Origin of the sequence: Cellulophaga sp. 20_2_10, from assembly GCF_023476645.1 — a bacterium.
Lineage (GTDB): Bacteria > Bacteroidota > Bacteroidia > Flavobacteriales > Flavobacteriaceae > Cellulophaga.
Genome location: NZ_JAMCOJ010000010.1, coordinates 1 through 57,671, shown reverse-complemented (window position 1 = coordinate 57,671; position 57,671 = coordinate 1). Strand labels below are relative to the sequence as shown.

At 32.8% G+C, this 57,671-nt stretch carries 56 protein-coding genes and 1 tRNA gene (1 of these 57 running past the window's edge); 26 read left to right on the top strand and 31 right to left on the bottom strand.

The features are described from left to right. The 4 genes in view from M4I21_RS15385 to M4I21_RS15370 are tightly spaced (at most 20 nt apart) and all read left to right on the top strand, a layout consistent with a single transcriptional unit that may run on beyond the window. On the top strand, positions 1 to 1,153 hold the 3' portion of the coding sequence (locus M4I21_RS15385) for a hypothetical protein (RefSeq protein ID WP_249560116.1). 344 nt of this gene lie to the left of the window's left edge; 1,153 of the gene's 1,497 nt are visible here — the last part of the coding sequence; the start codon falls outside the window, past its left edge; it ends in the stop codon at positions 1,151 to 1,153. Positions 1,154 to 1,158: 5 nt separating this feature from the next. Next, entirely contained in the window at positions 1,159 to 1,671 is a 513-nt protein-coding gene (locus tag M4I21_RS15380) for a protein-disulfide reductase DsbD domain-containing protein (protein WP_249560115.1), read from the top strand. Between the two features lie 20 nt (positions 1,672 to 1,691). Further along, complete coding sequence (locus M4I21_RS15375; RefSeq protein WP_249560114.1) at positions 1,692 to 2,108, top strand: thioredoxin family protein; 417 nt, start codon at positions 1,692 to 1,694, stop codon at positions 2,106 to 2,108. Positions 2,109 to 2,121: 13 nt separating this feature from the next. Further along, positions 2,122 to 3,333 (top strand): TlpA disulfide reductase family protein, encoded by a 1,212-nt coding sequence (locus tag M4I21_RS15370; protein WP_249560113.1) that lies wholly within the window; start codon positions 2,122 to 2,124, stop codon positions 3,331 to 3,333. A 93-nt stretch (positions 3,334 to 3,426) separates the two neighbouring features. Here the strand turns inward: M4I21_RS15370 and M4I21_RS15365 are convergent, their stop codons facing one another. The 8 genes from M4I21_RS15365 to hutH all read right to left on the bottom strand — a co-directional run bounded on the left by M4I21_RS15365 (position 3,427) and on the right by hutH (position 13,620). Continuing rightward, entirely contained in the window at positions 3,427 to 4,314 is an 888-nt protein-coding gene (locus tag M4I21_RS15365; protein WP_249560112.1) for a DUF808 domain-containing protein, read from the bottom strand. 229 nt (positions 4,315 to 4,543) lie between these two features. Continuing rightward, a tRNA-Asp gene (locus M4I21_RS15360) sits at positions 4,544 to 4,617 on the bottom strand. 76 nt (positions 4,618 to 4,693) lie between these two features. Then, positions 4,694 to 5,617 (bottom strand): DUF58 domain-containing protein, encoded by a 924-nt coding sequence (locus M4I21_RS15355; RefSeq protein ID WP_249560111.1) that lies wholly within the window; start codon positions 5,615 to 5,617, stop codon positions 4,694 to 4,696. Positions 5,618 to 5,621: 4 nt separating this feature from the next. Beyond that, the gene (locus tag M4I21_RS15350) at positions 5,622 to 8,192 is read right to left on the bottom strand and encodes a M1 family metallopeptidase (protein WP_249560110.1); all 2,571 of its coding nucleotides are present in this window, start codon (positions 8,190 to 8,192) and stop codon (positions 5,622 to 5,624) included. A gap of 78 nt (positions 8,193 to 8,270) precedes the next feature. After that, positions 8,271 to 8,588, bottom strand: coding sequence for a thioredoxin (gene trxA, locus M4I21_RS15345; RefSeq protein WP_072304266.1), 318 nt, complete (start codon positions 8,586 to 8,588; stop codon positions 8,271 to 8,273). A gap of 159 nt (positions 8,589 to 8,747) precedes the next feature. After that, a complete protein-coding gene (hutU, locus tag M4I21_RS15340; RefSeq protein WP_249560109.1) occupies positions 8,748 to 10,751 on the bottom strand; it encodes a urocanate hydratase in 2,004 nt (667 codons plus the stop codon). Positions 10,752 to 10,796: 45 nt separating this feature from the next. Then, positions 10,797 to 12,038 carry an imidazolonepropionase gene (hutI, locus tag M4I21_RS15335; RefSeq protein WP_249560108.1) on the bottom strand — a complete coding sequence of 414 codons (1,242 nt, stop codon included), beginning with the start codon at positions 12,036 to 12,038 and terminating at the stop codon, positions 10,797 to 10,799. A 1-nt stretch (position 12,039) separates the two neighbouring features. After that, entirely contained in the window at positions 12,040 to 13,620 is a 1,581-nt protein-coding gene (gene hutH / locus M4I21_RS15330) for a histidine ammonia-lyase (RefSeq protein ID WP_249560107.1), read from the bottom strand. 78 nt (positions 13,621 to 13,698) lie between these two features. On the opposite strand from hutH, the gene M4I21_RS15325 reads away from it, so the two are divergent. Both M4I21_RS15325 and M4I21_RS15320 read left to right on the top strand, forming a co-directional pair. Next, positions 13,699 to 14,592: a LysR family transcriptional regulator gene (locus tag M4I21_RS15325; RefSeq protein WP_249560106.1), complete on the top strand. Its 894-nt coding sequence runs from the start codon at positions 13,699 to 13,701 to the stop codon at positions 14,590 to 14,592. 69 nt (positions 14,593 to 14,661) lie between these two features. Further along, positions 14,662 to 15,213 carry a nitroreductase family protein gene (locus tag M4I21_RS15320; RefSeq protein ID WP_249560105.1) on the top strand — a complete coding sequence of 184 codons (552 nt, stop codon included), beginning with the start codon at positions 14,662 to 14,664 and terminating at the stop codon, positions 15,211 to 15,213. A 71-nt stretch (positions 15,214 to 15,284) separates the two neighbouring features. On the opposite strand, the gene M4I21_RS15315 is transcribed toward M4I21_RS15320, so the two are convergent. Together M4I21_RS15315 and M4I21_RS15310 are read right to left on the bottom strand one after the other, a co-directional pair. Further along, complete coding sequence (locus tag M4I21_RS15315) at positions 15,285 to 16,220, bottom strand: M28 family peptidase (RefSeq protein WP_249560104.1); 936 nt, start codon at positions 16,218 to 16,220, stop codon at positions 15,285 to 15,287. A gap of 10 nt (positions 16,221 to 16,230) precedes the next feature. Beyond that, on the bottom strand, positions 16,231 to 16,749 hold the full coding sequence (locus tag M4I21_RS15310) for a DUF456 domain-containing protein (protein WP_249560103.1): 519 nt from the start codon (positions 16,747 to 16,749) through the stop codon (positions 16,231 to 16,233). 165 nt (positions 16,750 to 16,914) lie between these two features. Between M4I21_RS15310 and M4I21_RS15305 the strand changes: the two genes are divergently transcribed. From M4I21_RS15305 to M4I21_RS15240, 14 genes are all read left to right on the top strand, one after another. After that, positions 16,915 to 17,280 (top strand): BlaI/MecI/CopY family transcriptional regulator, encoded by a 366-nt coding sequence (locus M4I21_RS15305; RefSeq protein ID WP_249560102.1) that lies wholly within the window; start codon positions 16,915 to 16,917, stop codon positions 17,278 to 17,280. A gap of 5 nt (positions 17,281 to 17,285) precedes the next feature. Then, positions 17,286 to 18,662 carry a M56 family metallopeptidase gene (locus M4I21_RS15300; RefSeq protein ID WP_249560101.1) on the top strand — a complete coding sequence of 459 codons (1,377 nt, stop codon included), beginning with the start codon at positions 17,286 to 17,288 and terminating at the stop codon, positions 18,660 to 18,662. A gap of 17 nt (positions 18,663 to 18,679) precedes the next feature. Continuing rightward, complete coding sequence (locus M4I21_RS15295) at positions 18,680 to 20,407, top strand: M56 family metallopeptidase (protein ID WP_249560100.1); 1,728 nt, start codon at positions 18,680 to 18,682, stop codon at positions 20,405 to 20,407. Next, a complete protein-coding gene (locus M4I21_RS15290) occupies positions 20,400 to 21,557 on the top strand; it encodes a tetratricopeptide repeat protein (protein WP_249560099.1) in 1,158 nt (385 codons plus the stop codon). The genes M4I21_RS15295 and M4I21_RS15290 overlap by 8 nt, the downstream gene beginning before the upstream one ends. Positions 21,558 to 21,681: 124 nt before the next feature. After that, positions 21,682 to 22,707: a LacI family DNA-binding transcriptional regulator gene (locus tag M4I21_RS15285; RefSeq protein WP_249560098.1), complete on the top strand. Its 1,026-nt coding sequence runs from the start codon at positions 21,682 to 21,684 to the stop codon at positions 22,705 to 22,707. A gap of 106 nt (positions 22,708 to 22,813) precedes the next feature. Further along, positions 22,814 to 23,506: a glycerophosphodiester phosphodiesterase gene (locus M4I21_RS15280; RefSeq protein ID WP_249560097.1), complete on the top strand. Its 693-nt coding sequence runs from the start codon at positions 22,814 to 22,816 to the stop codon at positions 23,504 to 23,506. Continuing rightward, entirely contained in the window at positions 23,506 to 24,789 is a 1,284-nt protein-coding gene (locus M4I21_RS15275; protein ID WP_249560096.1) for a BaiN/RdsA family NAD(P)/FAD-dependent oxidoreductase, read from the top strand. Before M4I21_RS15280 ends, M4I21_RS15275 begins: the two co-directional genes overlap by 1 nt. Further along, positions 24,786 to 25,319: a DUF1697 domain-containing protein gene (locus M4I21_RS15270; protein ID WP_249560095.1), complete on the top strand. Its 534-nt coding sequence runs from the start codon at positions 24,786 to 24,788 to the stop codon at positions 25,317 to 25,319. The genes M4I21_RS15275 and M4I21_RS15270 overlap by 4 nt, the downstream gene beginning before the upstream one ends. Before the next feature lie 84 nt (positions 25,320 to 25,403). After that, complete coding sequence (mvaD, locus tag M4I21_RS15265) at positions 25,404 to 26,486, top strand: diphosphomevalonate decarboxylase (RefSeq protein WP_249560094.1); 1,083 nt, start codon at positions 25,404 to 25,406, stop codon at positions 26,484 to 26,486. 22 nt (positions 26,487 to 26,508) lie between these two features. Beyond that, positions 26,509 to 27,444 (top strand): mevalonate kinase family protein, encoded by a 936-nt coding sequence (locus tag M4I21_RS15260; RefSeq protein WP_249560093.1) that lies wholly within the window; start codon positions 26,509 to 26,511, stop codon positions 27,442 to 27,444. An 18-nt stretch (positions 27,445 to 27,462) separates the two neighbouring features. Continuing rightward, on the top strand, positions 27,463 to 28,368 hold the full coding sequence (locus tag M4I21_RS15255) for a geranylgeranylglycerol-phosphate geranylgeranyltransferase (protein WP_249560092.1): 906 nt from the start codon (positions 27,463 to 27,465) through the stop codon (positions 28,366 to 28,368). After that, positions 28,368 to 29,318: a carbon-nitrogen hydrolase family protein gene (locus M4I21_RS15250; RefSeq protein WP_249560091.1), complete on the top strand. Its 951-nt coding sequence runs from the start codon at positions 28,368 to 28,370 to the stop codon at positions 29,316 to 29,318. The genes M4I21_RS15255 and M4I21_RS15250 overlap by 1 nt, the downstream gene beginning before the upstream one ends. A gap of 122 nt (positions 29,319 to 29,440) precedes the next feature. Continuing rightward, entirely contained in the window at positions 29,441 to 29,866 is a 426-nt protein-coding gene (locus M4I21_RS15245) for a hypothetical protein (RefSeq protein ID WP_249560090.1), read from the top strand. Between the two features lie 266 nt (positions 29,867 to 30,132). Beyond that, a complete protein-coding gene (locus tag M4I21_RS15240) occupies positions 30,133 to 30,969 on the top strand; it encodes a pseudouridine synthase (RefSeq protein WP_249560089.1) in 837 nt (278 codons plus the stop codon). A 231-nt stretch (positions 30,970 to 31,200) separates the two neighbouring features. On the opposite strand, the gene argH is transcribed toward M4I21_RS15240, so the two are convergent. The 16 genes from argH to M4I21_RS15160 form a co-directional block, all read right to left on the bottom strand. Further along, on the bottom strand, positions 31,201 to 32,475 hold the full coding sequence (argH, locus tag M4I21_RS15235) for an argininosuccinate lyase (protein WP_249560088.1): 1,275 nt from the start codon (positions 32,473 to 32,475) through the stop codon (positions 31,201 to 31,203). Positions 32,476 to 32,503: 28 nt separating this feature from the next. Next, complete coding sequence (locus tag M4I21_RS15230; protein ID WP_249560087.1) at positions 32,504 to 33,568, bottom strand: M20 family metallo-hydrolase; 1,065 nt, start codon at positions 33,566 to 33,568, stop codon at positions 32,504 to 32,506. 1 nt (position 33,569) lies between these two features. Next, positions 33,570 to 34,349, bottom strand: coding sequence for an acetylglutamate kinase (gene argB / locus M4I21_RS15225; RefSeq protein ID WP_249560086.1), 780 nt, complete (start codon positions 34,347 to 34,349; stop codon positions 33,570 to 33,572). A 2-nt stretch (positions 34,350 to 34,351) separates the two neighbouring features. Then, positions 34,352 to 35,290 (bottom strand): Rossmann-fold NAD(P)-binding domain-containing protein, encoded by a 939-nt coding sequence (locus tag M4I21_RS15220; protein ID WP_249560085.1) that lies wholly within the window; start codon positions 35,288 to 35,290, stop codon positions 34,352 to 34,354. Further along, a complete protein-coding gene (locus M4I21_RS15215; RefSeq protein ID WP_249560084.1) occupies positions 35,290 to 36,423 on the bottom strand; it encodes an aspartate aminotransferase family protein in 1,134 nt (377 codons plus the stop codon). Before M4I21_RS15215 ends, M4I21_RS15220 begins: the two co-directional genes overlap by 1 nt. 2 nt (positions 36,424 to 36,425) lie before the next feature. Then, positions 36,426 to 37,223 carry a pyrroline-5-carboxylate reductase gene (gene proC, locus M4I21_RS15210; protein ID WP_249560083.1) on the bottom strand — a complete coding sequence of 266 codons (798 nt, stop codon included), beginning with the start codon at positions 37,221 to 37,223 and terminating at the stop codon, positions 36,426 to 36,428. Between the two features lie 27 nt (positions 37,224 to 37,250). Next, on the bottom strand, positions 37,251 to 38,225 hold the full coding sequence (gene argC, locus M4I21_RS15205; RefSeq protein ID WP_249560082.1) for an N-acetyl-gamma-glutamyl-phosphate reductase: 975 nt from the start codon (positions 38,223 to 38,225) through the stop codon (positions 37,251 to 37,253). Beyond that, on the bottom strand, positions 38,218 to 39,414 hold the full coding sequence (locus M4I21_RS15200; RefSeq protein WP_249560081.1) for an argininosuccinate synthase: 1,197 nt from the start codon (positions 39,412 to 39,414) through the stop codon (positions 38,218 to 38,220). Before M4I21_RS15200 ends, argC begins: the two co-directional genes overlap by 8 nt. Beyond that, positions 39,407 to 40,033, bottom strand: coding sequence for a GNAT family N-acetyltransferase (locus M4I21_RS15195; protein WP_249560080.1), 627 nt, complete (start codon positions 40,031 to 40,033; stop codon positions 39,407 to 39,409). The genes M4I21_RS15200 and M4I21_RS15195 overlap by 8 nt, the downstream gene beginning before the upstream one ends. Before the next feature lie 208 nt (positions 40,034 to 40,241). Beyond that, positions 40,242 to 41,615 carry an MptA/MptB family glycosyltransferase gene (locus M4I21_RS15190; protein WP_249560079.1) on the bottom strand — a complete coding sequence of 458 codons (1,374 nt, stop codon included), beginning with the start codon at positions 41,613 to 41,615 and terminating at the stop codon, positions 40,242 to 40,244. A gap of 215 nt (positions 41,616 to 41,830) precedes the next feature. After that, complete coding sequence (locus M4I21_RS15185) at positions 41,831 to 42,484, bottom strand: hypothetical protein (protein ID WP_249560078.1); 654 nt, start codon at positions 42,482 to 42,484, stop codon at positions 41,831 to 41,833. 40 nt (positions 42,485 to 42,524) lie between these two features. Further along, on the bottom strand, positions 42,525 to 44,009 hold the full coding sequence (locus tag M4I21_RS15180) for a cellulose synthase family protein (protein ID WP_249560077.1): 1,485 nt from the start codon (positions 44,007 to 44,009) through the stop codon (positions 42,525 to 42,527). Between the two features lie 2 nt (positions 44,010 to 44,011). After that, positions 44,012 to 44,701 carry a glycosyltransferase family 2 protein gene (locus M4I21_RS15175; RefSeq protein ID WP_249560076.1) on the bottom strand — a complete coding sequence of 230 codons (690 nt, stop codon included), beginning with the start codon at positions 44,699 to 44,701 and terminating at the stop codon, positions 44,012 to 44,014. Next, positions 44,701 to 45,183 carry a toxin-antitoxin system YwqK family antitoxin gene (locus M4I21_RS15170; RefSeq protein ID WP_249560075.1) on the bottom strand — a complete coding sequence of 161 codons (483 nt, stop codon included), beginning with the start codon at positions 45,181 to 45,183 and terminating at the stop codon, positions 44,701 to 44,703. Before M4I21_RS15170 ends, M4I21_RS15175 begins: the two co-directional genes overlap by 1 nt. A 4-nt stretch (positions 45,184 to 45,187) precedes the next feature. After that, on the bottom strand, positions 45,188 to 46,768 hold the full coding sequence (locus M4I21_RS15165; RefSeq protein WP_249560074.1) for a 4Fe-4S binding protein: 1,581 nt from the start codon (positions 46,766 to 46,768) through the stop codon (positions 45,188 to 45,190). Positions 46,769 to 46,780: 12 nt separating this feature from the next. Further along, positions 46,781 to 48,124: an NAD(P)/FAD-dependent oxidoreductase gene (locus tag M4I21_RS15160; RefSeq protein ID WP_249560073.1), complete on the bottom strand. Its 1,344-nt coding sequence runs from the start codon at positions 48,122 to 48,124 to the stop codon at positions 46,781 to 46,783. Positions 48,125 to 48,339: 215 nt separating this feature from the next. Between M4I21_RS15160 and M4I21_RS15155 the strand changes: the two genes are divergently transcribed. From M4I21_RS15155 to M4I21_RS15130, 6 genes are read left to right on the top strand one after another with little or no spacing between them, the layout of a single operon-like run. Next, positions 48,340 to 49,059: a DUF547 domain-containing protein gene (locus M4I21_RS15155; protein ID WP_249560072.1), complete on the top strand. Its 720-nt coding sequence runs from the start codon at positions 48,340 to 48,342 to the stop codon at positions 49,057 to 49,059. Between the two features lie 41 nt (positions 49,060 to 49,100). Continuing rightward, entirely contained in the window at positions 49,101 to 49,979 is an 879-nt protein-coding gene (locus M4I21_RS15150) for a transporter family protein (RefSeq protein WP_249560071.1), read from the top strand. Positions 49,980 to 50,026: 47 nt separating this feature from the next. Next, the gene (locus tag M4I21_RS15145; RefSeq protein ID WP_249560070.1) at positions 50,027 to 51,028 is read left to right on the top strand and encodes a glycoside hydrolase family 113; all 1,002 of its coding nucleotides are present in this window, start codon (positions 50,027 to 50,029) and stop codon (positions 51,026 to 51,028) included. Next, positions 51,015 to 51,749 carry a hypothetical protein gene (locus M4I21_RS15140; RefSeq protein ID WP_249560069.1) on the top strand — a complete coding sequence of 245 codons (735 nt, stop codon included), beginning with the start codon at positions 51,015 to 51,017 and terminating at the stop codon, positions 51,747 to 51,749. Before M4I21_RS15145 ends, M4I21_RS15140 begins: the two co-directional genes overlap by 14 nt. A 2-nt stretch (positions 51,750 to 51,751) precedes the next feature. Further along, a complete protein-coding gene (locus M4I21_RS15135) occupies positions 51,752 to 53,014 on the top strand; it encodes a BamA/TamA family outer membrane protein (RefSeq protein ID WP_249560068.1) in 1,263 nt (420 codons plus the stop codon). Positions 53,015 to 53,039: 25 nt separating this feature from the next. Next, positions 53,040 to 54,056, top strand: a complete 1,017-nt coding sequence (locus M4I21_RS15130) for an N-acetylmuramoyl-L-alanine amidase family protein (protein ID WP_249560067.1) — start codon at positions 53,040 to 53,042, stop codon at positions 54,054 to 54,056. On the opposite strand, the gene M4I21_RS15125 is transcribed toward M4I21_RS15130, so the two are convergent. Genes M4I21_RS15125 through M4I21_RS15105 form a run of 5 tightly spaced genes read right to left on the bottom strand, consistent with a single transcriptional unit; the run spans position 54,053 to position 57,469 of the window. Beyond that, entirely contained in the window at positions 54,053 to 54,751 is a 699-nt protein-coding gene (locus M4I21_RS15125; RefSeq protein WP_249560066.1) for a TIGR04283 family arsenosugar biosynthesis glycosyltransferase, read from the bottom strand. The two genes, M4I21_RS15130 and M4I21_RS15125, sit on opposite strands and share 4 nt — an antisense overlap. Further along, positions 54,738 to 55,484 carry a DUF547 domain-containing protein gene (locus M4I21_RS15120; RefSeq protein WP_249560065.1) on the bottom strand — a complete coding sequence of 249 codons (747 nt, stop codon included), beginning with the start codon at positions 55,482 to 55,484 and terminating at the stop codon, positions 54,738 to 54,740. The genes M4I21_RS15125 and M4I21_RS15120 overlap by 14 nt, the downstream gene beginning before the upstream one ends. 45 nt (positions 55,485 to 55,529) lie before the next feature. Next, on the bottom strand, positions 55,530 to 56,345 hold the full coding sequence (locus tag M4I21_RS15115; protein ID WP_249560064.1) for a purine-nucleoside phosphorylase: 816 nt from the start codon (positions 56,343 to 56,345) through the stop codon (positions 55,530 to 55,532). Then, positions 56,338 to 56,964, bottom strand: a complete 627-nt coding sequence (locus tag M4I21_RS15110; RefSeq protein WP_283771794.1) for a TIGR04282 family arsenosugar biosynthesis glycosyltransferase — start codon at positions 56,962 to 56,964, stop codon at positions 56,338 to 56,340. The genes M4I21_RS15115 and M4I21_RS15110 overlap by 8 nt, the downstream gene beginning before the upstream one ends. A gap of 7 nt (positions 56,965 to 56,971) precedes the next feature. After that, positions 56,972 to 57,469 (bottom strand): rhodanese-like domain-containing protein, encoded by a 498-nt coding sequence (locus M4I21_RS15105; protein WP_349628888.1) that lies wholly within the window; start codon positions 57,467 to 57,469, stop codon positions 56,972 to 56,974. Positions 57,470 to 57,671: the final 202 nt, after the last annotated feature.

The window sequence follows — 57,671 nt, the reverse complement described above, 5'->3', positions numbered from 1 at the left end:
AAAAGATGCAGAAGGTAATGTTACAAAATACCTGCCTGCGGCATATTTATCTGGTAATTATAAATCTGCAACTATATTTGTTGGTAAAGTTGGTCCAGATATGGGGCAATCTATAGGGAGCAAATTAGATTGGAGCTGTTTATGTCTAAGCGGAGATGCGTATAATGTTAAAACTGAACATCCTATTTTTAATACACCAGAAAAAGTAGATTTAACATTTACTACTAAAAAAACACCAAGCAATTTTTATCATTATCCTAATTCTAGTACTATTCCCAAGGAAATACCTTCATGGAGGGTACAAGGGTTAGACTTTAAAAACTCAGACTACCAAATAGGAATGGTATCTAGGGGCGCTGGTTTTTTAGATTCTCCGGATACAGAATATATTTCTGGAGGAGACAATACTAAAAGTATGGATGCCGTGGCAATTGGTAGGCACGGTAATTTATTTTTATGGGGTTTTAGTGCTTCACCAGATTATATGACAGATGAGGCTCAAAAAGTATTTTCTAATGCCATAGTGTATATGAAAAATTTTAATGGTGTAAGTCTTGTAGCCAAAAAAATGAATGATCGTATTAAAATTAGAGATTCATATCTTTTTTTTAAAAATAGAGATGTAACACAAGAAAATTTTAACGAGTTTAAATCCAAATGGTTAAAATACAAGAAAAAAGATTTTGACAGAAAAAAAGAATTAGAGGCCAAAATTGCTAATGGTGAAAAGTTAAATAAGTTTCAGCAATCGTTTTTAGATAAAATGGAACCTATACCAACTTTAGATTCTTGGTTACCAAAGCAAATAGGGGAAGATATGTATAAGAAATTTGGTGCAGATATAAACGGTTACTTGTCCTATTTAAATACAAATAAAGAATATTTAATAGCAACAGATAATGATATAATTGTAGATGAAGATGTAAAAAAACTTGGTGTATCTAATAGAAAAATAGAGTTATTAGAAAATGCGGTGTCTCTTTTAGATAAAGGTGGTAAAAAAGCAAAATTAGGAAAACGGGTTTTAGATAGGTATACAGAACAAAGTTTTACAACTACAGCCGAGTATAAAACTTGGCTTACGACCAATAAGGATCGTTTGTTTTTTACAGAATCTGGTGGTTATAAATGGTTGGTTAATACAGTTAAATAATATTTATGAAACGTATATATTACATAATAGCGCTACTCTTATTACTTACTGTACAACTAAAAGCGCAAAAAGTAGATGCTACTTTAGAATTATTGGTTTCAATAGCAGAAAAAGACCTTGTAACACAAGATCCAACGGTACAAGATCCGGTAACTGTTAATGCAAAATTAGTTTGGGCAGAAAGTAAAAAGCAATTAGCTGTGGTTATAAAAGCATCCATCTTTACAGATTGGCATATTTATTCTAAGGTAACAAAGGGATCTCCTTTTATACCAACTACAATAGAGGTGAAGTTTCCAGAAGGAGCTTTGCTACCAATAGGAGAATGGGAAAAACCTTTTGATGAGGAGTTTAATGAAAGTTCAAGTATTTACGTAGGTGATGAGTTGTTTTTTATCAGGTATTACAATGTTAAAGATGCAGTAAAAATACAAGGGGAGTTCAGGGCAGGTCTGTATTATCAAGCTTGTGATCCGTTTCAATGTTTTCCGCCAAAAACAAAAATGATTTCATTGTGATAGTATTTAAACGAATAAAGATGAAAAAAATAACAAGTATACTAATAATGGCTTTGTTCTTACATGTTTCTTTTGCGCAAGAAAAAGGAATCAATTTTAAAAAAGATTCTTTTGAAAGTATTTTGGCATTAGCTAAAAAAGAAAATAAACTGGTATTTATAGATTGTTTTACGGTTTGGTGTGGTCCTTGTAAAGAGCTTGTTAAAACAGTGTTTCCGCAAGAAGAAGTTGGCTCTTTTTTTAATGATAATTTTATATCAGTTGCTATAGATATGGAAAAAGGTGAGGGGGTAGAATTGGCTCAGTATTATCAAATAGATTCCTATCCAACACTATTATTTGTAAATTCTAATGGAGATTTAGTAACAAGATCTAGTGGTTTAATAGCTGCCTCAACTCTTTTAGAAAACGCCAAGATCGCATTAGATAAAAAATAAAAATTTTAACAAAATGAAAAAATGTTTAGTAGCATTGTTCCTTATTATAATTACAGCTTGTAATACAAATAAAAAGGAAACTAAAGAAGTTGTTGGTTTTGTAATTAACGGAGAGGTAGATGGTATTCCTGATCAAAAGGTTTACTTAAAACTTGTAGTTAGTGAGGATATGAGTGTTCAGCAATTTGATCCGGTAGAAATAGTTAATGGTAAATTTAAGTTTGAAGGAAAATTAATTAATCCTCCCGCATTAGTTGTTTTTAGTTTTGAAGATGATAGTCTTAATGTATGGACACAATTTGTAATGGATAATTGTACTATGTCCTTATCAATTAAACAAAAGGAAAAAGAAGGGGAAACTTTTATAGAAAGTGAATTAACAGGTTCTGTTGTTAACGACCAATACGAGGTCTATGGTAATGGGTTAAAAGAAATTAATAAAGAAACAATGTTTTTTGCTGCTGATTATAGGAAACTAGGAGATAATGGTAAGTTGCCAAAAGAAGAATGGTCTGCAGAGGATTTGGCAGTGGTAAAAAAAATAGAAAGCAAAAGTAAAGAGGCAGAACTAGCCAGAAATGAATATTTATTAAAAACAGTAAGTAGCAATAATGAATTAAAAAAGATTTTTGCACTTCCTATGTTGTATCACTGGAGTATACCACCTTTTAATACGCCCAAGCAATGTGATAGTGTTTTTAAATCTTTAGATGCATCTCTAAACTTATCTCATTTAAGACAATATTACTATAACGAAATATTAAGAAAGGCAGAATATACACGTTTAAAAGCGGAGGTAACTGTAGGTAACTCTTATAAAGACTTTACTTTAAATGACCAAAACGGAAAACCTGTTAAGGCAAGCGAAGTATTAAAAAAAAATAAATATATGTTGTTAGATTTTTGGGCATCTTGGTGTGGTCCTTGTCGAAAGGAAAACCCTAACGTGCTAAAAGTTTATACTAAATATAAGGAGAAAGGTTTTGATGTTTTAGCTGTTTCTATTGATGATAATAAAGACTCTTGGTTAAAAGCTATTAAGGATGATAATATGCCTTGGACCCAAGTATCTGACTTAAAGGGGCGTGATAACCTTGCGGCAAAATTATATTCTGTTTCAGGAATACCTGCTAGTTTTTTAATTAATAGTGAAGGCCTTATAGTTGCTATAGATTTAAGAGGCGAGGAACTGGATAAAAAATTAGAGGAACTTTTTAAAAACTAAGACCTGTAGTATAGGTGGGGTAAAGAATTAAAAAAGAAACATAAAAAACCTTCAGCAATGAAGGTTTTTTTTATGCAGTAAAGCGTCTGTTTTTTAATGTGCTTTTTTCTTTTTACCAAACATCATTTTAAATAAACCAATAATGGGTAAGGTTAGTAATCCTATAGCCAAGCCAAGCAAAAACTCTTTTAGCATAGCAGGTAAAGGAATATCTTCTATTAAATGATGGAAGTAATCTATATTGTGTGCAAATACGCCACCAGCAACAGAAAGTAGTGCTAGTGTGCCAACAACAGCTAAAAATTTAATAACCCAAGGTAAAGCATTTACAAGCAGGTTTCCGACCTTGTCAGAGAAGCTATCGTCACGTTCATTTAAGTTTATTAGTTTTAAGCCAAACTCATCCATTCTAACAATTAGTGCAACAATACCATAAACTCCAACGGTAGCTATAATTGCAATTACAGTAACTACTATAATTTGTGTTGTAATAGGTTCGCTGGTAACTGTTCCCAATGCAATAATTACAATTTCTACAGATAAGATAAAGTCTGTAACTATAGCAGATTTAATACGTTGCTTTTCAAGAACCATAAGCTCTTCAATAGTAATATCGTCATCTAAAAGCTCTGCAGTATCGTGTTTTTGACCAGATACAAATTCATATATTTTTTCTGCACCTTCATAAGCTAAGTATAAACCACCTAAAACAAGAATAACAGTTACGGCAATAGGTATAAAAGCACTTAGTAAAAAAGCAAAGGGTAAAATAATAAGTTTATTTAAAAAAGAACCTTTAGTAATGGCCCATAGTACAGGTAATTCTCTGTCAGATATAAAACCAGAAGCCTTTTCTGCATTCACAGCTAAATCATCTCCAAGGATACCTGCTGTCTTTTTAGCAGCTACTTTACTCATAACAGCAACATCGTCCATAAGCGCTGCTATATCATCTAATAATGCAAAAAAACCTGATGCCATATGTGTCTATCTTTTTTTAAAAGTTTAAAAATATACTTTTTCTTTAAACTGTTGAAGTCACAAAGATAAATGATTAAAATAAAGTGAGGTATGGAAAAGGTGTTGTAGCGACTAATTTTAAAAAAAGAGGCAGAATTAAAGCTGAAAACTTTTTTAGGGTAATCTAATTTTTTCACTTTCAAAAAGGTATAAAACCAAAAAAACCTTCAACAAATGTTGAAGGTTTTTGCGGTCTGGACGGGACTCGAACCCGCGACCCCCTGCGTGACAGGCAGGTATTCTAACCAACTGAACTACCAGACCGTGGCGTTTAGCGGTTGCAAATATACAGAGGTTATTTGGTTCTGCAAAACTTTTTGAAAGAATTTTTAATTTTTTTTTAAAATTTTTGTCGCTCCACCATATAGGTATTAAAAATTGAAGCAAAATTTTGAGCAACATCTACAGCCACGTATTTTATCTTGTATTGTGCGCACTTTAATTTGATGTCTGATAGATAAGAAGTTAACTCTTTTTGGTACGCTTCTTTTACATTCTCTGCATACAAATCTATCTCTTGGTTGGTCTCTACATCTACAAAACGCTTAGGGGCATCATCAAAATTAAAAAAAAGTTCTTTTTCTTTATCCAGTAGATGAAAAAGTACAACTTCATGTTTATTATATTTTAAATGTTGCAATGCATCAAACAATTTTTCGTCCTCTTCTTCTGTCTGAAACATATCTGTAAAAAGAAATACCAAACTACGTTTGTGCATTTTTTCCGCTATTTGGTGTAAATAAGTATATGTTTTTGTTTTCTGAGCCGGATTTTTATCTGTTACCACTTCCGTAAGCTTTGCCAAAAGCATTTGGTGGTGACGTTCACTACTTTTTTCAGAGGAATAAAAATTATAGGCATCAGAATAAATACTTAAACCAACAGCATCTCTCTGTTTTTTTAAAATATTCATTAAACCAGCAATAGCTAATACGCCAAAACCTATTTTATTTAAGTTGTTTACGTCTAGTTTTTTTACTTCAGGATAATACATAGAAGCAGAGTTATCTAAGATCATATGACACCTTAAGTTCGTTTCTTCCTCGTATTTTTTAGTATACAGCTTATCTGTCTTAGCAAAAAGCTTCCAATCTATATGTTTGGTGCTTTCTCCTTTATTGTAAATTTTATGCTCTGCAAATTCTGCAGAAAACCCATGAAACGGACTCTTATGTATTCCACTAATAAAACCTTCTACTACCTGTTTAGCTAAAAGCGATAGGTTTAGTAGTGGTTGCGCATTTAAATTGTCCTTTAGGTTCATAAATTTATAATTTTATGGTTTGCGCCTTTTCTAAATCATCCGTGGTTTGCAATATTTTTTTCAACAGAATAGTATTAAAGTTAGGGTTTTTAGCTAAAAAACCTTCAAGTATTTGGTAAGCATCTTTAGATGTGTACTGCCCAATAGAGCTTGCTAGCCAATTCTTAGGAAAAAATATATCTCCTGTTAGTTGTATTTCTTCTAACTTATTTAAACACTTTTCTAAGTGTTTTTTACTTTCGGTTTGGCGTAAAGGATGGTGTATGTAACCTAACGCTGCCAATACCCAAGATTCTTTTTCTCTGTTTTTAGCATCAAATAAAGAAACCATAAAAGCATCTCTTTCTTTTACATTGTTGCTTAAAGACGGTTGTAACCACTTAAACCTTGCTAGTTTATCTGGATTACTAATACGTGTTTCTTGCTCTTTTAAAATTTCGGTAGACTTTGAGTGCTTTTTTATAACTAATTCGGCAGCAAGACTGGTATAATCGTCTTCGTTTAAAAATAATTCTGGTATACTCATCTCTTTTTTCCAAATGGCATATAAATTATGTATTGCTTTGTTTGATGCTGAAATGGACTTATAAAGATTAAAAATAGTTTTTTTAAATGCCTTAGGTTTAGTGCTTTTTACTAGAGCAAACAACGTATCTTCTGTTGCTGCTTGTATTTCTTTTTTACTTTTTTCTGATAAAAAACTCCAATATAAATCTCTAGTTCTACCTGAAACATAATCTAGAATAAGTTCATTTTTTTCTGATGCCACTCCGTTTAAAAATACGTTATAGGCATCTAAAGCAGGTACTTTGTTGTTTAAAAATACTTCATATAAATTAATATAGCTGTAAGCACGTGCAGTATCGTCTTTAATATCTTTTATTTTAGCAATGTTAGCTACATGAACTGGAAAAACACCATAGCCAAAACCGTTAGAGTTATAAATAACTTGCTCTGGCATTGCAAGTCCTTTAGTTTCTTTAAGATCAAGAGTTTTACCGCTTATAGTTGTATTTATAGTTTTTACACTGTCTTTATATATAAGTTGTATAGCAAAAGATTGTGGCCATATTTTATCTGTACCATCTTCTGCTTTTTGTGTAATTGTAAAATTTGCTATTTTGTTATCCTTATAGGTAATATGATCTGTAAAAACAGGCCTTCCAGATTTGTTTACCCAAACGTCTGACCAGTTCTTTATGTCTACATCAGATTTTTTGTCTAAAATAGAAACCAAATCATTCCAATCTGCATTACCATTAGCAAAGGTTTTTATGTACTCTTGCATACCTTCTTTAAAAGCGTCTTTTCCTAAAACGGCTTCTAATTGCTGCATCATTATAGGAGCTTTGTTATAAATGATTCTACCATATAAAGAACCTGCATTTTTTAGATTGTCTAAATCTTGCCTAATAGGGTTAGTACCTTTGGTGCGATCTTCTGAATAAGCACTAGGGTAGTGGGTCATCATAAATTTTAATTGATGGTCTATATCCGGAAAAAGTGGATTCATAATTTTATCTGCCATAAAATTAGCAAACACTTCTTTTAGCCAAACATCATTAAACCATTGCATTGTCACTAAATCTCCAAACCACATATGTGATGTTTCATGAGCAATTAATTTAGCACGAGATAATTTTTGATTCTGAGTAGCATTCTTATCTAAAAACAAAGATGATTCTCTGTATTGTATGGCTCCTACGTGCTCCATACCACCATACTGAAAAGGCGGTATACTAGCAAAATCCATTTTTTGGAATGGAAATTTATAGTTGGTATAGTCTATAAGAAAGTCTAAAGATTGTTGGTGAATATTAAATACCTCACTAGTACTCTCTGCAATTTTTTCTTTATTGTTTTCTCGGTATAAAAAGCGCATATCAAATGCACCAGGATTTTTAATTTCCTCGGTAAACTTACCAGCTACAAATGAAAACAAGTAGGTGCTCATTTTATCTGTAGTATTAAAAATATGAGTAGTATACCCTTCTTTTTCTTTTTCTATTTTTTCTTTTTCTGTGCCTCCGCAAAGTACTTTCCAATCTTTAGGAGCTGTAATGGTTAAATCGTAAGTTGCTTTTAAGTTAGGCTGATCTAAACAAGGAAACAATGTACTAGCTCTGTCTGGTACTAATAACGTATATAAAAACTCTTCGTTTCTGTTAAGCGATAACTCGCCTGCGTTAAAAGAAATCTCAATTTTATTTTCACCTATTATTAATAGGTCACTAGAAATAATTAAATGCTCGTTGGTATGGTTAATTGGTGCGCTTACACCATTTACGCTAAGTGTTTTTAAATGATCTTTTTTTTCATTAAAATCTAAAATAAGATCGTATTGTAAGTCAGCAATGTATGCCGTAAGTGTTAAGGTAGTAGGTATTGGATCTTCTAGATTTTTAGGAATAGAAAAATCTAACGCATAGTGTAAATCTTTAATCTGTTCTCTTCTGTATTTAGCTAGATTTAAAGAAATGCCTTTTTCTATAGGCAAACTAGTAGGCCTTTCTTTTTTTTGTGGACAACCAACCAAGGTTAATGCTATTAGAACAAGTAGCGTATATTTTTTCATATGGAGTTTAGATAAGTAGTAAAAATAAAAAAGGGTTTGACAAACGCCAAACCCTTTTTTATAATTGTATGCTTTAGACTATAATAAAGCGTCTATTGCGTCTGTATAAACTTGTTTTGGAGAAACACCAACTTGTCTGCTAACCATTTCACCATTTTTAAATACTAATACAGTTGGTATGTTACGTACACCGTATTTCGCAGCAAATTCTTGGTTTGCATCTACGTCTACTTTACCAACAATAGCTTTTCCTTCGTACTCAGAACTAACTTCGTCAATGATAGGACCAACCATTCTACATGGACCACACCAAGCTGCCCAAAAATCTACAACAACTGGTTTGTCACTTTTTAAAACAACTTCGTCAAAAGTTGCGTCTGTTATTTCTAATGCCATAATTTTATTTTTTAATATTATACAAAGTTAGTCAAATAAATTCCTATTTCCTTAACAACGAACTATACCTATTATCTATTGTTCTATTAATTATTTTTATAGCAGAACGTAAGGGCTATTGTTATTTTCTGATGTTTAAAATTAATTGTAATTCTACGTCTAAGCAAATAAATTGTCTAATAAATGCGCTTCAACCAAATTTGGAACGGTAACCTTTAAGGTCGGAGTTCTTTCCATTTCTCGTTCTATGGCAAAAATAGCCTCTTTATTACGTGCCCAGCTTCGTCTAGATATACCGTTATTTACATCATAAAAAAGCATATTTTTTAATTTCTTAGAAGCTTCTGTAGAGCCATCTAAAACCATACCAAAGCCACCATTTATGACTTCTCCCCAGCCTACGCCGCCGCCATTGTGAATAGATACCCAAGTTGCGCCTCTAAAACTATCGCCAATTACATTGTGTATGGCCATATCTGCGGTAAACTTACTGCCATCATAAATATTACTGGTTTCTCTAAAAGGAGAATCTGTACCACTAACATCATGGTGGTCTCTACCTAAAACTATAGGAGCAGAAAGTTCTCCTGTTTTTATGGCTTGGTTAAATGCTTCTGCAATTTTTGCTCTACCTTCTGCATCTGCATATAAAATACGTGCTTGTGAGCCTACAACCAGTTTGTTTTGTTCTGCCTCCCTAATCCAAGTAATATTATCTTGCATTTGTTGCTGAATTTCTTCTGGAGCAGTAGCTTTAATTTCTTCCATTACTTTTAAGGCAATAGCGTCTGTTTTTTGTAAATCTTTAGGCTTACCAGAAGAACACACCCAACGGAAAGGTCCAAAACCATAATCAAAACACATAGGTCCTAATATATCTTGCACATAAGATGGGTATTTAAAATCTATATTATTCTCTGCCATAACAGCACCACCAGCACGAGATGCTTCTAGTAAAAAGGCATTGCCATAATCAAAAAAATAGGTACCATTAGCTGTATGTTTATTAATTGCAGCTACTTGTCTTTTTAAAGACTCTTGTACTTTTTGCTTAAAAGCATTAGGGTTTGCACTCATTAACTCGTTAGATTCTTCAAAAGAGAGATCTACAGGGTAATAACCACCTGCCCATGGGTTGTGCAAAGATGTTTGGTCTGATCCTAAATGAACAAAAATGTCTTCTTCATAAAAACGTTCCCAAACCTCTACAATATTACCAATGTAAGCTATAGAAACAACCTCATTGTTTTGTTGTGCTTTTTTGGTTCTATCAATTAAATCATCAATAGTGTCAATTAAAACATCTACCCAGCCTTGTGCGTGTCTTTTTGTTGCTGCCGCTGCATTAACCTCTGCGCAAATAGTAATACAACCCGCAATATTACCAGCTTTTGGTTGTGCGCCACTCATACCACCCAAACCAGCAGTTAAAAATATTTTACCTGCAGAGGTTTCATTCGGTTCTAATACTTTTCTAAATGCGTTCATTACTGTAATTGTAGTTCCATGTACAATACCTTGTGGACCAATGTACATATAAGAACCGGCTGTCATTTGTCCGTATTGGGTAACACCAAGAGCATTATATTTTTCCCAATCGTCTGGTTTAGAGTAATTAGGAATCATCATTCCGTTGGTAACAACAACACGTGGAGCCTCTTTAGTAGAAGGGAAAAGTCCCATTGGATGACCAGAATAAATGTGCAACGTTTGTTCCTCTGTCATTGTTGCTAAATACTGCATAGTTAGTACGTATTGAGCCCAATTTTGAAAAACCGCACCATTACCACCATAGGTAATTAGTTCCTCTGGATGTTGTGCAACCGCAGGATCTAAGTTATTCTGAATCATTAATTGTAATGCTGCAGCTTGTGGTGTTTTTGCTGGATATTCTGATATTGGTCTTGCGTAAATATCATATTCAGGTTTAAACCTAAACATATAAATACGACCATAATTTTGTAGTTCGTTCGCAAATTCTTTTGATAATTCTGCGTGCCAAGCAGCAGGAAAATAACGTAATGCATTTTTTAAGGCTAACTTTTTCTCTTCTAAAGAAAGAATGTCTTTTCTTTTTGGAGCGTGATTAGCATCTTGTGCATATTCTCTTTTTGCAGGTAATGTAGTAGGTATACCCTGAAGAATTTGAGATTTAAAATCCATTTTAATCTATTTTAATATTGAAATATTTTTAACTGTCTTATTGATCTAAAAATCTATTTTAGTTCCTTTTTTCCAGACTTGACTCGGTTTTAGCTGTCCTTGTTGGTATAAAATTTCTTTATAGTTTGATGTAGGAAAGGAGATAAAATCTGCTATAAGACCTTTTTCTAACACGCCTCTGTCTTTAAGACTTAAAGCAGCAGCGGCTCTAAAAGTGATGCCAGATAAAACCTCGGCATTACTTAATTTTTGAAAAGTCCCTAAAATTGAAGCTTGTGTAAGTAAATCTCCCATAGGAGCAGAACCCGGATTATGGTCACTGGCAATTGCAACAGCACCACCAGCATCTAATATTTTACGAGCAGGTGTAAAAGCGCATCCAAGACCTATACTTGCACCAGGTAAAGCAGTAGAAATAACATCGCTTTTTGCTAAAATTTTTATTTCTTCATCTGTACTAGCCTCTAAGTGGTCTGCACTAACGGCATTAAAATCTACAGCAACTTTACTGCCACCAGTAGAAAACTGATCTGCGTGTACCGTAATTGTAAAACCCATTTCCTTTGCCTTTTTAAAGTAAGGCGCAATTACTTCTGCAGTAAATGCACCTTCTTCAATAAAAGCATCAATTCTGGTTGTTAGGTTTTCTTCTTTTATTAGGGGAAAAAGGGAGATGCTTATTTCTTCTAAATAGTCACTTGCGGTACCAGGATAATCTTTTGGGTGCATATGTGCAGCCAAGCAAGTCGAGATTAAATCGGCTTTAATTCTGTTATCTACATTTTTTATAGCGCGTAACATTTTAAGTTCTTCGTAAACCGATAAACCGTAGCCACTTTTAACTTCTATAGTTGTAACGCCATTTTTTAAATGTTTATTTGCTCTTTTGGTAATACCTTCTTCTAGTTCTAACATACTAGCTTTTCTGGTTTGTGTAACGGTATCCCAAATACCACCACCAGCTTTAGAAATCTCTAAATAGGTTTTTCCTGCATTACGCATGGCATAATCATTTGCTCTAGAACCACCATAACAAATATGGGTGTGAGAATCTATAAAACCTGGCAGGCATACAGAGTCGTCCTTTATTTCTTCAAGTAAGGTTTCTTTTATGTCTACTTCCTTTAGTAAATCTAAATATTTTCCAACGGCAATAATAGTATTATCCTTAACTACTATTCCGCCATTTTCTATTACTAAAAGTTGCTCGTCTTTTACAGCGCCTTTAACAGAAATTCCTGTCATTGGTAATAATTGTGTAAAAGGGCCTATAAGTTTTTGTTTCATATTAGTAGATTTCAAAGTCATCTGCAAACGGAATATCCATTGTTAGGTTTTCACGTTGTTTAACCTCTTCAATAGCTTTTAAAATAGTTCCGTTTTTTATCATTTCTATTCCTGCTTCAATATCTGTAGAAAAAACACGGTCTTTATCTGCAAAGGCAACTTTTTTACGAATCTCGGTATGCACTTCTTCTAAAAATAAGCCCGATTTTAATGGCTTTCTAAATTCAAAAGCCTGTGCTGCAGTTAGCATTTCTATAGCTAATATTTTTTCTACATTTCCAATAACTTGTAATGCTTTACGCCCTCCAATAGAACCCATACTTACGTGGTCTTCTTGTCCTAAAGACGTTGGTATGCTATCTGCACTAGACGGAAAACAAAGTCCTTTGTTTTCACTAGCTAAAGCAGCAGTTGTGTATTGCAAAATCATATAACCAGAATTAATTCCGGTTTCACTCATTAATAATTTAGGCACTCCCGGACTGTTACCTTCTAATGCTAAATATATTCTTCGGTCAGATATGTTACCAACTTCAGATGCTGCTAAACACGCATAATCTAAAGCCATAGCTAAAGGTTGCCCGTGAAAACTACCACCACTAATTGTTAGTTCTTCATCTATAATAATAGGATTGTCTGTAACCGAATTTAATTCAATCTCTAACAATTCTTTTAAATGCAACCAAGCATTTCTAGACGCACCGTGTACTTGTGGTATACAGCGTAAAGAATAGGGATCTTGTACACGATCACAGTTTGCGTGGTCTTCCATAATTTCTGAACCTTTTAGCAAACGTTTTACTTTTTTGGCAACATATAAATTACCTTTAAATGGGCGTAATGCGTGCAATTCGTTATAAAAAGGCTTAATGGAACCTTGCAAGCCTTCAATCATCATAGCTCCAATAATATCTGCTTGTGCAAGGCAACTTTGCAATTTTTCTACCACTTTTACAGCGTGTGCAGCAATAAATTGTGTGCCATTAATTAGGGCTAAACCTTCTTTAGGGCCTAAGTCTATACTTTGCATTTCTGTTTTTTCAAACAAAGAAGAAGTCTCCATAATATAACCATTATAGTCAACCTTACCCAAACCAATTAATGGTAAAAATAAATGAGAAAGCGGAGCCAAATCTCCAGAGGCACCCACAGAACCTTGAGCCGGTACAACAGGTATAGCATTAGTATCTATATGCCATAAAATACGATCTAAGGTTGCTTCTGCAATACCAGAATACCCTTGTGCTAGACTATTCATTTTTAAGATAAGCATTAGTTTTGCAATCTCTTTGTCTATAGGTTCGCCAACGCCAACACTATGACTTTTTAAAATATTAGATTGTAATATTTTTGTTTCCTCTTTAGATATTTTAGTTGTGCATAAAGGTCCAAACCCCGTATTTATGCCATAAACTGGATCTCCTTTATCTACAATGTTGGCAACAGTTTTACTGCTGTTTCTTATTTTAATACGAGAGAAATCTGAAATCAACCCTTTGGTTGTACCTCTAGCAATAGAAAGTGCAATACCTGCGGTTAAATGGTCTTCTCCAAAATTAAAGGTCTTAGGCATGTTAAGCATAGCATATATTTTAATACTATAAAATTATTGATTAAGTTTGATAATTACCAATATCATATTTGTCAATTACTAATAACTATGGGTTATCAATTAGAATTACGTCATTTTAATTACTTTTTAGCTGTTGCTGAAGAATTACACTTTAGAAAAGCAGCAGAACGGTTGTTTATTTCGCAACCAGGATTAAGTAGACAAATAAAGCAAATGGAAGAAATTCTAGAGACGCAGCTTTTTATTCGAAATAAAAAAAAGGTGGAGTTAACAGTTGCTGGGATTTATTTAAAAGATGAAATAGAGTTTATTTTAAATCATTTAGAACTTACAAAACGACATATAAAATTGATAAGTCAGGGTAAGTTTGGAGAACTTAATATTGGCTTTTTAGGTTCTGCTATGCAAACGGTAATACCAGATTTGTTATTAAAATTGAAAGATGCTTTTCCAGAAATAAATACCAGTTTAGAAGAGCTATCTAACAACGCACAGTTAAATGCTGTTTTAAAAGACGGCTTAGATATTGGTTTTGTGCGTATGGTAAGAGTACCAAAGGGTTTGGGAATAAAGCCAGTGTTTAATGATACTTTTTCTATAGTTGTACCCGCTAACCATAAAATTACAGAAACGAACTTTAAGGGAATGCAGCAATTTTTAGATGAGAATTTTATTCTGTTTTCGCAAGATTATAGTCCGCTGTATTATGATACGGTTATGAGCATTTGTGAAGATGCGGGTTTTACGCCAAAAGTGTCTCATAAATCTGTACACGCACAAACCATTTTTACATTGGTAGAAAATAATTTGGGCGTTGCCATTGTGCCTACTTCTTTACAGCAAGGTTTTAATATGAATGTAAAATTTATAGAACTTAAAAAAATACCACAACGAGCAGTATTATCTGTTATTTGGAAAGAAGACAATAGAAACCCTGTTTTAAAACATTGTATGCAGTTGTTGTTGGGTGATAAAAATTAGAATTAACAAATACTTTTAAAAGGTGTATTGGCTTAACCTTTATCTTTGTAGTGCTTAATAATTGAACTTATGATTTTAGATATAATAATGAAGAGGAGATCTGTTTTTCCTGCACAATATAACGACAAACCAATAGCAAAAGAATTAATTGAAAAAGTTTTAGAAGCTGGCAATTGGGCACCATCACATAAAAAGACAGAACCTTGGCGTTTTAAAGTAATACAAGGTGAGACAAGAGCAAAACTAGGAATGTTTTTGTCTTTAAAATATATGGAGAATGATCCTAAGCCAAAGCAGTTTAAGGTTGAAAAGCTAATAAATAATCCGCAAAAAGCGGGAGCAATAATTGCTATTTGTATGCAGAGAGATCCTAATGAGTCTGTTCCAGAATGGGAAGAAGTTGCGGCAACTGCAATGGCAGTACAAAATATGTGGCTTACGTGTACAGATTTGGGTATTGGTAGTTATTGGAGTTCTCCTGGATTGGTGAAATATATGGGAGAATTTTTTGCGATGGAAGAAGGAGAAGTATGTCTTGGTTTCTTTTATATGGGATATTCAGATGACGAGCTTCCTGAAGCAACCAGAGGAGCTGTTGAAGATAAAACAGTTTGGTTGTAGCTAATTGCTAACTAGTACTATTTTTTTAGAAGCATCAAAAATTGAATATTTATTTAATTTTTGATGCTTTCTTATAGTTCTTTTATGGTATAATACAATTGTTCTATTACAGCACTCATTTTAGAAATAGCAAGGGTTTCTAAATTATCTTTATTTGTGTGGTAATTTTTGTTGCGGTAAAAAGAGGTGTTGGTTATCATAACTGCGGGGTAATTTAAATTCCAGTAGTTTAAATGATCAGAAAAATCTACGCCAGTAACAAGAGAAGATCCTTTAAAAGCTACAGTAGGTATCAGTTTCTGTTTTTTCATTAAGTTTTCTATTTCTGTACCAAAACTGCCACTTTTTTCATTTTGAACAACAGTTATAAAATTAGCGCGATTGCCGTAAATAGCACTCATACCTTCTATAGGGTACGTTTGTGTGTTAGCCTCATCGTTATAATAACCAATCATTTCTAAGCAAATCATACCCTTTACAGGTATCTTATTATCTTTTAAATAATTTGCATGCACATAGCTTCCCATTTTCTCAGTTCTAAAAAAAGGAGGTTCTTCTAGTGTGTAGGCAACAAAATCTATTCTATAATCAAGTTTTTCTTTAGCTAATAAACGTGCTAGTTCTAATAATCCGGCAACACCACTTGCGTTATCGTCGGCACCTTCTTGATCGCCATAAACATCATAATGGGCACCAATAATTAAGCGTTCTTTATGTTCTGTGCCCATAGAGCCAAGGACATTTTTGTAAGTTTCATTTTCAACCTTATATTCTTGGTAGGTAGTAGAGTCGCACACTTTAGCAAGTTCAACTTTAATGTAGCTCGCAATTGAGTTAAGGGTTTTTATATTTTTATAATTTCTGCTATTCTGTGTTTTTGTAATTTTTAGCAAGTCTTTTTTAATACGTACCGTATCTATATTAGTTACAGTCTGGGAGCTGGTCTTTTTTTGTCCGCAAGAAATTAAGAAGGAAAGTAGTATAAGGGTTGATAGTATTTTTTTCATACGTATGATTTTAACTGTAAAAAAACGGAAACAACGCTTCACTGTATTCCCAAACGGTAGAAATAAACAGGCCTATATATATTATAGAGAGCATAAATTTTAAAAAAGTACCGGTTAAAAAGCCAATAAAAGAACCAAAAGCAGCTTTAAATGCTGTTTTTTGGTCGGCTTTATTTAAAAGTTCCCCTACAAAAGCACCTACAAAGGGCCAAACTACAATTCCAAATATACCCAATACAGGAAAAAATATAGCAACCAATAAACCAATAGTTGTACCTATCATACCAGCTTTTGTACCTCCAAATTTTTTGGTTCCAATAGCCGGAATAATATAATCTAGAGCAAAAACTACTAATGCTATTACCAGAGTAACACTAAGAAAAACCCAGTCGTTGGGTATCGCTTTTGTTAGGTATAGCACTAGTAAGCCAAGCCAACTTATTGGTGGCCCAGGTAAAACAGGTAAAAAACTACCAATAATACCAGTTAACATTAGAATAATACCTAGTACTAAAAGCGCTATATCCATTATTTAATTTACTTGTTTGACGAAGATAAGAACAATTTGTTACAAATTTTTCACCTAAAACATTAGTTTAAACTAAAATATTAGTTATATTAGCAGAAGAATATCAGATAAATAGTACTAAATTCATATTCACAGTGTTCTAGAATTTACATAAAATAAAAAAGAATGAAGCAGTTAACGAAGGCAGAAGAAGAGATTATGCAAGTGCTATGGAGCTTAGAAAAAACGAGCGTTGCAGATGTAATAGAGGAGTTGCCAACACCAAAGCCAGCATACAACACAGTATCTACGATTGTGCGTATTCTAGAAAATAAAGGTTTTGTAGGTCACGAAAAGTTGGGGAGAGGGTATTTGTATTTTCCGCTTATTAAAAAAGCAGATTACAGCAACCAATCTATTAATAAATTAATGGAAGGTTATTTTCAAGGTTCATTTAAAAGTATGGTATCGTTTTTTATGAAAAAGAACGATATGAGTTTATCTGAATTGGAATCAATTTTAAAGGATATTAAAGAAGACGATAAAGAATAGAACGTATGGTACAGTATATAGTTTTAGTGGTTACATTTCAGTTGTTGTTTTTAGCAATTTATGATTTGTTTTTAAAGAAAGAAACCTTTTTTCAGAGCAACCGAGTGTATTTAATAGGTGCGTTTTTAGGATCATTATTTTTGCCCTTTGTAAAGTTACCTGTCTTTAAAACTGTAGTATCACAACAATATGCAGCCATTGTTTTAGATGAAATTATACTAACATCAAATTCACCGCAGGCTGCAACAGAGAGCATTTTTCCTTGGCTTAAAGTGGTATTTGTAATTGGCGCAGTAGTAGCGTTTGCTTTGTTTGTTTATAAAATTTATCAGATTATAAAATTGACGCAAGCGGGAGAAAAGCAAAAATTCTCAGACTATATAAAAATTACAATCCCAAAAAGCAATAATGCATTTTCATTTTACAATACTGTTTTTATGGGCGATGCGGTTACAAAAGAAAATGAAGAAGGCATTTTAGAGCACGAGTTAGTACATGTGAAGCAAAAGCACACCTTAGATTTATTATTTTTTGAGGTAATGCGCATCGTACTTTGGTTTAATCCACTCGTATATATCTATCAGAATAGAATATCAGAAGTACACGAGTTTATAGCAGACTCTAAAGTGCGTAAAACAAGTAAAAAAGAACAGTACGAATTATTATTATCTCAAATTTTTGAGACAAAAAATATTTCATTCATCAACCATTTTTATAAATCATCATTAATTAAAAAACGAATAGTTATGTTACAAAAATCAAAATCCGGTAAAGTTTTAAAGCTAAAATATTTAGCATTAATACCATTAGTTGCAGGGATGTTATTTTACACATCATGCGAAACAGAAAACGAAGCTAAAATAGATGCAGTAGAAGCAAAAAGCGAAGTAAATGCAACAGCTGCGTTAAGTGAAGTTGTTATTACGGCTTTAAAAAGGCCAAATTCATTTGAAACTACATCAGATTCAGAACTTAAAGAATTAGCATCTAATCGTGAAATAAAAAATACCGAAGTTTTTAATAAGGTTGATGGTGAATTAGTGGCTTTTTCTGAACTGGAAGTTCTTCCAAGTTTTCCTGGTAATGAAGAGGGAGTAAACACTTTTGAAAGTTTTAATAAACAAATGAGGAACCACGTTAGAAGGAATTTTGCTTATCCAGTAGAAGCTCATGAAAAAGAAATACAAGGTGTTGTATCTATGAGGTTTATAATTGAAGAAGATGGCTCTATAAAAAACTTACAAATGCGAGGTCCAGACGAGTCTTTAGAAAAAGAAGCTGCTCGTATTATTAGTAAATTACCTAAAATGAATCCTGGTATGAAAAATGGTAAAGCAGTTAAAGTTCCTTTCTCATTGCCAATTACATTTAGATTACGGTAATAAAAATATAAAAAACGATGATACAATACGTAATAGAATGTCTAGCGTTTCAGTTGGTTTTCCTTATTATTTATGATGTGTTTTTGAGAAGAGAAACCTTTTTTCAATGGAACAGATGGTATTTATTGGGTACGTGTGTACTATCGTTTTTACTGCCACTAATAACTTTAGATATATTTAAAAGTAAGGTGCCAGATGCAGTTGCCGTTTACACACCATTTATGTTTTCTAATTACGATTTAGAAACAAATACAGCTCTTTTAAATAATACAAATGTAGCGCAACAATTAACAATGCCTTGGTATGGTATTCTTTTTAGTATTGGAGTGGTGGTGGCACTTTTTTTATTTTTATTTAAAATACTCCAACTGCATAAATTACGTAAAAGAGGAGAAAAAACTGTTTATACAGATTTTACTGAGGTTGTTTTAAAACAAAGTAACAGCGCTTTTTCATTCTTTAAAACTATTTTTTTGGGTGATAAAATAAAAACTAAAGAGTATCCTAATATTATTGCACACGAACTAGTACATATTAGACAAAAGCATACGTTAGATTTATTGTTTTTTGAGGTATTACGTATTGTGTATTGGTTTAATCCACTAGTATATATTTATCAAAGTAGAATATCAGAAGTGCACGAGTTTATTGCAGACGCTAAAGTGGCTAAGACTCATAGGAAAGAGCAGTACGAGTTGCTATTGTCTCAAGTTTTTCAAACAGAAAATATCTCATTTATAAATCACTTCTTTTCATCATCATTAATTAAAAAACGAATTAAAATGTTACAAAAAAATCAATCTAAAAAAATATGGGCAAGCAAGTATTTATTGCTGTTGCCAACTATAGTTTGCATTCTTTTTTACACATCCTCTAAAGGTCAAGAAAAAGATACAGATAGTGATATTCAAGAAGTAAAAGAAACTCCAGTTAAACAGGATGTAATAGTAGATGTGCCTTTTTCAGTTATAGAAGATGTTCCTGTATTTCCAGGTTGTGAAGACGCAACAGACAAAAGAGCTTGTTTTAATGATAAAATGAATAAGCACATTAGAAAACATTTTAGATACCCAGAAGAAGCTCAAGAGAAAGGTATACAAGGTAGAGTTTCTACACGTTTTGTAATTATGGAAGATGGCAAAATAGGTGAGTTACAAACTCGCGGGCCAGCTGTAATACTAGAGGAGGAAGCAATACGTATTATAAAATTATTGCCAAACTTTAAACCAGGTAAGCAAAGGGGGCAAAATGTAAGAGTTCCTTTTTCATTGCCAATTTCATTTAGGTTAACATCAGAAAGTGATAAAGAAAAATTAACTAAAGATGTAAAAACAGCCTTGTTACGTAAAGAACAAGAAGAAAAGGATAGGTCGTATAAAGATGCAAAAGAAGTTCCTTTTTCTGTAATAGATGAGGTTCCTGTTTTTCCAGGTTGTGAAAATGCTACAGATAAAAGAGCTTGTTTTAATGATAAAATAAATGAGCATATTAGAAAACATTTTAGCTATCCAGAATCTGCACAAAAAGAAGGAGTGCAAGGTAGAGTTTCTGTGCGTTTTGTAATGATGGAAGATGGTAGTATTGATAAAATTCAGATGCGCGGACCAGATGTTAGGTTAGAAGAAGTTGTGTTGAGTATTATAAAAAAATTACCAAATGTTACGCCAGGTAAGCAAAGAGGAAAAGCCGTAAAAGTTCCTTTTTCATTGCCAATTACATTTAAGCTACAGAAAAAAAATGACTAAAAATAATTATACAACAGTATTAATTGTTCTGTTTATGTTTTTAAAAGCAGGGGCGCAAACCTCTGCTTTTAATGTAGCAGATAGTTTGTATAATACAGGTAGTTATACTGCTGCAATTAACGAGTATGCTAAAATAAATAATACGAGTGCAAATCTTCAAATTGCAAAAGCATATAACGCTATCGGTAATTATGATAAGGCTATTGCTCAATACAGTACTGTTGTAACAAGAGATACAAGTTTAGTAGTTGCTAGATTTAACTTAGGTAAGTTGTATTTAAAAACGAACAAGTATAAGCAAGCAACGATGTTGTTTGGTAATCTTGTGCAAATTTCTAAAACTAATCCAGAATTTAGTTACAATTTAGCAAGAGCCTATAGTGGTATAAAACAAGATGCTACAAGTGTATTATGGTATAAAAAAGCATTAGAAATAGATAGTACCCACCTGCGTAGTTTGCAACGTTTAAGTGTGTATTATGTTGCAGAGCATGAGAACGATTCTGTTGTGAAATATGCAGATAAAGGACTGCGTATTTTTGAAAACGATCCTGTACTTATAAAGGTAAAGGCATTGGCATTATTTAATAAAGATAATTTTAAAGAATCTGCGCTGTGGTATGAAAAACTATTAAATTTAGGTAAAATAGAAAAGCAAACTTACAATAGATTAGGGTATGCCTATGATAAATTAGAAAAGTATAAAAAATCGATAGAGAACTATAAGTTTCTTCTAAGTTATGATGATGAAGATGTAAAAATCTTACGTACAATTAGTGAGGTGTACAGAAAAGACAAAGAGCTAGATAGTGCAACGGTTTATATACATAAAGCTATAGCTGCACATACGTACTCGTTAGATGAAGAATACCAAGTTGCTGCACGTATTGCTGTTGATAAGCAAGATTATAAAACGGCTATAAAATATTACAATATGGCTTTTGACGAAGACCCAACAAATCCATCATACTTATACCAAGCCAGTATTTATGCAGATAAGTTTTATAAAGACCCTAAAGTAAAGCTTAATTACTATACGCAATTAAAACAAAAAAGTGCATCCAAAGGTGTTAAGAATCAGTATTTTGTGAAGTTTGCTGAAAAACGAATTTCCGAATTAAAGAGTGAGATTTTTGCGAATGGCGGATAAATAGCACTAGATAATTAAAGATTTCTTCAAACTAGAGCAAATTATAAAATACAATATGCTTGTTATATTTTATAGTATTGTTTTTTATGTGTACTTTCATCAGTTACAATAATAAAATCTCATTTTGAAAAAAGTTATCACCCTAAAACATATTGCAAGAGAATTAGAAGTATCTATTTCTACTGTTTCCAAAGCACTTAAAAATAGTGAGGAAATAAGCAGAGATACCAAAGAGCGTATACAAGCATATGCAAAACTCTACAATTATAGGCCTAACAATATTGCGGTTAGCTTAAAAAATAAACGCACAAAAAATATTGGTGTAATTATACCAGATATTGTGCACCATTTTTTTACAACGGTTGTTCGTGGTATAGAAAGTTATGCCAACTCTAAAGGGTATAACGTTATTGTTTGCTTGTCTGATGAGTCTTTTGATAAAGAGGTTATAAATATGGAAATGCTAGCCAATGGCAGTATCGATGGTTTTATAATGTCTTTGTCTGTAGGAACACAATTAAAAAACGATTACAACCACTTAAAAGAAATAACAGAACAAGGAATTCCTTTGGTTATGTTTGATAGGGTTACAGATGAAATTAAATGCGATAAAGTTATTATTAACGATAGAGAAGGCGCTTATATGGCGGTTAAAAAGTTAATAGGAAACGGACGAAAAAAAATAGCATTAATAACTACAGATAATTACCTGAGTATTGGTAAACAACGTACAGATGGGTATCGTGATGCATTGCGTGATCACGGCTTAGAGGTGAATGAAAACTTAATTTTAAGTATGCCTCAAATGAAAATGGACGAAAAAGCAATAAGCGATTTTTACGATAGAGAAGAGGTAGATGCTGTTTTGTGTGTGCACGAAACATTTGCAATGTATAGTATGCGTGTTGCACTTAAAAAAGGATTAAAAGTACCAGAAGATATAGAGTTTATTGGCTTTACGGATGGTAACTTGTCTAAATACGCTTACCCAAGTCTTACTGCAATTGCACAACATGGCGAGCAAATGGGAGAAATGTCTTCTAAAATGCTCATAGAAAAAATAGAGAGCGAAAAAGAGGAAGAAGAGGAAACCTATGTAACAGAGGTGCTACAATCTACATTGGTAGAAAGAGAATCTACAAAAAATTAAAAATCTAAAATAGATTACAAAGGACTAAAGCTAAGTTTTAGTCCTTTTTTTATGCAGTTTTTTTACAATATTACTTTGTGTACTTTTACTGTAAATACTTGTTTGTATGACTAAAAAATTACTTGTTGTTGGCCATAGAGGAGCAATGGGTCATGAGACCGAAAATACCTTAGCATCTATACAAAAAGCCTTAGAATTAAAGGTGGATATGATAGAGATTGATGTCTTTAAAATTAAGACAGGAGAAATTATTGTATTTCATGATGATGAGGTAAATAGACTAACAAATGGTACAGGTAAGGTTGAAGATTATACGTGGCAACAATTGCAAGAGCTTACACTTGTAGGGAATCATAAAATACCATTACTAACCACAGTTTTAGATACTATTAATGCTAAAGTTTCTGTAAATATTGAGCTAAAAGGCGCAGGTACAGCAACAGATGTAAATAGCATTATTAAAGATTATATAACTGCAAAAAACTGGAAATTAGATCAGTTTTTTATCTCTAGCTTTAATTGGAATGAGCTAATAGCAATGAGAACAATTAATAGTAAAATTGCTATTGGTGTGTTAACAGAAGAAGATCCTTTGCTAGCAATACCTATGGCAAAACAATTGGGCGCAGTAAGTATAAATCCAGATGAAAAAGATGTTACAAAAGCTGTTGTTGCGGCTATAAAAACAGAAGGTTTTAAACTGTATACGTATACCGTGAATAGTCCAGAAAATATAATAAAAATGAAAAACTTACTTGTAGATGGTATATTTACAAATTATCCAGAACGTATTTACTAATGTTTGATGTTATTATAATTGGCGGAGGCGCTGCAGGTTTTTTTACAGCAATACAAATTGCAGAGCAAAATAGTGATTTAAAAGTTGCTATTTTAGAACGTGGAAAAACAGTATTAGCTAAGGTAAAAGTATCTGGTGGTGGTAGGTGTAATGTAACGCATGCCGAATTTAATCCCGCTGATTTGGTGCTAAATTATCCGCGAGGAGAAAAAGAACTTTTAGGTCCTTTTCATACATTTTGTACAGGAGATACAATGGCTTTTTTTGAAGAAAGAGGCGTTCCTTTAAAAATAGAAGAAGATGGTCGTATTTTTCCTCAGAGCGACTCATCACAAAGTATTATAGACTGTTTTATTAATGAAACAGAACGTTTGGGTATTAAAGTAATGAAACTTTGCCCAGTTTCTAATATTTCATACGCAGTTACAGATAATCCAGATTTAGGTTTTTTGGTAACCACTCCTAAAAAAGAATTTCAAACCAAAAAAGTAGTTGTAGCTACAGGTAGTAATCCTAAAATATGGAATTTATTAGAAGGTTTAGGGCATACGATTATACCACCAGTACCATCCCTTTTTACATTTAATATAAAAGATAGTCGCATTACAGATATTCCAGGTGTGAGTACTACAGCAAGAGTAACTGTTTTTGCATCTAAAAGTAACACAACAGAATTATCTAGTAAAATAAAAACCGCGGTTCGTAAAAAACCATTGTTAGAGGCAGAAGGCCCCTTGCTAATTACACATTGGGGAATGAGCGGACCTGCAATTTTAAAACTATCTGCGTGGGGAGCTACGTTGTTGCATTCTAAGAATTATCAGTTTGTAGTGCAGGTAAATTGGTTGCCAGATATGGTTCCGGGTGCAGTTTTAGAGTATTTAAGCTCGGTGAAAGAAACAGATCCTAAGAAAACAATTTTGCGCACCAAAATATTAGATATTCCTAGGCGTTTGTGGGTAAACTTGGTAAAAGCAGCAGACATAGACGAAACTGTAAAATGGGCAGGAGCAACCAAAACACAATTACAGAACTTAGCAGACCAGTTAACAGAAAGTGAGTTTTCTGTAAACGGTAAGAGTACCTTTAAAGAGGAGTTTGTAACCGCAGGAGGAATAGATTTAAAAGAGGTAAACTTTAAAACATACGAGAGCAAAATAGCAAAAAACTTATATTTTGCTGGCGAAGTAATAAATGTAGATGCTATTACTGGAGGTTTTAATTTTCAGAACGCGTGGACAGGTGGTTTTATGGCTGCACAAGCAATTTCTAAATTAGGATGATTTATATAGCGCTTTTAAGAGGCATAAACGTTAGCGGTAAGAATAAAGTTTTAATGGTAGATTTAAAACAGATGCTACTAAAATTAAAACTAGATAACGTAACAACATACATACAAAGTGGTACTGTTGTTTTTACTTCTGATGAGGTTGATATAACTGTTTTATCAGAAAAAATACAGACCCAAATTTTAAACACTTTTAAGTTAGATGTTCCTGTTTTAGTGGTAGCAGCATCAGCCTTGCTAACAATTTTTAAGAGCAATCCGTTTACAGCTGAAGAAGAAAAAGAAACCTATTTTGTGTTGCTAAAATCAGCCCCAGATACAGTGCTTATTTCAGAAGTAAACAAAGGAACTTATGAAACAGAGAAATTTGTAATAACTAATAGCTGTATCTATTTACATTGCTTAAACGGTTTTGGAAAAGCAAAATGTAACAATAACTTCTTTGAGCGTAAACTAAAAGTACAAGCCACCACTAGGAACTACAAAACAATGGCAAAGCTTATAGAAATTAGTGAAACTTTATAGGTTTTAATAGCTAAGATTACTCTTTATTGGCTGTACCTCAATTCTGGTGGACTTTTCTTTTTTATATTTGCTAAAATTTAAAATATGACCCAAGAGGAGTTTGTGCCTAAGGCCTATACAAATACTGTTTTAGAAGGAACTGTAAAATGGAAATCGCCCAGTAATATTGCTTTGGTAAAGTATTGGGGTAAAAAAGAGAATCAGATTCCTGCAAACCCATCTATTAGCTTTACGTTAGATGCCTGTGCAACAACAACCTCTATAACGTATAAAAAGTTAGATAGTAAAGGGGGTAATTTTTCATTCGATTTATTTTTTGAAGGAAAACCTAAAGAAGATTTTAAACCAAAAATTGAAACTTTTTTAGCGCGTATTGAAACTTATCTTCCGTTTTTAAAGGAGTATTATTTTAAAATTGAAACATCAAACTCTTTTCCACACAGTAGTGGTATTGCATCATCTGCCAGTGGTATGTCTGCTTTGGCGTTGTGTTTAATGAGTTTAGAGAAAGAACTAAATCCATCTATAACAACAGCTTTTTTTAATAACAAAGCATCGTTTTTAGCACGTTTAGGCTCTGGTAGTGCTTGTCGTAGTATAGAAGGTCCGTTGGTACAATGGGGAAATCACGCAAATACAGAAGGTAGTACAGATTTGTTTGGTATAAAGTACCCAAACGAGGTACATTCGGTTTTTAAAAATTACCACGATACTATTCTGTTAGTAGACAAAGGTCAAAAACAAGTAAGTAGTACTGTTGGTCATAATTTAATGCACAACCACCCATTTGCTAAAGAGCGTTTTGCACAAGCGCACACAAATTTAAATGATTTGCAAACGGTTTTTAAAGAAGGTAATTTAAAGCGTTTTATAGAAATTGTTGAGAGTGAGGCGTTAACGCTGCACGCAATGATGATGACAAGTATGCCGTATTTTATTCTAATGAAGCCAAATACGCTGCAGATTATCAACAAAATATGGGAGTTTAGAGCAATAAGTAAGTCAAATATTTGTTTTACTTTAGATGCTGGTGCCAATGTGCATGTTTTGTACCCAGAGAGCGAAAAAGAGCAGGTATACCAGTTTATTAAAGATGAGCTTGTTGCATATTGTGAAAACGAGCAGTATCTTTGTGATAGAATTGGTTTAGGCGCTAAACAATTGTAAATTAGTAATTAGATATTTAAAAATGAAAGGACCTTTATTTTACTCAAAAATTCTATTATTTGGAGAGTACGGAATCATAAAAGATTCTAAAGGACTTTCTATACCTTATAATTTCTTTAAAGGAGCATTAAAATCTTCTGATAAATTATCTGACGAGGCTAAAAAGTCTAATGAGAGTTTACAGCGTTTTGCTACATATCTAGAAAAAGTATCTAAAGAAGACGAGAGTTTTTCTTTTGACATAGAGGCGCTTAAAACAGATGTTGCAGAAGGGATGTATTTTGATAGCTCTATACCGCAAGGGTACGGAGTAGGTAGTAGTGGTGCACTTGTTGCTGCTGTTTACCATAAGTATGCACACAATAAAATTACTGTTTTAGAGAATTTAACTAAAGATAAATTACTAACGCTTAAAGGCGTTTTTAGTAAAATGGAATCTTTTTTCCACGGTAAATCTTCTGGTTTAGACCCTTTAAACAGTTACTTAAGCTTGCCAATTTTAATAAATTCTAAAGACAATATAGAGTCTACAAGTATACCATCTCAAAACAACCAAGGTACAGGAGCTGTATTTTTGTTAGATAGTGGTATAATTGGCGAAACTGCACCAATGGTACAGCTTTTCATGGAGCGTATGAAAGAAGATGGTTTTAGGCATATGCTTAAAGACCAGTTTATAAAACATACAGATGCTTGTGTAGAAGATTTTATTAATGGTAATGTAAAGTCGCTTTTTGGCAACATAAAACAATTATCTCACGTAGTATTAGATCATTTTAAACCAATGATTCCGTCTCAGTTTCATAAATTATGGAAACACGGGATAGACACTAATAAATACTACTTAAAACTTTGTGGTTCTGGTGGTGGTGGTTATATCTTAGGTTTTACAGAAGATATAGATGGCGCACGTAAAGAGTTAAAAGATTACAACCTAGAGGTAGTTTATAATTTCTAAAAATTTTATTTTTACTTTATGCTTAACAGAAAGAACAAACACGTTGTTTTAAAGTTCTTAAGTCTGTTTTCTGTGGTTAGAGGTTACAATATTTTGGTAATTGCTCTGGCTCAATATTTGGCATCAATTTATATATTGGCACCAAATTTACCGTTGCGTAAAGTAGTTTTTGATGTCAATTTGTTTATTATAGTGCTTGTATCCGCAATGGTTATTGCATCGGGTTATATTATTAATAATTTTTACGACTCGGAGAAAGATCTTATCAATAAGCCAAAAAAAACAATGTTAGACAGGCTGGTAAGTCAGCGTACCAAACTAACAACCTATTTTGTGCTTAACTTTTTGGCGGTGTTTTTTGCCAGCTATGTATCTTTTAAAGCAGTACTCTTTTTCTCGTCTTATATTTTTGGAATCTGGTACTATTCACACAAATTAAAAAAAATACCATTACTAGGCAATTTTGTATCTGCAACACTAGCTATAACGCCATTTTTTGTGGTGTTTGTCTACTATAAAAACTTTGAAACTGTAATTTTTGTCCACGCCATATTCTTGTTTTTACTCATATTAGCACGTGAAATGATTAAAGATTTAGAAAACATAGCAGGCGATTTGGCGCAGAATTACAAAACTATTCCTGTGCTTTACGGAGCCAAAACATCTAAAATTGCAATTACTATTTTAGTAGCGTTTAGTTTGGTACCATCGCTATTACTTATTTATAATTTTGATGTTGGCCACATGCACTACTATTTTAAATTAGCAGTATTGCTCTTGGTTATTTTTTTGGTATTTCTATGGAAATCAGACACAAAAAAGCAATACAATACATTACATAATATCTTAAAGTTTGTAATTATAAGCGGTGTTTTTAGTATTTTGTTGGTCGATATAAATCTCGTCCTAAACAGAATATTATAATGAACAACATATTAAAAGTAGGTTTGGCGCAAATTTCTCCGGTTTGGCTAAATAAAGAAGCAACAATTGGTAAAATTGAAGCTACAATTGTTACCGCAGCAAAAGAAAACACAGAACTTTTAGTATTTGGTGAAGCATTACTGCCAGGTTACCCATTTTGGTTGGCACATACCAATGGTGCTGCTTGGGATTTAAAAGTAAATAAAGAAATACACGCACATTATGTTCGCAACTCCATACAAATAGAAGCTGGTGAGTTAAACAGTATTTGTGAGCTAGCCAAAACCCATAAAATGGCTATTTACATAGGAATTATGGAACGTGCTAAAGACAGAGGCGGACATAGTATATACTGTTCTTTGGTGTATATAAATGCAGACGGAGAAATAAAATCTGTACACAGAAAACTACAACCAACGTATGATGAGCGCTTAACTTGGGCGCCAGGAGATGGTAACGGTTTGCAAGTGCATCCTTTAAAAGAATTTACGGTTGGCGGACTAAATTGTTGGGAAAATTGGATGCCTTTGCCAAGAGCAGCGCTTTACGGTTTAGGAGAAAATTTACATATTGCGGTTTGGCCTGGTAGCGAGCACAACACAAAAGATATTACACGTTTTATAGCACGTGAATCTCGTAGTTATGTTATTTCTGTATCATCTTTAATGAAAAAAGAAGATTTTCCTGAAGACACACCACACCTTGCTAAAATTTTGGAAAAAGCACCAGATGTTTTGGCAAATGGAGGCTCTTGTATTGCAGGTCCAGATGGCGAGTGGATAGTTGCGCCTGTACTACATAAAGAAGGTGTAATTTACCAGGAAATAGATTTTAATAGAGTGTATGAAGAGCGACAAAACTTTGATCCTGTTGGGCATTACTCAAGACCAGATGTTACTAATTTACAGGTAAATAGAGAACGACAAACCACTGTTGCGTTTAAAGATTAATTTTTTAGTTTAAATATTTGTTTAACGGCACAAGCAAGATGCTTGCGCTAGCGGGGTAGAGCCTATTATTTGATAAGTATATTTTATAAAACTATATGTTGCATAAAAAAATAAAAAAGGTAATGCTAATTGCAATTATTATATTAGGTGTAACTAGTTTAATAGACGGTTTAGTAAATAATTTTAACAACCAGAAATGGTTATACGTTTCACTATTTTTAAGAGAAAAAATAATTAAAAACGAGTTAATTATTCATAAAAAAACACCTAATGCAGGTAGAGGAGGTACAAATTTATATTATTATTTTGGAGTATTAAAGAAAGGCGGTGGATCAGCAAGAATTTTTGGAGATGAAAATACAATAGAAAAGTATATAACTTTAGATGGTAGCTTTCCAGTTTGGACTACACCAATAACAACTAGTGTTTTTAAAAGGAAAAATAATATACCCCCAAAGTTTTATCAATTTATTCACGCCATAATAACAATAATTGTTTGGTTACTTTGGATACCCTCTTTAGTGTGCTTAATCAAAAATCAAAAATAATTTACCTAACAGTGCTAGCAAGATACTTTCGCTAGCGGGGAAGATTATTTGAAAAAGAAGAAATAATTCCCCAATAAATTAGCTTGCCTAAAGTGAAATAGGGGTTCTATATATCTAGCGAACAGGACTGGTGTTTTTAGCTCAGATGTTACTAATTTACAGGTAAATAGAGAACCACAAAGTACTGTTGCGTTTAAAGATTAATTAGTTAAACAATTAGATAGTTATTCAAATTCCTTTGTTACCTTTGCAAAAAATATAATACAATGGGTAAGTCTGACTATAATAAGGACAGAAAATCTTCAGGAAAGGATAATGGAGGCGCAAGAAAGAGGAATTTTACTGGTTCAGGTGCTCCAAAAGCAAAGAATCCTCCAAAGCCATTAGATCCTAACTCTATAAGATTAAATAAATACGTTGCTAACTCTGGAGTTTGTTCTAGAAGAGAAGCAGATGTTTTTATTGCGGCTGGTAGTGTTACTGTAAATGGTAAAGTAATATCAGAAATGGGATATAAAGTTAAACTAGATGACGTTGTTAAGTTTGATGGTAGACATTTAAATCCTGAAAAAAGAGAATACGTTTTATTAAATAAGCCAAAAGATTTTAGCACAACTGTTAGAAACGAACAAGGTAAAAGAAATGTAGCTGGATTAATTTCTAGTGCTTCTAAAGCAACATTATTACCAGTAGATAAAATGGCTAAAACCTCTACAGGTTTATTGTTGTTTACCAATGATATGGAAATGACAAGACGTTTGGTTAATCCTAAAAACGGATTACGTAAAATATACCACGTAGAACTTAATAAGCCTTTGCGTTCTGTAGATTTAAAAAGAATTCAAGACGGTTTAGCTATCGATGAAAAAGTAGTAAACGTTCACGATATTAGCTATGTAGATAATGCTCCAAAAAACCAAGTTGGTATAGAGCTTTTTAGCAGTAGAAGTAATATTGTTACTAAAATATTTGAACACCTAGATTACGAGGTTTCTAAATTAGACAGAGTAATTTATGGCGGTTTAACCAAAAAAGATTTACCAAGAGGACATTGGCGTTACCTAACAAAACAAGAAGTTGTTAATTTAGGAATGGTTAACTAATATGTAAAAGCTGTGTTTAATAACACGGCTTTTTTTATGCTTAATAAGTAATAACACTTAAAACAGCAACAATTAAAAGGACAATATAAACTAGTATAGCTTTCATATTTTACATTTTTAGGATGATGTAAAATTAGAAATTGCAATAGGTATTTTTTAGCTTATTTACAGCTAAAATAAAACCCCTGATAACAGGGGTTTTATTTTTTTTTAGGGAAAAAGGTTTAGCGTTTAATCAACTAATTTATTTCTAATTTCTTGTAGACATAAATTACCTAAACTACCTTGGTGTGTATGTTTAATATCCTTTTTAGGAGAAAAAGTGCCTTCATTAATTTCTTTCCCCATTTTTTTATAAGCATCCCTAAACGGCACTCCGTTTAAAACCAACTCGTTTAACGTATCTACACTAAACAAATAATCATATTTAGGGTCGTCTAAAATAGTCTCGTTTACACGTACTTCTTTTAAGCTAAAGGTTAATATCTCTAAACACGCTTTTACATCCTGTATGGCAGGTATAATTACCTCTTTTACCAATTGTAAATCTCTGTGATAGCCACTAGGTAAGTTATTTGTTATTAAAATTAATTGGTTTGGTATAGATTGTAATTTATTGCATTTACCACGTATCAACTCAAACACATCTGGGTTTTTTTTATGTGGCATAATGCTAGAACCTGTTGTAAGTTCGTCCGGAAAAGAAATAAAATTAAAATTCTGACTCATATACAAGCAAATATCCATAGCCATTTTAGATAGGGTAGCGGCAACATTACTAATTCCAAAAGCAGCAGCTTTTTCTACTTTTCCACGTCCCATTTGTGCGGCGACAACATTAAATTTCTGCGTTGCAAAACCCATTTCTTTAGTAGTAAAATCACGGTCTATAGGAAAAGAACTTCCGTAACCAGCAGCACTACCAAGCGGATTCTGATCTGCTATTTTGTAAGCAGCATCAACAAAGTACAAATCATCTATTAAACTTTCTGCATAGGCAGAAAACCAAAGTCCAAAAGAAGAAGGCATAGCAATTTGTAAATGTGTATAACCTGGTAGCAGTACATTTTTATGCTTGTCAGCAAGATTTAAAAGCAGGTTAAATAAAACTTTTACTTCACTTTTAATTTCTGATAACTCATCTTTTAAATACAAGTGCATTGCCACTAAAACCTGATCGTTTCTAGAACGTGCAGTATGTATTTTTTTTCCGGTGTCACCTAGCTTTTTTGTTAGTATAAACTCTATTTTAGAGTGCATATCCTCAAAAGAATCTTCAATAACAAAAGTGCCCTTTTCTATAGTTTTAGCAATCTCATTAAGTTCTTTAACTAGACTCTCTGTTTCTTGTGCAGTAATAAGTCCAATTTTACCCAGCATTTTTGCATGTGCTTTAGAAGCAACAATATCATATTTAGCAAGTAGCAAATCTAATTCTCTGTCATTACCAACTGTAAAATGATCTATTTTTTTATCGGTACTAAATCCTTTATCCCAAAGTTTCATAGTCTTTTCGTTTTTTTTAGTTGATTGCTTATTGCAGAAACCCGTTTAATATTTTAATGTATAAATCTATACCTTCCTCAATTTCGTTTACATAAATAAACTCATCTGCAGAATGCGATCTAGTGCTGTCTCCTGGGCCTAATTTTAAAGATTGACACGTTAATGCCGCTTGGTCTGATAATGTAGGAGAACCATATGTTTCTCTTCCTAGAGCTAAGCCAGCCTGTGCTAATGGGTGGTTTTTGTCTATGGCTGAAGAATTTAGCTTTAAACCACGAGGAGTAAGTTTGCAAGGAGCTTCATTTTGTAGCATATCCGCCACTTCTTTATTGGTGTATTTGTCATTTACTCTAACATCTATAACTAAGTCTACCTTAGCTGGCACAACGTTGTGTTGTTTGCCTGCATTAATTTGTGTTACCGTAAGTTTTACTTCGCCTAAAACATCTGAAACCTTAGAGAAAGAATAGTTTTTAAACCACTCTAACACTTTTATAGTGTTGTAAATGGAGTTGTCATTATTTGGATGTGCTGCATGAGAAGGAGTTCCTTTTACTTCTGCATCAAAAACAATAAGTCCTTTTTCTGCAACGGCTAATTGCATTAATGTAGGTTCGCCAACAATAGCAACATCAATTTTTGGAAGCTTAGGTAACAGGCCTCTTAAGCTATTTGGTCCGGCAGATTCTTCTTCCATAGAAGCAACCATAAGTATGTTATGATTTAAGTTTTCTTTAGTGTAGTAGTGAGAAAATGTAGCCAGTAAAGACACCAAACAACCACCAGCATCATTGCTTCCTAGACCATACAATTTGCCGTTTTCTACGTGTGCATTAAATGGATCTTTAGTGTAAGCGGAGTTCGGTTTTACAGTATCATGATGCGAGTTTAAAAGTAACGTAGGTTTATTACTGTCCCAATGTTTATTTTTAGCATAAACATTGTTATTATCTCTAGTAAACGGAATATTAAAACTTGTAAACCAGTTTTCTATTGCGTCTGCTGTTTTATCTTCCTCTGATGAAAATGATTGTATAGAGATAAGCTCCTTTAATAAATCTAAAGCCTTTTCTGTAAGCTGTTTCTGTTCCATTTTATAATGTTATAGTCGTGTAAAGCGTTTCGTTTTTGTTTAACATAGAAACATCTCCTATGCATACAGTCCCTACTTTTTTATGAAGCGCATTAAAGCAATTCTCTAGTTTTGGCAACATACCATTAGCAATAATTTTACTGTCTAAAAGTTCCTTGTAGGTTTCTGTATTTAATTTTTTAACTACAGATTTTTCATTTGTAATATCTAGTAAAACACCTTTCTTTTCAAAACAATAATACAAGGTAGTATCATATAAACTACTCATTGCAATTGCAATTTCAGAGGCTATGGTGTCCGCATTTGTATTTAGTAATTGTCCGGCTTTAGTATGTGTAAGCGCACAAAAAACGGGCGTCCAGTTATTTTGTAACATTGCATCTATAGCGTTGGCATTTACAGTAGTGATGTCGCCAGCAAAACCATAATCTATATCTTTTACGGGGCGTTTTACTGCCTGTATTATATTGGCATCTGCGCCACTTAATCCAATAGCGTTACAGTTTAAAGCTTGTAGTTCTGCAACAATTTGTTTGTTCACTAAACCTCCGTAAACCATAGTAATTAAATCTAAACCTTTAGCGTCTGTAATACGTCTTCCGTTTACCAGTTTAGATTCAATTCCTAATTTTTTTCCAAGTTCAGTTGCTAGTTTTCCACCACCGTGAACTAGTATTTTTGGACCTTCAATTTTAGAAAAAGCAGCTAAAAACTTACTTAGTTCTTCCTTGTTTTCAATAACAGCTCCACCAATTTTTATAACAGCTACTTTTTCTTTCATAATTAGAGGTTTTCTAGTATTTTTTTTAGTGCTATTTGCGCCGCAAATGTTCTATTATTTGCTTGTTCTATCACCAAAGACTGATTGCTGTCTAAAACAGCATCTGTAACAATTACATTTCTACGCACAGGCAAGCAGTGCATAAATTTAGCAGCGCCTAATTTATCTAAAGTCATTGTCCAGCTTTTATCATTATTTAAAACTTGCCCATAATTTTGATAGCTACTCCAATTTTTAACATAAACAAAATCTGCATTTTCTAAGGCTTTATCTTGGTCGTATTCTATAGTTGCTCCTTTTGTAATTTTAGAACTTAACTCGTATCCTTTAGGGTGTGTAATTACAAACTCGGCATCTTGTAAATGCATCATTTCTACAAAAGAATTGGCAACTGCATGCGGTAAAGCCTTAGGGTGTGGCGCCCATGAAAGGACCACTTTTGGTTTTGACTTTGTGTTGTTTTCTGCCAGAGTAATAGCGTCTGCTAATGCTTGTAATGGATGTCCCACAGAGCTTTCCATATTTAGAATAGGAACAGTAGCGTATTTTTTAAATCCGTTTATAACCAATTCTGCTTCATCATCTTCTTTGCTTTGTAAATTTGCAAAAGCTCTAATGCCAATAACATCGCAGTACTGAGAAACCACTTGTGCAGCTTCTTTTATGTGTTCAGATGTACCTTGGTCCATAACAGTGCCATCTGTAAATTCAAGGGTCCAACCTTCAGATCCAAAATTCATTACAATAACTTCTAGGCCTAAGTTTTGAGCAGCTTTTTGTGTGCTTAGCCGTGTTCTTAAACTGTTATTAAAGAATAATAATACAATGGTTTTATCTTCTCCTAAGTTTTTATGTTTCTTAGGATTTTTCTTTAATTCTATGGCTTCGTTAACCCAATTGGGAAGCGAATCTATAGCTGCTATGGAAACGTAATTTTTCATTATAATTTATTTAATTCGGCTTGTAAAGCATCAAAAAACACATCTATTAAAGCTGTGGTTATGTTTAGTGCAGGCAGAATACGTAATAAGGTTTTATCCTTAGCTCCGCCAGTAAATACAAACTGATCGTATATCATTTTTTTTCTTAGTTCGCCAACTTCAAAATCAAACTGAAGTCCTAACATTAAGCCGCGACCTTTTACTTTTTTAATTTGTGGTATTGCTGCAGCCTTTTCTAAAAAGTAGCCGTGCATTTTAGTTGTATTACGCAGTAAATCTTCTTGTTCTATAACTTCTAAAACAGCTAATGATGCGGCACAAGCCAAGTGGTTGCCACCAAAAGTGGTACCTAATAAGCCGTGAGATGCTTTAATTTTTTCCTGAATTAGAACACCACCAACTGGGAATCCATTACCCATACCTTTGGCAATAGTTATAATGTCAGGTTGTATACTATGATGCTGAAAAGCAAAAAATTTACCCGTTCTACCGTAACCAGATTGTACTTCGTCTGCAATTAAAACAACATTGTGTTTTTTACATAAAGCTTCTATTTTTTGGTAAAATTCTGTAGTAGGTTCATCTAAACCACCAACACCTTGTACAGCCTCTAAAATAACTGCGCAAACATCGTCTTTTTCAATTTCTGAGGTAAAACTACTTAGGTCATCAAACTCTAAAAAAGTTACTTTTTGTTGCTTGTTAATGGGTGCGTTAATAGCGGCATTATCTGTAGCCGCAACAGCAGCAGAAGTCCGCCCATGAAATCCATTTTTAAAAGCAATAACTCTAGATTTATTAGTATAGAATGATGCTAGTTTTAGAGCATTTTCATTAGCTTCTGCGCCAGAATTGCATAAAAATAAATTGTAATCATGGCAGTTAGATAGTTGTACTAATTTTTCTGCTAACTCCCCTTGTAATGGATTTTGTATGGCATTGCTATAAAAGCCAATTTTGTCTAATTGTTCTTTAATTCTGCGTACATAATGTGGGTGAGAATGTCCTATAGAAATTACTGCATGACCACCATAAAAATCTAAATATTCCTGACCTTTATCATCTATAACTTGGCTGCCTTTTGCAGAAACCGGAGTTACATTATATAAAGGGTATACATCAAATAAATTCATCCTTAATTTTTTACTTTAAACTCACTTATTTTATCAAACGAAGCCACAATTCCTCTAATTAAAGAAGAGCTAAGTCCTTGGTGTTCCATTTCATTTAAGCCTTTAATAGTACAACCCATTGGCGTAGTTACACGGTCTATTTCTTGCTCTGGGTGGTTGCCAGATTCTATGAGCAAACTAGCAGCTCCATTACAGGTATACATTGCTAGTTCTTGTGCTTCTTTAGCGTCAAAACCTAATTGTATAGCTCCTTGTGTAGTTGCACGTATTAGTCGCATCCAAAAGGCAATTCCGCTTGCGCAAATAACAGTTGCTGCTTGCATTTGACTTTCTGGAATTTCTAATGAATGTCCCATTCTATTAAAAATAGCTTTGGCTAATTCTATTCGTTTTTTACCCATTTCATTACTACAAATACACGTCATAGACTGTCCTACAGAAATTGCTGTGTTAGGCATACTTCTAATTATATAAGTCTCTTTGCCTACTACAGCTTCAATCTTTTTTATATTAAAACCAGTTATAGTAGATATTACAATGTGTTTTTCTGTAAGTAAATCTTTTACATCATTTAAAATACCTTCAAAATGATCTGGTTGTACCGCAAAGATTAATACATCAGAGTTTTGTACTGCTTCCCTATTGTTAGCTGTAACTGTTACATTTCCGTAACTTTCAAATTCTTTAATACTATCTGTATTTCTTTTTGTTAAATACATAGTTGTAGCACCGTTAGAGTTTAAAATACCTTTGGCAATAGACAGTCCTAAGTTTCCGGCACCTATAATAGCTAGTTTCATATTGGTTTTTTATTTTTTAGATTGATGTTAAAATGCGGATGCTTTTAAGTTTAGGCCTTCATCTTCATTAAAGCCGTACATTAAATTCATATTCTGTACCGCTTGTCCAGATGCGCCTTTTAGTAAATTATCAATAACAGATGTAATTAATAAATTACCATTGTGTAGGTGTAAATGCAAGTGACATTGGTTGGTATTTACTACTTGTTTTAAGTGAATTTCTGTATCAGATATATGTGTAAATTTCGCGTCAGCATAAAAACTAGTATACAACTCATAAGCATCTTCTAAACTGCCCTTGTATTTTGTATAGGCAGTAGCAAAAATACCTCTAGTAAAATTTCCTCTTTGCGGAAGAAACAGTAATTCGCCAATTTCATTTTTATAAGAATGTAAATTTTCGCCTATTTCGCCTAAATGTTGATGTGTAAATGGCTTGTACCAAGATACATTGTTATTACGCATGCTAAAATGAGTAGAGTCCCCTGGTTTTACGCCAGCGCCAGTACTACCTGTTACTGCATTTATATGTACATCATTATGTAAAATATTTGCTTTAGCCAATGGTAATAATGCAAGCTGAATTGCTGTGGCAAAACATCCTGGGTTTGCTATAAAACTGGCAGATTTTATTTTTTCAATATTTGTTTCAGGTAAGCCGTAGATAAACTCTTTTCCATTTAAAATGGCATCATTATGTAATCTAAAATCATTACTTAAATCTATAATTTTAGTATTGTTAGAAAACGAATTTTCTAGTAAGAATGAAGTTGAGTTTCCGTGTCCAAGGCATAGAAAAACAAGATCTACATCTAGATTTACATTTCCTGTAAACTCTAGGTTTGTCTGCCCTAATAAATCCTGATGAGCAGATGCTATTTTTTTTCCAGCTCTAGTTGTACTGTAAACAAAATCTATATTTGCTTCAGAATGATTTAAAAGTAATCTTATTAACTCGCCTCCTGTATAGCCAGAACCGCCTATAATACCAATGTTAATCATCTTTTAAATTTTTATTTACATGATTGTATATTTTACCAGCGTTCGCAATTATTTTAATAAATCCTTTAGCATCATCTGCTGTCCAGCCTTTATTCATTTCACCATAACTACCAAAAGAAGCATTCATAAGGTCGTGTTTAGATGTTATTCCGTTAAGCTCAAATCTGTATGGGTGTAATGTAATAAAAACATCACCAGAAACATTTTTTTGCGTGTCTGCTAAAAATACTTCTATATTACGCATAACTTCATCTAGGTAATTGCCTTCATGTAATAACATACCATAAAAATTACCTTGTTGCTCTTTTTGGTATTGTTGCCATTTTGTTAGCGTGTGTTTTTCTAGTAAATGGTGCGCTTTTATAATTAGTAAAGATGCCGCAGCCTCAAAGCCAACTCTACCTTTAATACCAATAATTGTATCGCCAACGTGTATATCTCTACCAATAGCAAACAAGGACGCAACTGTATTTAGTTTTGTAATGTTGTGAATTGGTTTATCTTCTTCACCATTAATAGCCGTTAATTCTCCTTTGGTAAAGGTTAATTTTACATCTATAGGATTTCTTTCTTCAAGCTGACTAGGATATGCTGTATCTGGCAATGGGGAGTGAGACGTTAATGTTTCTTCACCGCCAACAGAAGTTCCCCAAAGCCCTTTATTAATAGAGTATTTTGCTTTTTCCCAAGGATAATCTACGCCGTTTTCTTTTAGGTATGCAATTTCTACCTCTCTAGATAATTGATTATCCCTGATAGGAGTAATAATTTCGATTTCTGGAGCAATGATTTGGAAAATTAGATCAAACCTAACCTGATCATTCCCAGCACCAGTACTACCGTGAGCAATGTATTTAGCTCCTATTTTTTTAGCGTGATTTACAATTTCTATAGCTTGTACAATACGTTCTGCACTAACAGATAATGGGTACGTGTTGTTTTTTAGAACATTCCCAAAAATTAGATATTTTACAACCTTCTTGTAAAATGTTTGTACAGCATCTATAGAGGTGTAGCTTGTTGCGCCTAATTCTATTGCTTTCTTTTTTATGTTAGTTATTTCTTCTTTAGAGAACCCGCCAGTGTTTACACTAACAGCGTGCACCTCAAAACCTTTGTCTTTTGATAAATATTTTGCGCAGTAAGACGTATCTAAACCACCACTATATGCTAAAACTAATTTACTCATCTTTATTTTTCTTTTTTAAGAACAAATGCTCTTTAATACTTTTTAATCTTTTAAATACTTTACTGTCGACTTCTTTTTTATCGGTAGCTTTTGCCTTTGCAGCAGGATTGTAAAGCATACCAGTGCATAAGCACATTTTTTGTTCTGTTCTGGTTAGAACATCAAAATTTTTACACGTTTGGCACCCTTTCCAGAATTCAGGATCGTCTGTAAGTTCAGAAAATGTAACTGGTTTGTAACCAAGCTCATAATTCATTTTCATAACCGCTAAGCCCGTAGTAATTCCAAAAATTTTAGCTTCGGGGAATTTTTCTCTGGAGAGTTTAAAAATGTGTTCTTTAATTTGCTTGGCTAGCCCTAAATTTCTAAAATCTGGGTGTACAATAAGACCAGAGTTAGCAACAAACTTATTGTGTCCCCAAACTTCTATATAGCAGAAACCTGCAAATGTCTCTCCGTCTAAGGCAATAACGGCATTACCATTTTGCAACCTTTTTTGTATATACTCTGGCGTACGCTTCGCAATGCCTGTGCCGCGAACCTTAGCAGAATCTGTAATAGTATCAGAAATTATCTGCGCATATTTAATATGCGATGCATTAGCAATTACAATTCTCATTGACTGTTGCTTTTTATGTTAGTATTGAAAAATTTTATGTTTTGAAAAACGGAACTGGACTCACCTAATTCCAAAAGAAGTATATACCCTTACGGGCGGCGACGTGCAGGAACAAGCATAGCTAAGGGTGTAGAAACCCTGCTGGTAAATAAAATGTTTGTGTTCTTGCTCATTACAATATCAAATGTACAAATTATATTGAGCTGACCTAATTTACTGTTTTATTTTTCGAAAAAAGTAATTTTTGTTTGTTTAGTCTAAGTATTTCGTATAAAATATAGCCTAAAATTAAAGTATACTCAATTGTTAGTATTCCTAAATGCTCTGTAAAATTTGGATTAGAGTATGTCCAATAGCTTAGAAATACAGCAGCAGACCATAAAATAGCATATCTAAACCTAGTAAATAGACTAAGTACTACTAAAGAAATAATGTACCAAGGATGTACTGTTGTAGAAATAAAGTAATAAATGGTAAGGACCCAAAGCATACTAGTGAATAAGCTAGTTATTGTTTTGTTGCTCTTTAAAAAGGAGAAAAGTAAAACAACAGAAATGGTTATATAAGGTGATATTTTGCCAAATGCTCTTATGGTTTCCCAATTTTTACTCCCGTTTAACTCGGCTATCTTTTTTACGATATTGTAAATACTAGCATTAAACTCAAAATTACTAAACCAGAGTCCTATTGTAGTAGTATAGTTATTTATAAACTCTGATGAATAGAAGGGAAGCAGTAAAGCAAGTATTGTTACTCCTATTATTGCATAAAACTGAATAGCTTTTTTAACTCCTAAATGTCTTAAGAATAGTGGTAAAAAGATAAGTGGCACTAATTTTATAGCGATAGAAAAAGCTAGGATTGGAGCAGCTAAAATGTATTTTTTTTGACTAAGGAGATACATACTCCATATAAAGAAAAATAGCATTACACCTTCAAAATGAAGATTACCGGTAAGCTCTATAATTACCAATGGATTTAAAAAATACCAAAATAGTAAGTGTGATGATAAATTTAGTTTTAAAAGTAACTTTCTTCCAAAGTAGACAATACCAATATCTGCTAGAATAATAATTAAACGCATTGTAACAATACCACCAATTGCACTTTTACCAGAAAACAGAGCTGCAAAAGCAAATAGTAACTGGTTTAGGGGAGGGTAATTACTAAAGTTTTTTGCACTAATTTCTCCCATACTAGCATACATCTGCGCAGAATTTTCTATGAGTATAGTACCTTCTTTTATTATGGTATTTGGGGTCTGTAAATACGGGTTTATACCTTGCAGAACTAATTCTCCGTCCCAGATAAATCTATGAAAATCTTGAGACAGTATTGGAATCACAAACAAAAATACAAGTCTAAACAGTATCCCTGCTGTTAGCAGTAGTTTAAAATTCCATTTTTCGAATTGAATAAGCTTGTAGCAAAGAAAAAATAACGCAGCGGCAAGCGTAATAAGTTTTGGAAAGTCTGTACGATCTAAGTAATAGGCAAAAGTGTAATAAAAAAGTAAGCTAGCAACAAGTAATAGTATAGGTATTTTATGTAGCCTATAGTATGATGAAATTTTTACTAGCATTACTAAAATTATAATTTACATTAAGTCTTCTAAAGTACTAAAAAATATACAATTCTCTTTTCTAAGTAATATAGTTAAGAAATGAAGTGTATAAATGCAATAGTCATTAAAAATTCACTATCCTAACAAAATTATGATTGCAAATAAATTTAAAATAGAAATTTAATATGAAGAAATGTTTTAATCTAGATTTATGTCAATATTAATCGGACTCTTTATGATTTTTCATTTTTGAAAATGAGGAAATCATAAATAAAAAGCAGTAAAGAGAAAGCTTTTAAACTGTTTAATTCTGTGCCATAATCGGTGTCATAACCGTGTAAAACAGCGTGTCTATTCAGTCCAGTCGATGTATCAAAATCATCAGAAAAATATTCATCAATTTTATTCGTCCTCAGAACTGAATTAAGTATGTTTAGAAAAAAATCATTTTTTATTTTTCCTTTTACTAGTTGTTTGAGCTCTCTTTTCCTATCCTTGGTTTTAAATAGAAGTTTACTACATAGACCATCTGCTTGTGGTAAAAACAAAGGTACAGATGCATAATATTTACCTGATAAATGACATTCAACTGCCTCTTTTATTATAAACGAACGTTTAGACTGAAATTTGTCAAAAGAAAATATCCTTTCCGATAATTCTTTTTTATAATAGTTAGTTAGGTAATTGTTGATATCAGATACTTTTCCGTTATGAGCAAGATCCATTAAATTAGAAGCTTGAGTGAGAGATGTTTTTCCGTTAACATACCATCCTAAATTTGCTAGTTTGATAAATCCATCTTTTTTTTGGAGTGATTCGTATTTTTCAATACCTATTTTTATCTGATTAATTATTTCAGGAGAAATATGAATTTCAAATTTATCCATTCAAAGATCATTAAACTGATTACACTGTAAAATAATATTTTTAAGCCTTAGCTGTAAGCGAATTAAAGAAAACGTACCCAAACCCTAAGAACAACATAAAGTGAAAAGGGAACAATCCAAAATCGTTAAGAGGAATAGCAGAGTACATGCCAAATAAGAAATATAGCATTAGACCAAATTCTAAAATCATATTTGGAGATAATTTTTTAGTAAGGTATTTATTTCCTTTCCAACTATCAGATATGTTATTAATATTAAATTTAGGAGTACGTACAAATTCACTTCTTTTACCTCTGTGTCCTTCTATAACGGCAAGTGTATTGTGTAAAGAGAAACCTAAGGCAATAGAAAAGAATGTAAAGAAAAGTCTTATGTAATCTATAAATTTACTAAAGCTACTTCCTTGTATGCTTTTAAATGTAAACCAATAACAAACAAATAAAATTACAGTGCTTAAAATAAAGAAGCTAGTTACTTCAAAAACCCAGCCTAAAGATTCGTTTCTGTTTTTTATGTAAAGCATTGGTATGCTTAAAAGAGCAACTAGAAATACACATAAAAACATTGAGCTGTTTAGTAAGTGCATTACACCGTGGAACTTCGTTTTAAAAGAGATGTTTTTAGCACTAACAACGCTAACTACAGATTTTCTAAAGTTTTCTGCACCACCTTTATTCCATCTAAATTGTTGCGAACGAGCAGCAGAAATAACAACCGGCAATTCAGCGGGTGTTTCTACGTCTTCTAAATATTTAAATTTCCAGTTTTTTAATTGTGCGCGGTAACTTAAGTCTAAATCCTCAGTTAAGGTATCGCCTTCCCAGTTACCAGCATCTATAATACAGGTCTTTCTCCAAATACCAGCTGTACCATTAAAGTTTATAAAGTGTCCCTTAGCGTTTCTACCAACTTGTTCTAAAGTAAAGTGAGCATCCAGTGCAAAGGCTTGTATTCTTGTTAACACAGAATAATCTCTGTTTATATGTCCCCATCTCGTTTGTACAACTCCTATTTCTTCATCTTTAAAGTAAATAACAGTTTTCTTTAACCAGTCTGAGTCAGGTAAAAAATCGGCATCAAAAATAGCAATAAAATCACCTTTTGCTGTTATTAGACCTTCTTTTAGAGCACCAGCTTTATAGCCTTGTCTGTTGGTTCTTCTAATATGTTGTATGTCTAAACCAGTTTTTTGCAGCTCTTCAATTTGTTTCGCTGTATCTATAACAGAATCATCTGTGGAGTCATCTAAAACTTGAATTTCTAGTTTGCTACTTGGGTATTCTATTTTTGCAATGTTTTCTAAAAGTCTTTCAACTACATATTCTTCATTGTAAATAGGAAGTTGTATCGTTACTAAAGGAATCTCTTTTGCATCTAAAAGGTTAAATTTAGGTGCGTCTTTGTTTCTTCTTTTGTAGCCTAAATAATTGACTAGCAGATTAAGTTGTGCTAGGCTGTAGAAAAAGATCAACAAAAGAGCTAAACTGTAGATACCAATAATTATGTATGTAATTGCAATTTCCATATTTATTTAAAGCTGTATTTAAATATCCATCCAAGGATTTTTATACCGGCAAATATAGTACCTTTTACTGTGCCTGAGACCTTTGATACGCCAATTCTTTTTTTATAACGTACAGGTACCTCTATATATTTTAACTTTTTCTTTAGAATTTTAAGTTGCATTTCAACCGTCCATCCATAAGTTTTGTCTTGCATATCTAGTGCTAATAGGGTATTGTATTTAATAGCTCTAAATGGTCCAAGGTCAGTGAAATTAGCCCTAAAGAAGATTTTCATTAACACTGTAGCAAGTTTATTTCCAAAAACTTGTTGGGGTGTCATACTTCCTTTTTCTCTTAATTTTCTAGTGCGGGCACCAACTACAAAATCAAAATTATTTTTTAAGATAGGTTCTACAATCTTTGTTAATTCTTCTGGATAATCTGAGTAGTCTCCGTCAATAAATACGATGATATCTGGCTTACTAGCTTTTTTAGCGATATAATCCATACCTTTTAGGCAGGCATAGCCGTATCCTTTTCTGGTTTCTGTAAGTACCGTAGCACCTGCTTTTATTGCATTTGCAACTGTTTCATCTGTAGAATTATTATTAACAACAATGATTTCAGAAACAGAAGAAGGTATTTCTTTTATAACTTTCCCAATAGATTCGGCCTCATTATAAGCCGGAATAATTACGTTTATTTCTGTCATTACCTTAAATCGGATAAGTTATTTTCCTTTTTAAAACCAGCAAAACTAAACCATTCTTTAATCTTTTTGCCATTTTTATATTTTTCTGCAGAAGATAATTTTTCATTTTTATATTTTAAGCAGTATCCATTTTTAAGATCATGTACCAATTGGCATTTATGATTTATTTTGCCACTACTTGTATAAAACTGCCACCAACCGGTTTTTTCATCGCTTTTAAAACGACCTTCTTTTTCTAATTTTCCTTCTGGCGAGTAAAAGTACCAATACTTTTCTTTTTTATTGTCTTCATAATGTCCTTGTTTGGCCAAAGATTTATCTTCATAATAGAATTTCCAAAAACCTTCTTTTATATTATTTTTTGTCCATCCTTCAGATTTTATAGCTCCAGATGGGTAAAATTCTTTATTGTATTTTTTAGAATCTGTATTTATAACGGCTGTTACTAAAATAACAGAAACAAGGATTAAGCGGTAAAACATATTTTTATTTTTTATTGACCAAATCCATTAGATCAACATCGTTACCTAATAAAACTTCTGTAGGGTTAATACGTCCTTCTTCTGGTCCGTTTTCTAATTTTAAAACTCCACGAGGGCAAACAGCAGAACATACACCACAACCTACACAACTAGAACGTACAATGTTTTCTCCTTTTTGCGCATAAGCACGCACATCTATACCTTGCTCACAATAGGTAGAGCAGTTACCACAAGAAATACATTGACCACCGTTTGTTGTAATTCTAAATCTAGATTTAAAACGTTGTACAAAACCTAAATAAGCGGCTAAAGGACAACCAAATCTACACCATACTCTGTTTCCAAAAATTGGATAGAATCCAGTGCCAATAACTCCAGCGAAAATTGCACCAATTAAAAGACTATATACGTTTTGTACTGTTTGTGTTTTTATGCCTAATACTGTGCTAGACTCTGCAAAGAAACTGTAAAGGGTCATAAGCGTCATACCTACCGCAAAAACCAGTACAGCATGTATTAACCAGCGTTCTACTTTCCAAGAAAATAAAGATTTGCTTGAATGTTGTCTATATGGATCTCCTAATGTTTCTGCTAAACCGCCACAGCCACAAACCCAAGAACAGTACCATCTTTTTCCAAAGAAATAAACCATTATTGGTACAATTACTAACGTTAATACAATACCCCAAACAAGAATAAATATTCCTATGCCGCCATTGGCAATAAGATCTTTTAAGTTCCATTGAAAAAAGAAATCGTAATCTAGCGGAAACGCATTTTTAAAATCATAATAAGGCATTTGCAAACGCACCATAATTTCCGGAATTAAGAATGCAAATACTATCTGAAAAAATAAAACAGACGTAGTACGGAATATTTGATACATATTATGCCTGTATTTTATGTACATACGTACTGCCATAACAGACATAACTACACAGTACATAAATCCGTAAACAAACCAATGACCTGCAGGGTTGCCACTAAGAGTTTCACTAATAGGATCTACTAAAAATGTCCAGTTTACTGCGTATTCAGAAAAGAAATAAAGTATGATATAAAAACTTACTAAAAAGAAGAAAACAAGCCAGGCAACTAAACCGCGATTTGTAGCGCTTTGCAGGTAAATACCATCATTCTTTATTCCTTTTTTACCAAGTAAAACAATATTAGGTAATATAAAAAGCAATGCGCCTATTATACCTAAACCAAAGGTTAAAAACCACATAATGCCTTTGTTCTCGGGAATAAAGCCATAACTAGAGGATTTACGCATTGCTGCGGCCATATTATCTCCGGTAGCGTAAACCTTTTTGCCCCATTCTTTGTTTTTTATATGTGTAGCATTAGCACGCTCTATTGCGTCTTCTAAAACAGGAGCTAAAAACGTTGAACTAGAAAAATCCTTATTTATTATTTTAGAGCTAAGATCTTTAATTAAGATTTCACTTTTAATACCTTGACTCGTAATAATTTCATCAAAACCTTTTTGGTCTACTTTAAAATTCCCTAAAAAGGGTGTTGCAGCAAAAATGCCCAATCCCACTAAGAAAATAACAAGGCCTAAATATTTAATTGTCTTCATTTTTTTTATTGATTAAGCGATGTTGAATATTCTTTTTAAACTTTTCTTTTTTGTTGATAAGCTAGTGTTAAATTCAGCATTGTACTTTGCTAAAATTTCAGTTTCGTATTGCTTATAAAATTCAGGATCAAAATTGGCATCTTTTAAATATTGAAGCACGTATTCTACTTCTTTTTTCTGGGTTAGCCACTTGTTAAAAACCTCGTGTCTCATACGAATTCCGAATGTATTTATACCTAAAAATTCTTTAGTGTCTTTATGGTATGCAACTGTAATACATATTTTTTCTTTAGGATGTCTCCAGTGAAAATGAGCCTCGTGATCTTGTTTGCTACGCTCACTAAATACCCAGCCATAGGTTTGGTACTCTACATCTAGAAATTTAGCCGAGTTAAACCAGTGTCCAGGTTTGTATTCCGTTTGGTTGCCGCAAATGGTTTGTGCAAGAGTTTCGCCCATCATTCTTCCTGTGTACCAAACAGCTTCAATTGGTCTTCTGTTGTCTATACCTTGGTGCTGTTCTGCGCAGTCTCCAATGGCATAAATGTCTTTAATAGTAGTCTCTAAAAGCCTATTTACTTTAACGCCACGACCTAATTCTATCCCAGATTCTTTTAAGAAATCTACATTTGGCGATACGCCTGCTGTAAGGCCAACAACGCTACATTCTATAGTTTCTCCTTTATCTGTGGTAATAGCTTTTGCGCGACCGTTTTCATCAGAAATAATTTCTACTAAATTGGTATTTAAACGTAAGTCTATATGGTGTTCTAGAATGTGTTCGTTAATAAGTTCGGACTCACCCTTAGGTAAAACACCATTCCAAAAACTATTTTCTCTAACTAAAAAAGTAACTGGTATTTTGCGACTACGGAGCATTTCAGCCATTTCTATACCAATTAACCCTCCACCAACTATAACCGCTCTTTTACACGTTTTGTTATCAGGAGCATTTTCTTGTAGTTGTTCTAAATCTTGTTTAGAGTATAAGCCTTGTACGCCTTTTAAATCTTGTCCTGGCCATCCAAATTTATTTGGTTTAGAGCCGGTTGCAATAATTAATTTATCATAAGAAATAGAAGAGTCTTCTAATTGTACTTTTTTATTTGCGTGGTCTACATTGTTAACATATCCTTTTACAAGATCTATTCTGTTTTTTTTCCAAAACCAATTTTCATAAGGTTGTGTGTGCTCAAATTTCATATGTCCCATATAAACATACATAAGTGCAGTTCTAGAAAAGAAGTACTCGGATTCGGCAGAAATAATTGTGATTCTTTTGTCAGATAATTTACGAATGTGTCTTGCGGCTGTTATGCCTGCAATACCATTTCCAATAATAACAATGTGCTCCATAGATTTAAAATAATAGTGTCTCTGTCGTGCTTAAACGGCTAAACTTAACGGAGAATTGGTTATTTATATGTTTTCTAAATAAGAATAAACTTGATTTCTTTTTGTTATGAAAATGTGATACTTAACGGGTTTCTTTGCTTCAGATAAAATAAAGACAATGTTGTATGTTTTGTTAAAAGAGATCGACATACTTATTAAATAACACCAATCTTATTATGAAAAATACTATTAAAATAACAGTAATGCTCTTCTTTTTAAGTAGTACATCTATTTATTCTCAAGATACAAATCAGTTTTTCACTAAAGCTAACACTTTTTTTAATACTTATGTGGCTAACGGTAAAGTAGCCTATAAGGATATAAAGGCAAGTCCCGCATTATTAGATGAGTTGGTTACAGATATTAAATCTATACAGGTAACAAAAAGTAAGGCTACGGAATACCAAGCATTTTGGATTAATGCTTACAATATATCAGTAATTAAAAATGTGGTAAATAATTATCCTTTAAAGTCTCCGCTAGATAAAGCAGGTTTTTTTGATAAAATTAAACACAATGTAGCAGGTAAGGAACTTACGTTAAATGATATGGAACATAAAATGTTACGCTCAGTTTTTCCTAAAGAACCACGTTTTCATTTTGTATTGGTATGTGCAGGCCTAGGTTGTCCTCCAATTATTAACGAAGCCTATATGCCAAGTTTACTAGAGGATCAATTGCAAATACAAACGCAAATAGCGATTAATAATCCAAGTTTTATAATGGTTCATAAAAATAAGGTAAAGCTTTCTCAGATTTTTGAATGGTACAAAGGGGATTTTACACAAGACGGAAAATCATTAATAGATTTTGTAAACCTATACAGAGAAGAAAAGATTGATACGAAAGCAAAAGTGTCTTATTACCCATATGACTGGACATTAAATAAACAATAGTTACACGAAACAACAACAACAACAACAACAACAAAACAATTATGAAACAAATAAAAACAATTGCCTTAGTATTAGGTTTACTAACTGCATTTTTAGGATACTCCCAAGAAGATGAAGATGATGCACAAAAGAGCAACATACAACAATACACACCATCTAAATTAATAGGAAAGGGACAGTTTGATATTAAATGGTTTAATAATATTTACACAGAAACAAGAAGTACATTTACAGATGGCAGGCAGCCAAGACAAACATTTTTTACATCTACTTTAGAAGGATATACCGGTGTTGGAGAAAATAATAGATGGAATGTTGGTGTAATACTTAAAATACGTTCTAATACCATAAATGGTACTGAAACTTTAGATGCATTAAAATTTAAGAGCGAAGATGGTATTTCTAGAGCAGGCTTAACATCTTTTGCGCCATCTGTAAAGTTTGTGCCTTTTGAGTCTGTTGGTAATTTTTCTATTCAGAGTTCTTTATATATTCCTTTGGTAGATAATGAAACTGAGAATGGTGTTTTTTTAGATCAAAACGGATTTATTTGGCAAAACAGATTTTTCTATGATTATACATTTCCAGGAGACAAGTGGCAGCTATTCACAGAGTTAAATACAGAACTTAATTTTGGAGATAAAGATAAGAGCTTTGCAAATAACAGTTTAGGGTTAACGCCAGGTATTTTTCTAAGTTATTTTCCAGCAAATAAGTTTACAGTTTTAGCTTTAGCACAACACTCGCAACGTATAGATTTAGGTAACGATTTTAGTCAGAATTACACAGCCTTAGGTGGTGGTGCAAAATACCAGCTTACAAATGCACTTAACTTAGAGTTGTTGTATACTAACTTTGTTGGAGGTGATAATACAGGACTAGGAGAAACATTTAACTTAGGACTTAGAGCAATTTTCTAGGAGCTATTATTAAATAACGTATTTTAGGAGGCTTAAAATTATAGTTTGTGAAAAAGTTAGGTCTCCTTATAGTATGTTGCTTACAATTCTCTTGTAATAGTCAAGTTGAAAAAAAAATAAATGGCGTAAGTTTTGTTTCTTCTAGAGAGAAGGTTACTCAGAAAAATATAGCTCCAATTTTGGCTATAAATGCAAACGCAGCCTCCGTTATGCCATTTGGTTTTATAAGAGATGTGAATGAGCCAGAGCTAATTTTTAACTCGGATAGGCAATGGTTTGGGGAAAGAAGTGATGGTATTAAACACTATGTAGAAATACTACATAAGAATAACATAAGTGTGATGCTAAAACCCCAGATATGGATTAGAGACGGTAAGTTTACGGGCACTCTAGAAATGAATTCTGAGGAACACTGGCAAACGCTTGAAAAATCGTATTCAGATTTTATTTTGAGTTATGCGACTCTAGCGCAAGAAGTAAAAGTAGATGTTTTTTGTATTGGTACAGAGTTGAAAAAATTTGTACTGCAAAGACCAGATTTCTGGAGCAATTTAATAGTAGAAGTTAAAAAAGTATACAAAGGTAAATTAACGTATGCTGCAAATTGGGATGAGTACCCTAAGGTGCCTTTTTGGGATAAAATAGATTATGTAGGTGTAGATGCTTATTTTCCATTGTCCAAAGAGCAACACCCAACTATAGCGCAGTTAAAAGCAGGTTGGCAGCCACATAAAAAAGCATTAAAACAAATGTCTGACTCTATTAGTAAGCCAATCTTGTTTACGGAATATGGGTACAGAAGTATGGATTTTACAGGAGAAAGACCGTGGCTGGTAGATCGTAACCAAACTAATGTAAATTTAGAAGCGCAATCTAATGCAACTAAAGCTATTTTAGAAATGTTTTGGACAGAGGATTGGTTTGCTGGTGGTTATGTTTGGAAATGGTTTATAGATCATGACAATGTTGGAGGATCAGAAAACAACAGGTTTACACCGCAAAATAAACCAGCGGAATTGGTTTTAAAAGAATATTATGGCTTTAAGTAAATTAAAATATTTTTTTCTTTTTTTAATTTTGATAACCTATGGTTGTTCAGAAGATGGATTAGCAAACGTATCTTCTTTAAAAGTTGCACTGGATGGCGAAACCGTAGTTAAAGATAATGTTATTGCTTGTGCAGCTAGTGCAGACAACAAAGGGGGAGTAAATGTATTTTTTTATCCTAGAGAAGGAGCTACTAATTTTAGATATTTTGAAACTGAAAATTTAGAGGTTGATAAAAATAATTTTGATACATACACAGAAAAAGCTCCTGTTATCTTTGATGTTTTTAATGGCGAGCTAAAGCGTTTTTCTGTTGAGTCATCTAAAGAAAAATGGGTTGTTGTTTCTTTTATTGAAGAAGGTAAGGTTCATATATGCAATCCAATACATCTAAAACACATTACAAAGCCTACAGAAAAGCAAAGCACAGTTAGTATAAATTCTGATAACCCAATAATGCCTGTTTTTTCTTGGGAAGATGGTTTGTATACGGATTCTGCTATCTATTTTCAGGTGCTAACAGATGCTGATTCTAATTTTTTATCAGGAACGTACACTTTCGACAAAATGTTTCAGTATTATAATTTAGATAATGTTGTTTTAAATATTACAAAAAAATCACCACCAAACTTAATTCGAACCAAAAACTATGGTTTTACATTAATGGCAGTTAGCCAAGACAATTGGGTTAACTTGCTTGTAGAAACCAACTTTTCTCCATAATTATGAAAAAATTACTATTCTTATTTCTAATTCTTTTTTGTGTAACTGGTTTTTCACAAGAACTAAAAATAGCAGACGTTAGTTTTGTTGGAGCTAAAAAAACCAAAGTATCTTTCTTAAAAAGTATTGTAGCCATAGAAAAAGGTATCCTTACAGATTCTAGCACTATACGTATTGCTGTAAACCAACTTAAGAAATTACCGTCTATCGCAAATGCTACTTTTCAATTGGTGCAAAACACGGTAGATACTAGTTATAACTTAGTTTTTACTGTAGAAGAGAATTTTACTATTATACCGTTTGCAAATTTGTATACCTCTTCTAATGATGATTTTGCTTTTAGGGTTGGTTTGCAGGAGTTTAATTTTACAGGTCGAAATATTACAGTAGGTGGTTTTTATCAGAAAGACATATTTAACTCTTATGGCGTTTTGCTTAGAGCTCCGTATCTATTTAGTGCAAAAGCAGGTTTAGCTGTTAGCTATAACAATTTAAAAACACAAGAGCCTATTTTTTTTGATGGATCTTCGGCAGATTATAAATATCACAACTCTTCTATAGAGGTTCTTGGTTTGTATCAATTTAACCAAAACCACAGCATAGATTTAGGGCTTAATTTTTTTACTGAAAAATACAATTACATACGTGGGGCTACTAACGAAACAGTGCCGCAAGCATTGGATGTAAATAAGTTTTCTTATAAAGCCATTTATAAATACAGCAACATACAATACCATTACCAATATTTAGACGGATTCAAAAGTTCTTTAAATTTTCAGTACGTGCATAGTTCTACAAAAGAACTAGATAATTTTGTAGTAGCCTTTAACGACTTTGTTTACTACAAAAGAGTAGGTGAGCGTGGCAACTGGGCTAATAGATTGCGAGTTGGTTTAGCTACTAATGATGAAACACCTTTTGCTCCTTTTTCTGTGGATAACAATATAAATATAAGAGGTGTTGGTAATATAATAGATAGAGGTACTGGCGCTTTGGTTTTAAATACAGAGTATAGATATACCTTGGTAGATAAAAGTTGGTTTGTATTACAGGGAAATACATTTGTAGATGCCGGTACGTGGCGTAATCCAGGAGGAGAGTTTCAAGATTTTTTAGAACCGGAGAATATTAGGGTTTATCCTGGAGTTGGACTTCGATTTATGCATAAGAAGATTTTTAATGCCATTTTTAGAATAGATTACGGCTATGGAGTAACAAAAAATGCATCAAAAGGCTTAGTTTTTGGAATTGGGCAGTATTTTTGATAATATTTGCGTAAAAGTCCTATAAATGATAATTAAGAAGTTTGTAATAGTTAGTGTGGCGTTGTTTTTAGCCTGCACTCAACTCTATTCTCAAGATAAAGAAAAAACGGTTGTAGCTCAAAAAGGCGAAGGTATTTATACGCTGCTTCGTAAGTTTGATATGAGTCCGTCTAAATATTACTCAGATTTTATTGCTATAAATAAAGATAACCTTAGAAATGGAAAACATTTATACGAGGGTAGAACATATATAATTCCAGATAGACTTATTAAGGTTGATGGAAAAGAAGCGTTACCTGCAATAGTTAACGGCTATCCTATTTTTGGTAAAAAATATGCAACAGTAGAACAAAAAAGCACAAAACTTAAAGGAGCTGTTTATTATTTGATTTCTGGTCACGGTGGCCCAGATCCTGGAGCTGTTACAAAATATGGTAAAAAGTTAATTTCTGAAGACGAATATGCATATGACATTACCTTGCGTTTAGGAAGGGAGTTAATAGCTCACGGAGCTTTGGTTTACATTATTATTAGAGATGAAAATGATGGCATACGAGATGAGAAATTACTAATGGTAGATTATGATGAGGTTTGTTACCCAAATAAAGTAATACCATTAAATCAAGTAGAGCGTTTAAAGCAAAGGGTAGACGCCGTAAACGACTTGTATATAAAAAACAAGGGAAAGTATCAACGGTTAATAGTTACGCATATAGATAGCAGGAGTGTGGGTCAAAATATAGATGTTTTCTTTTACCATCATGAAAAAAGTAGTAATGGTAAGCGTTTGGCAGAAAGTATACACAAAACGTTTGATGATAAGTATAAAGAATACCAGCCGAACAGAGATTATACAGGTACTTTTTTAGATAGGAGTGGCTTATACTTGGTTAAAAATACAATGCCAGCTATGGCGTATATAGAAATAGGAAATATTCAAAATAAAAAGGATCAGAAACGTATATTGGTTCCGGAAAATAGACAAGCACTGGCAAAGTGGATTAGTGAGGGTGTTTTGCTAGATCATAAAAAGAACAACTAACTCGCAATATTTTTTTTGTAGTACTTGTGAAGTTCTTCTGGGCTTTTGCCTAGCGTTTTTTTTAGGTGGATAATACCAAAATGATACTGTAAAGTTATCATTCCTTTTTGCTGATATTTTCTAGCAGAGGTAGTTACTTTATCTTTAATAATGGCAAATTTGGTAGATTTATATAGGCGTTCTATAAGTTCTCCGTCTTCATAGATTATGTACTTTTCGTTAAAGCCATTCAGCTTAAAGAATAAATCTTTAGAAATAAAAAGCGATTGGTCACCGCCTCTACATACTTTATGATTTATACGAGTAAACCAAGCAAAGAATTTTAAGAAGAAACTTTTGCTATCAAACTGCATTCTAAAACTGCCAGCAGCTCTGTCTTTAGTTGTGGTTTTTAATATTTTACAATCAAATTGATATGGAGGAATAGTGTCTGCGTGTAGAAAATAGAGAATATCTCCTTTGGCAGCTTTTGCGCCAGCATTCATTTGCTTAGCGCGTCCTTTGCCTGAAGAAATTACAGTAACATTAAGAGTAGATGCAATAACGATAGTATTATCTATACTGCCACCATCGACTACAATTATTTCTGCTATTTGTTTAAAAGTACTACGTTGTTTTATTGCGGTAATAAGCTTTGCAATAGTAGCTTCTTCGTTGTAAACAGGAATTATAATACTTAGCTTATTTTGCTTCATTAAGGCTCCAGTTATAGTCTATGTATTTTACCTTAGCATCTTCTACTATTTTTACTGTGGCGTATTTGTTTATAAAACCTATTAAAGATGTGTTCTCTGTAAAGTCACTTTTAAACCACTTAAATATTTCAGATAACTGAACATCATTAGTGCTTATTTTATTTCTTTTTTTATCAGCTATAAAATCTTTGGCAGCAGTTTCTAGTTGTGCATCCATAGTGCTCGCTAAAAAAGCGTTGTTAACTAATTTAGGACAAGAGTAAGACGCGCAATTTATTGCAAAATGTATACGTGGTTCATTCATTTTACGCAAAACCTTGTGTTCTATATACCCTAAAGAAAACATTTTATCTCCAATGGCAACAACATCTTTGTCCCAAGGAGATTTTATGTCTTTTATACTTTTTGTTGGATAATTATCTACTATTAATTTTACAGTACCAGCATTGTAAAGGTTGATGTAATATGCTAATTTCTGATTTTTTGACCAATTTTTAGCGGGAGAGTTTTTTTGTAAAAGAGTAAGGTATTCTTCTAAGCCAGCCTTGTCTTGTAAAAACGCTTTATAGTTTACATCGCCATTTGCATTTACGTTTTTCTGAAGTAAAGCACTCCATTTTTCGTTACTAGGTACTTCATTAAACGAAGTCTCTTCTATAGTTTTAGAAGAGCTGAAATAAAAATAACCAAGCGTTACTATGGTAATTACTAGGGCAGATATTTTATAAACCATTTTCAATTGTATATTTCTTAGTTTGTCTTTTAAAATCTAAAAAACTTACATTGTTTTAAGTAGACCTCTAAAAAGTTTTATCATTTGTGGCTCTGTTTCTCCGGCTATTCTAATAATTTCTTTAATGTTAGCAGGTTCTAGATTGTTAGGGTCACATTCATCTGTTAATACAGATACGGCAACAACAGGTAGTTTTAAATGGTTGGCAACTATAACCTCCGGTACGGTACTCATGCCAACAGCATCTGCACCAATAATTTTAAGCATTCTGTATTCAGCCTTAGTTTCTAACTGCGGGCCTAGCACAGATGCGTATACGCCAGCGTGCATAGTAATGTTTTCTTTTTTAGCAATGTCTTGTAGTGTTTTACGCATTTCTACATCGTATGGTTCGCCCATATCTACAAAGCGCTCGCCAAACTGAGAAACACCTTTAAAAGCAAGCGGAGAGCCTCCTAAAAGATTTATATGGTCTTCTAGTAGCATAATATCTCCTTTTTTAAAGTCTAGGTTAATTGCACCTGCGGCATTAGAAATAAAAAGTTTTTTAATGCCAAGTTTATGCATTACACGTATGGGGTATGTTACGTCTAGTAAATCATAACCTTCATACATATGAAACCGACCTTGCATTACGACTACTTTTTTACCCTCTAGTGTGCCGTAAATTAATTTTCCTGTGTGGAATTCTACTGTTGCTAGTGGAAAAAAAGGAATGTTGTTGTAATGAGCCTCAATTGGATTTTCTATTTCATTGGCTAAGCTTCCTAGTCCTGTGCCTAAAACAATTCCTATTTCAGGAGAATCAAAACCTTTGTTTGTTAGGTATGCTATAGAGTCTTCAATTTCTTGTTTAATCATTTTTTATATGTTTTAAAAAAGGTTTAAAAGCTTCAATATCTTTGATGTCTTCGTAATAATCAACATCATTTTTAGCTTCTAATAACTTTATGTTTTCGTCTTTTAAATTATCTAAAGTGTCTTGTAGAACAGTGTCTGTGCCCCAAATTTTATTTTTAAAAATAGCAGAATTAAGTTTTTTCATTCCTAATAAATAGTATCCACCATCTGTTGCTGGACCAATAACAAAATTGTGTTGGTCTAGTTGTTCAAATGCGTTATTTAAGTCTTCTGTAGTGATATCGAACATATCACTACCAACAATAATAATATTTTTGTATCCATCTTTAAAACCTTGATTAAAGGCATTTAGCATACGTATACCAAGGTTGTCCCCGTCTTGCAATTTTTTATCGTAGATGTTGGTGTTCCAAATATCATTTTTTCTAATAGCAACAGAGTAATGTACCTGTTTGTCTGCCTTTAAATTCTCGGTAACCGAAACGGTATGCGCTAATAAGAATTTGTAAATATCTAGAGCAGCTTGGTCACCCGTTTTGGCGGCTAATCGAGTTTTACATTTTCCTAATTCAGGATTTCGTGTAAAGATTAACAGTAAGTTTTTGTTTAAATTTTTCAAAATGTAATTAATAAATTTTCACGGCATTGGTCACTAATTTAGACCAACCCTTACTGTGTGTATGTATATTATTTGTCTCTGTGTTGTCTAAAGTGTAAACGGGGTTGTTCTTGTTCTTCCATTCAAAAATACCTCCATATAAGTTTTTTACGTTGGTGTAACCTGCATCTTTTAGTTTTTCTCCAATATCCTCAGAACGTATGCCGATAGAGCAGTACACAATTATCTCTGCGTTTTTATCTGTTATTTTAGTAGTTACTTTTTCCAAGTTAAAAAAATCGTATCCAACACAGATAGCTCCTTTTATATGGCTTGTGTTAAATTCTAGTTCTTCTCTTGTGTCTAGTAAAACAATATTTGTTTTGGTGGATAAAGAATCTATAGAGATGTATGGTATACTCTCTGTGTTGTATTTTATTAATAGTTTTTTTATAGATGACTGCGTAAAACCTTGAACCGAGAATAAAAGAAATACGCAAAAAAGAAGTGTAGGTTTTTTAATCACAAGATTTATTGTTTTAGGTAAAGATAAGTTTTTGTAAATTCTTTTAAAACAAGAAAGATTAAAATATTGTATTGCAGTGATTAATTTAAAGGTAAAAAGTACTTTTTAGCTTATTTTAAGGTTAGAAGTTTCTCCAATATAAAATCTATCAATAAATTTACTGTAAAGAAAATATATAAAGTGCTGTTGCATAGGGTGAATA

Bases quoted from the DNA above. Each gene is read 5' to 3' on its own strand.
- M4I21_RS15380 (WP_249560115.1), top strand. From the start codon at position 1,159: ATGAAACGTATATATTACATAATAGCGCTACTCTTATTACTTACTGTA.
- M4I21_RS15375 (WP_249560114.1), top strand. From the start codon at position 1,692: ATGAAAAAAATAACAAGTATACTAATAATGGCTTTGTTCTTACATGTT.
- M4I21_RS15370 (WP_249560113.1), top strand. From the start codon at position 2,122: ATGAAAAAATGTTTAGTAGCATTGTTCCTTATTATAATTACAGCTTGT.
- M4I21_RS15365 (WP_249560112.1), bottom strand. From the start codon at position 4,314: ATGGCATCAGGTTTTTTTGCATTATTAGATGATATAGCAGCGCTTATG.
- M4I21_RS15355 (WP_249560111.1), bottom strand. From the start codon at position 5,617: ATGAACCTAAAGGACAATTTAAATGCGCAACCACTACTAAACCTATCG.
- M4I21_RS15350 (WP_249560110.1), bottom strand. From the start codon at position 8,192: ATGAAAAAATATACGCTACTTGTTCTAATAGCATTAACCTTGGTTGGT.
- trxA (WP_072304266.1), bottom strand. From the start codon at position 8,588: ATGGCATTAGAAATAACAGACGCAACTTTTGACGAAGTTGTTTTAAAA.
- hutU (WP_249560109.1), bottom strand. From the start codon at position 10,751: ATGGATTTTAAATCTCAAATTCTTCAGGGTATACCTACTACATTACCT.
- hutI (WP_249560108.1), bottom strand. From the start codon at position 12,038: ATGAAACAAAAACTTATAGGCCCTTTTACACAATTATTACCAATGACA.
- hutH (WP_249560107.1), bottom strand. From the start codon at position 13,620: ATGCTTAACATGCCTAAGACCTTTAATTTTGGAGAAGACCATTTAACC.
- M4I21_RS15325 (WP_249560106.1), top strand. From the start codon at position 13,699: ATGGGTTATCAATTAGAATTACGTCATTTTAATTACTTTTTAGCTGTT.
- M4I21_RS15320 (WP_249560105.1), top strand. From the start codon at position 14,662: ATGATTTTAGATATAATAATGAAGAGGAGATCTGTTTTTCCTGCACAA.
- M4I21_RS15315 (WP_249560104.1), bottom strand. From the start codon at position 16,220: ATGAAAAAAATACTATCAACCCTTATACTACTTTCCTTCTTAATTTCT.
- M4I21_RS15310 (WP_249560103.1), bottom strand. From the start codon at position 16,749: ATGGATATAGCGCTTTTAGTACTAGGTATTATTCTAATGTTAACTGGT.
- M4I21_RS15305 (WP_249560102.1), top strand. From the start codon at position 16,915: ATGAAGCAGTTAACGAAGGCAGAAGAAGAGATTATGCAAGTGCTATGG.
- M4I21_RS15300 (WP_249560101.1), top strand. From the start codon at position 17,286: ATGGTACAGTATATAGTTTTAGTGGTTACATTTCAGTTGTTGTTTTTA.
- M4I21_RS15295 (WP_249560100.1), top strand. From the start codon at position 18,680: ATGATACAATACGTAATAGAATGTCTAGCGTTTCAGTTGGTTTTCCTT.
- M4I21_RS15290 (WP_249560099.1), top strand. From the start codon at position 20,400: ATGACTAAAAATAATTATACAACAGTATTAATTGTTCTGTTTATGTTT.
- M4I21_RS15280 (WP_249560097.1), top strand. From the start codon at position 22,814: ATGACTAAAAAATTACTTGTTGTTGGCCATAGAGGAGCAATGGGTCAT.
- M4I21_RS15275 (WP_249560096.1), top strand. From the start codon at position 23,506: ATGTTTGATGTTATTATAATTGGCGGAGGCGCTGCAGGTTTTTTTACA.
- M4I21_RS15270 (WP_249560095.1), top strand. From the start codon at position 24,786: ATGATTTATATAGCGCTTTTAAGAGGCATAAACGTTAGCGGTAAGAAT.
- mvaD (WP_249560094.1), top strand. From the start codon at position 25,404: ATGACCCAAGAGGAGTTTGTGCCTAAGGCCTATACAAATACTGTTTTA.
- M4I21_RS15260 (WP_249560093.1), top strand. From the start codon at position 26,509: ATGAAAGGACCTTTATTTTACTCAAAAATTCTATTATTTGGAGAGTAC.
- M4I21_RS15255 (WP_249560092.1), top strand. From the start codon at position 27,463: ATGCTTAACAGAAAGAACAAACACGTTGTTTTAAAGTTCTTAAGTCTG.
- M4I21_RS15250 (WP_249560091.1), top strand. From the start codon at position 28,368: ATGAACAACATATTAAAAGTAGGTTTGGCGCAAATTTCTCCGGTTTGG.
- M4I21_RS15245 (WP_249560090.1), top strand. From the start codon at position 29,441: ATGCTAATTGCAATTATTATATTAGGTGTAACTAGTTTAATAGACGGT.
- M4I21_RS15240 (WP_249560089.1), top strand. From the start codon at position 30,133: ATGGGTAAGTCTGACTATAATAAGGACAGAAAATCTTCAGGAAAGGAT.
- argH (WP_249560088.1), bottom strand. From the start codon at position 32,475: ATGAAACTTTGGGATAAAGGATTTAGTACCGATAAAAAAATAGATCAT.
- M4I21_RS15230 (WP_249560087.1), bottom strand. From the start codon at position 33,568: ATGGAACAGAAACAGCTTACAGAAAAGGCTTTAGATTTATTAAAGGAG.
- argB (WP_249560086.1), bottom strand. From the start codon at position 34,349: ATGAAAGAAAAAGTAGCTGTTATAAAAATTGGTGGAGCTGTTATTGAA.
- M4I21_RS15220 (WP_249560085.1), bottom strand. From the start codon at position 35,290: ATGAAAAATTACGTTTCCATAGCAGCTATAGATTCGCTTCCCAATTGG.
- M4I21_RS15215 (WP_249560084.1), bottom strand. From the start codon at position 36,423: ATGAATTTATTTGATGTATACCCTTTATATAATGTAACTCCGGTTTCT.
- proC (WP_249560083.1), bottom strand. From the start codon at position 37,223: ATGAAACTAGCTATTATAGGTGCCGGAAACTTAGGACTGTCTATTGCC.
- argC (WP_249560082.1), bottom strand. From the start codon at position 38,225: ATGATTAACATTGGTATTATAGGCGGTTCTGGCTATACAGGAGGCGAG.
- M4I21_RS15200 (WP_249560081.1), bottom strand. From the start codon at position 39,414: ATGAGTAAATTAGTTTTAGCATATAGTGGTGGTTTAGATACGTCTTAC.
- M4I21_RS15195 (WP_249560080.1), bottom strand. From the start codon at position 40,033: ATGAGAATTGTAATTGCTAATGCATCGCATATTAAATATGCGCAGATA.
- M4I21_RS15190 (WP_249560079.1), bottom strand. From the start codon at position 41,615: ATGCTAGTAAAAATTTCATCATACTATAGGCTACATAAAATACCTATA.
- M4I21_RS15185 (WP_249560078.1), bottom strand. From the start codon at position 42,484: ATGGATAAATTTGAAATTCATATTTCTCCTGAAATAATTAATCAGATA.
- M4I21_RS15180 (WP_249560077.1), bottom strand. From the start codon at position 44,009: ATGGAAATTGCAATTACATACATAATTATTGGTATCTACAGTTTAGCT.
- M4I21_RS15175 (WP_249560076.1), bottom strand. From the start codon at position 44,701: ATGACAGAAATAAACGTAATTATTCCGGCTTATAATGAGGCCGAATCT.
- M4I21_RS15170 (WP_249560075.1), bottom strand. From the start codon at position 45,183: ATGTTTTACCGCTTAATCCTTGTTTCTGTTATTTTAGTAACAGCCGTT.
- M4I21_RS15165 (WP_249560074.1), bottom strand. From the start codon at position 46,768: ATGAAGACAATTAAATATTTAGGCCTTGTTATTTTCTTAGTGGGATTG.
- M4I21_RS15160 (WP_249560073.1), bottom strand. From the start codon at position 48,124: ATGGAGCACATTGTTATTATTGGAAATGGTATTGCAGGCATAACAGCC.
- M4I21_RS15155 (WP_249560072.1), top strand. From the start codon at position 48,340: ATGAAAAATACTATTAAAATAACAGTAATGCTCTTCTTTTTAAGTAGT.
- M4I21_RS15150 (WP_249560071.1), top strand. From the start codon at position 49,101: ATGAAACAAATAAAAACAATTGCCTTAGTATTAGGTTTACTAACTGCA.
- M4I21_RS15140 (WP_249560069.1), top strand. From the start codon at position 51,015: ATGGCTTTAAGTAAATTAAAATATTTTTTTCTTTTTTTAATTTTGATA.
- M4I21_RS15135 (WP_249560068.1), top strand. From the start codon at position 51,752: ATGAAAAAATTACTATTCTTATTTCTAATTCTTTTTTGTGTAACTGGT.
- M4I21_RS15130 (WP_249560067.1), top strand. From the start codon at position 53,040: ATGATAATTAAGAAGTTTGTAATAGTTAGTGTGGCGTTGTTTTTAGCC.
- M4I21_RS15125 (WP_249560066.1), bottom strand. From the start codon at position 54,751: ATGAAGCAAAATAAGCTAAGTATTATAATTCCTGTTTACAACGAAGAA.
- M4I21_RS15120 (WP_249560065.1), bottom strand. From the start codon at position 55,484: ATGGTTTATAAAATATCTGCCCTAGTAATTACCATAGTAACGCTTGGT.
- M4I21_RS15115 (WP_249560064.1), bottom strand. From the start codon at position 56,345: ATGATTAAACAAGAAATTGAAGACTCTATAGCATACCTAACAAACAAA.